This window comes from Erwinia sp. V90_4 (assembly GCF_029967685.1).
In the GTDB taxonomy this organism is placed as follows: Bacteria; Pseudomonadota; Gammaproteobacteria; order Enterobacterales; family Enterobacteriaceae; genus Erwinia; species Erwinia aphidicola.
Window position 1 is genome coordinate 1 of sequence record NZ_JASCAQ010000033.1, and the last position, 57,671, is coordinate 57,671.

Genomic DNA, 57,671 nt, shown 5'->3' on the forward strand with positions numbered 1-57,671 from the left:
ACTGCCAGGCATCAAATAAAGCAATAACCCCGACCGAAAGGCCGGGGTTTTTTGCGTTTACAGGGTTGTTAAGCACGCCAGATCCCAAAGGCCAATCGTTGATCGACACGTGCTGCCTACTTACTGCGTAAGATCTTCACTAATCCATACATAATGATGAGATAACCCAGGCTCTGAGTGGGCTCTTCAGCAGTATTTTTCAATGCTTCGCTATAATGAATATTCGCAATTCCCTTCCAGACATAGCGGTTGCCAAACAGTCTGGACCACACCAGCACTAAAATAAGACCACAAATCAAGTAGTTATAATCGCCGAATCGGTGCAGCTCGACAAGATTTCTCAAAGCCTTCCTGATGCCTTGCTGAGCCGCCTGCCACAGATAACTCACTGATATTGCGATAGCCAGCCACGACCAGTGAAGCGCTCCGTTAAATAAATCGCGAATATTTTCCCGGTTCTCACGGATAAACATCGCAGCAAAAAGCCCTATAATCAGTAAGATCCCCCCGGACAGGTCTCTGTTATTATCTTTGATTTTATACAGCAGGATTATATTAATAATCAGAAAGACAGAGTGCGAGATGGCGGTTATTGGATGCTTATTAACCTCATTTTTAAAAATATAATTATCAGCCATTACAATCAGATATGGCACGCACATCATCATCGCCAGCGCGAGGTACTCCTTTATTTTTTGCATATCCGTGAACACATTATCTGTTTAGAAATATGCAATCTAACAAAGCCAGGCAGCTCCCGACTTCCCTATTGTAGCTATTATTGACGCACACTGCGGGAACAACACTTTTAGTCCCCAAAGCCAGGCGTGATGAAACATTTTCAACTATTCGATGAATACTCGACATTCGCGGCAGAGCGCGTTATCTTTGGCTGTCTGGATGTCTAAACGTATAAACGTATGTAGTGAGGAAGCAGGTTATGCCGATCAGGGTACCCGATGAATTACCAGCCGTGAATTTTCTGCGCAACGAGAACGTCTTTGTCATGACGTCCACGCGTGCCAGCACGCAGATGATCCGCCCGCTAAAAGTGCTGGTACTGAATCTGATGCCGAAGAAGATCGAAACCGAGAACCAGTTTCTGCGCCTGCTCTCCAACTCTCCCCTGCAAATTGATGTGCAGCTGCTGCGCATCGACAGCCGGGAATCACGTAATACCCCTTCGGAGCATCTGAACAATTTCTACTGTAATTTCGAAGATATTCAGCATGATAACTACGATGGATTGATCGTCACCGGCGCGCCGCTGGGACTGGTCGACTTTAATGATGTGGCTTACTGGCCCCAGATCCAGCAGGTGCTGCACTGGGCGAAAGAACACGTCACTTCCACACTGTTCGTCTGTTGGGCGGTACAGGCGGCGTTAAACATTCTGTATGGCATCCCCAAGCAGACGCGGGAAAATAAGCTTTCAGGTGTGTTTGAGCATCAGATCCTGCATCCGCATGCGCTGCTCACGCGGGGCTTTGACGATACCTTCCTTGCGCCGCACTCACGCTATGCTGATTTCCCGGTGCAGCTACTGCGAGACTACACCGATCTGGAGATCTTCGCGGAATCGGAGCAGACCGGAGCCTATCTGTTTGCCAGCAAGGATAAGCGCCTGGCATTTGTCACCGGCCACCCCGAGTACGATGCCCTGACGCTTTCCGGCGAATACCATCGCGACTACGACGCTGGCCTGCAGCCGGAAGTGCCATTCAACTACTTCCCCGATGACAATCCTGAGCTACCGCCGCGTGCCAGCTGGCGTAGCCATGGCAACCTGCTGTTCTCCAACTGGCTCAACTACTACGTTTACCAGATTACGCCATTCGACCTGCGCCATATGAACCCGACGCTCGAATAGTCGCGCTGAACGTAGAAAGCAAAGGGTGGATCCTCGATCCACCCTTTGGCATTTCTACAGCTCTAAGCTCCTCCCCATCAAGCTTAATCCTGTCACCCGATCTTCCTCACATTACCGATGAAAACACCTTCCTGTTATTGTGATCTTTAATCTCTCTTTAAATCATCATGTTGAGATGAATTTTTAATTAAAATGGAAATAGTTTTTGATTTTAAATTTTAACTGATTATATTTTGATCCTGTAGCTTAAAGATTGTTCAGCGGCAGCACGCCGGATCTCTCAGCCGCCCACCGGTCGATGACAGGAGAAAAAGATGACACAGCAGGTAATCAGCAGCGAACTGACCTTTCAGCGCACGTTTGGTCAGGCAGAACAACAGATCCTTACCGATTCCGCCGTCGATTTTCTGGCTGAACTGGTGGCACGCTTTACGCCGCGACGTAATGCACTACTGGCCGATCGCCAACGGGTGCAGCGTAAAATCGATGGCGGAGTACTGCCGGGTTTTATTTCGGAAACGAATTCCATTAAAGATAAAGAGTGGAAGATCCGCGGTATCCCAGCCGATTTACAGAACCGCCGGGTAGAGATCACCGGCCCGGTTGAACGCAAGATGGTGATCAATGCGCTCAACGCCAACGTGAATGTCTTTATGGCGGATTTTGAGGATTCGCTGGCGCCCAGCTGGGAGAAGGTGATTGCCGGACAGATCAATCTACGCGATGCGGTAAACGGCACTATCAGCTACCGCAATGAAGCCGGGAAGATCTACCAGCTGAAGCCCGATCCCGCGGTATTGATCTGCCGCGTGCGCGGGCTGCACCTGCCGGAAAAACACGTTACCTGGCGTGATGAGGCGATCCCGGGCAGCCTGTTTGATTTCGCGCTCTACTTCTTTCACAACGTCGACACGCTGCTGGCAAAGGGCAGTGGCCCCTATTTCTACCTGCCAAAAACCCAGTCTTACCAGGAAGCGGCCTGGTGGAGTGACGTATTCAGCTACGCCGAAGATCGTTTCGATCTGCCACGCGGTACCATCAAAGCCACGCTGCTTATTGAAACGCTGCCGGCGGTATTCCAGATGGACGAGATCCTCTATCACCTGCGCGATCACATCGTCGGGCTAAACTGCGGCCGCTGGGATTACATCTTCAGCTACATCAAAACGCTGAAGAACTACCCGGATCGCGTCCTGCCGGATCGCCAGTCGCTCACGATGGATCAGGGGTTTCTCGATGCTTACTCACGGCTGTTGATCAAAACCTGCCACCGGCGCGGCGCGTTTGCGATGGGTGGCATGGCGGCCTTTATCCCCAGCAAAGATGCCGAACGCAATCAGTGGGTGCTGGATAAAGTGCAGGCTGATAAGCAGCGTGAAGCCACCAATGGGCATGACGGCACCTGGATTGCACATCCAGGCCTGGCCGACGCCGTGATGGAGATTTTCAATCAGGCACTGGGCGACCGCCCAAACCAGCTACAGGTAATGCGCGTGCAGGATGCCCCGGTTACCGCTGAGCAGCTGCTGGCCCCCTGCGACGGAGCGCGCACCGCGGCGGGCATGCGCGCCAATATTCGCGTGGCGGTGCAGTACATCGAAGCCTGGATTAGCGGTAACGGCTGCGTGCCAATTTACGGTCTGATGGAGGATGCTGCCACCGCTGAGATCTCGCGTACCTCTATCTGGCAGTGGATCCACCATCGCAAAACCCTGCAAAGCGGAGAAGAGGTGACCGAAGCGCTGTTCCGCCAGATGCTGACTGAAGAGATGCAGGTTATTCGCCAGGAGCTGGGCGACACGCGCTATGACAACGGGCGCTTCAATGAAGCCGCCGCGCTGATGGAGCGCATTACTACCGAACCCGAACTGGTGGAGTTTCTGACTCTGCCCGGCTACCGCTTACTCCCCTGAACCCTGACAAGGAGCACCACAATGACTTCTCGTATCCAACAGATTCAGCAGATAGAACAAACCTGGCGTGAAGCTCGCTGGGACGGCATTACCCGCCCCTACAGCGCGGCGGAAGTGGTTAAGCTGCGCGGCTCGGTCAACCCGGTCTGTACCCTGGCCGAAAACGGTGCGCACCGGCTCTGGAAACTGCTTAACGGCGGAGCGAAGAAAGGTTATGTCAACAGCCTGGGCGCCCTGACCGGTGGGCAGGCGCTGCAGCAGGCGAAAGCGGGGATTGAGGCTATTTACTTATCCGGCTGGCAGGTCGCGGCCGATGCTAATCTCGCAGCCAGCATGTACCCGGACCAGTCGCTGTACCCGGCCAACTCGGTGCCGTCGGTGGTGGAACGGATCAACAACACGTTCCAGCGAGCCGATCAGATCCAGTGGTCGAGCGAGATTGAGCCGGGCGACCCGCGCCATGTTGACTACTTCCTGCCGATTGTCGCTGATGCCGAAGCCGGATTTGGCGGCGTGCTGAATGCATTTGAACTGATGAAGTCGATGATCCAGGCTGGAGCCGCCGGCGTACATTTTGAGGATCAGCTGGCCTCGGTGAAGAAGTGCGGACATATGGGTGGCAAAGTGCTGGTGCCAACCCAGGAAGCGATTCAGAAACTGGTGGCGGCGCGGCTGGCGGCGGATGTGATGGGTGTGCCAACGGTGCTGATTGCGCGTACCGATGCCGACGCAGCGGACCTGATCACCTCCGACTGCGACGAATATGACCGCGAATTTATCAGCGGTGAGCGCACCCCGGAGGGCTTTTTCCGCACCCATGCCGGAGTCGAACAGGCGATCAGCCGCGGGCTGGCTTACGCACCTTACGCCGACGTGATCTGGTGTGAAACCTCGAAGCCGGACCTGGAGCAGGCGCGCCGTTTCGCCGACGCGATAAACGCCCGCTTCCCCGGCAAGCTGCTGGCATACAACTGTTCACCGTCATTTAACTGGAAAAAGAATCTCGACGACGACACCATCGCCCGCTTCCAGCAGGCACTGTCTGAAATGGGCTACAAATATCAGTTCATCACCCTGGCAGGGATCCACAGCATGTGGTTCAACATGTTCGACCTCGCGCAGGCGTATGCGCAGGGGGAGGGGATGCGCCACTACGTAGAGAAAGTGCAGCAGCCGGAGTTTGCCGCCATCAAGCAGGGTTACACCTTCTCTTCGCATCAGCAGGAGGTCGGCACCGGCTACTTTGACCATGTCACCACCATTATTCAGGGTGGGGTGTCATCCGTCACGGCATTGACCGGTTCGACGGAAGAAGATCAGTTTTAACCACAACGCTTCAGGTTTCTCAACAGGGACGGGCATGCCCGTCCCTTCCTGAATCCAGCGCCGGAGGCACACCATGGCCACACTCGAAACCCTGATTGCCCGCACTATCCTGCAGGGATTTGACGCGCAGTATGGTCGCTTTCTTGAGATTACCGCCGGGGCGCAGCAGCGCTTTGAACAGGCCGACTGGCTGGCGGTGCAGCAGGCGATGAAAGCGCGTATTCACCTCTACGACCATCACGTCGGCCTGGTGGTAGAACAGCTGCGCTGCATCACCGCCTCACAGGCCGACGACCGCGATTTTCTCCAGCGGGTGAAAGCGATCTACACCGATCTGCTGCCGGACTATCCGCGTTTTGAGATTGCCGAAAGCTTTTTTAACTCCGTCTACTGTCGGCTGTTCAGCCACCAGGCATTGACGCCGGAGCGGCTGTTTATCTTCAGCTCGCAGCCCGAACGGCGCTTTCGTACCATTCCGCGGCCGCTGGCCAGGGAGTTCAGCGCGACGGCCGGCTGGCCGCCGCTGCTGAGCCGTCTGCTGCACGACCTGCCGCTGCGCCTGCCCTGGCAGGATCTGGCCCGTGATATCGGCTTTATCACGGCGCATCTGCACGAACAGTTCAGTACGGAGGCGCTACAGCAGGCAACGCTACAGGTGGCTAACGAACTGTTTTATCGTAACAAAGCGGCCTGGCTGGTGGCTAAACTGCGCACCCCTTGCGGCATCTGCGCCTTTCTGCTGCCAATCCACCGCAGCGATGAGGGCGAGCTGTTTATCGATACCTGCCTGACCAGCAACCGTGAGGCGAGTATCGTGTTTGGCTTCGCCCGCTCCTATTTTATGGTTTATGCCCCACTGCCGGCGGCGCTGGTCGAATGGCTGCGCGAGATCCTACCCGGCAAAACCACCGCCGAGCTGTATATGGCGATTGGCTGCCAGAAGCATGGCAAGACTGAGAGCTATCGCGAATACCTCAGCTATATGACGCACACCCGCGAACAGTTTGTTATCGCGCCCGGCGTACCGGGCCTGGTGATGCTGGTATTTACCCTGCCGGGCTTCGATCGGGTATTTAAGGTGATCAAAGACCGCTTTGCGCCGCAGAAAGAGGTCACGCCGGAGCGGGTGCGCGCGTGCTACCAGCTGGTCAAGGAGCATGACCGCGTGGGCAGAATGGCCGACACCCAGGAGTTTGAAAACTTCGCGATCGAGCAGCAGCGACTTAGCCCACAGCTGCTGGCACTGCTGCAGCGCGAGGTGCCGGAGAAACTCCACTATCAGGGCGAGCAGCTGGTCATCAGCCATCTGTACATGGAGCGCCGCATGACGCCGCTCAATATGTGGCTGGAGCAGGCTAATCCGCAGCAGCGGCGCGAGGCAATCGAGGAGTACGGCAACGCGGTAAAGCAGCTGGCGGCGGCCAACATCTTCCCCGGCGATATGCTGTATAAAAATTTCGGCATCACCCGCCACGGGCGCGTGGTGTTCTATGACTACGATGAAATCAGCTACATGACCGAAGTGAATTTTCGCGACATCCCGCCGCCGCGCTACCCGGAGGATGAGCTGAGCCACGAGCCGTGGTACAGCGTGTCGCCGGAGGATGTGTTCCCGGAGGAGTTTCGTCACTATCTGTGTGCCGACCCGGCAATCGCCAGGCTGTTCGATGAGATGCACAGTGAACTGTTTCGCGCCGGGTACTGGCGCGAGCTGCAGCAGCGCATCCGCAATGGCCATATCGAAGATGTGTTTGCTTATCGTCGGCGTCAGCGCTTTTGCCAGCGCTATACCCTTCATACCCTTTAATGCCGCTCCCATTATTTTGGCTATAAATGAGGTTAGCGCCCACCGCCATATTCGCGGGTGATCTCTTTGGCGGCTTTAATCGCCAGCGCACCCAGCTCGGTCACGCGGTCATCGGTAATACGCGAGATTGGGCCGGAGATGGAGATTGCCGCAAACGGTTCGTGGTGCTCATCATAAATGCAGGCGGCCACGCAGCGCAGCCCCAGCGCATGTTCCTCATCGTCGAACGAATAGCCGGTTTTGCGCACCAGCGCGAGATTATCCTTCAGGCTCTGCGGCGACATCAGGGTTTTCGGCGTGTAATAGTGCAGCCCCTTGCGATGCAGCAGTTCCGTTACCTGCTTGTCGTTCAGATTGGCCAGAAACGCTTTACCGGCGCCGGAGGCGTGCATCGGCAGCTTGCCGCCAATCGGTGCCGACATACGCATCAGCTGGGTACACTGCACCTGGTCGATAATCACCGCCTGATGATCGCTGAGGTCCAGTACCGCCAGATTCACCGTCTCTCCCGACTCTTCCATCAGCGAACGCAACATCGGATGCACCAGCGCCAGCAGGTTGCGGCTCTGCAGGAAGCTGCTGCCGACCACAAACGCGTGCGCGCCAATGGTCCATAGCCCTAAGTCGCCCACCTGACGCACAAATCCCTGCTGCTGCATGGTCGTCAACAGACGATGGGTGGTGGAGTTGGGTAAGCCGGCCTGCTGCGCCAGTTCGGTCAGCGCCACGCTGCCGTGCGATTCGGCAATGAATTCCAGCAGCTTAAGGCCGCGGGTTAATGACTGGACCTGCCCGGCAGGTGCAGCGGGAGCAGCGGCGGCAGCGCGGGGTTTCTTTCCGCGTTTTGCCGCGACGGGGGTGGCCATACCTGACTCCTTAGTTGTTATGGTTATGGAAATCATTTTCGTTGCATACCCGTCATACTTCCAGCTTTTTCTGGCTTTATTAGTGGCTGAAGAACTCTCATATCGCATAACTTTTACCCGCGCAAAAGTTGTGCCAGTATGGCGTGTTGGCGTTGGTGCCTGCGAGTGAAGTGGAAGGGGAAGTGCTGTGAGTAACCGGATTGAAGCGCTGCATCAGCAGCTGAAAAAACGCATTATGCTGCTTGATGGCGGTATGGGCACCATGATCCAGAGCTACAGGCTGGAAGAAGAAGATTATCGCGGTGCGCGTTTCGCCGACTGGCCGAGCGATCTCAAGGGCAACAACGACCTGCTGGTGCTCACCCAACCGGATATAATTAGCGAAATTCACAACGGCTATCTGGCTGCAGGCGCGGATATCCTCGAAACCAACACGTTCAACTCCACCACCATCGCGATGGCCGACTACCATATGGAGTCGCTGTCAGCAGAAATTAACTACGCCGCCGCAAAGCTGGCGCGCGCCTGCGCCGATGAATGGAGTGCTAAAACGCCGGATCGCCCGCGCTATGTTGCAGGTGTGTTAGGGCCTACTAACCGTACCTGCTCCATTTCTCCTGATGTTAACGACCCAGCCTTTCGAAACGTCACCTTTAATCAGCTGGTGGAAGCCTACCGTGAATCGACGCGTGCGCTGGTGGAAGGCGGTTGCGATATCATCATGATCGAAACGGTGTTCGATACCCTGAACGCCAAAGCGGCGATCTTCGCCGTCAAAGAGGAGTTCGAAGCCCTCGGCATCGAGCTGCCGCTGATGATCTCCGGCACCATCACCGATGCCTCCGGCCGTACGCTCTCCGGCCAGACTACCGAAGCCTTCTATCACTCGCTGCGCCACGCCGAGCCGCTCTCGTTTGGCCTTAACTGTGCGCTTGGCCCGGATGAACTGCGCCAGTATGTGGCCGAGCTGTCGCGCATCGCCGAAAGCTATGTTACTGCTCATCCGAATGCCGGGCTGCCGAACGCCTTTGGCGAGTACGATCTTGATGCTGACATTATGGCCGAACAGATTGGTGAATGGGCGCGCTCCGGCTTCCTCAATATCGTCGGCGGCTGCTGCGGCACCACCCCGCAGCACATTGCGGCGATGGCGCAAGCTATCGACGGCGTCGCCCCGCGCCAGCTGCCGCAATTGCCAGTCGCCTGCCGCCTCTCCGGGCTGGAGCCGCTGACCATCAGCGCGGAAAGCCTGTTTGTGAACGTCGGCGAGCGTACCAACGTCACCGGTTCGGCGAAGTTTAAGCGCCTGATCAAAGAAGAAAAGTATAACGAAGCGCTGGAAGTCGCGCTGCAGCAGGTGCAGAGCGGTGCGCAGATCATCGATATCAATATGGATGAAGGGATGCTCGACGCCGAAGCGGCGATGGTGCGTTTCCTTAACCTGATCGCCGGCGAGCCGGATATCGCCCGCGTGCCAATCATGATCGACTCCTCCAAGTGGGAGGTGATCGAAAAAGGCCTGCAGTGCATTCAGGGCAAAGGGATTGTGAACTCCATCTCGATGAAAGAGGGGGTCGATCAGTTCCTGCGACATGCCCGCCTGGTGCGGCGCTACGGCGCGGCGATGGTGGTGATGGCCTTCGATGAAGTGGGCCAGGCAGACACCCGCGCGCGTAAAATCGAGATCTGCCGCCGCGCTTATCAGCTGCTGACTGAAGACGTGGGCTTCCCGCCGGAAGATATCATCTTTGACCCAAATATCTTCGCCGTTGCCACCGGGATCGAAGAACATAACAACTACGCGATGGACTTTATCGGCGCCTGTGAAGATATCAAGCGCGAACTGCCGCATGCGATGATCTCTGGTGGCGTCTCCAACGTGTCGTTCTCCTTCCGCGGGAACGACCCGGTGCGCGAGGCGATCCACGCGGTGTTCCTCTATCACGCCATCCGCAACGGCATGGATATGGGCATCGTCAACGCCGGGCAGCTGGCAATCTATGACGATTTGCCAGGCGATCTGCGTGAAGCGGTGGAGGACGTTATTCAGAACCGCCGCGACGACGGCACCGAGCGCCTGCTCGACCTCGCCGAGAAATATCGCCGCAGCAAAGCGGAAGATGACAGCACTAAACCCCAGGCGGAATGGCGCAGCTGGGAAGTGGCGAAGCGCCTCGAATATTCGCTGGTGAAAGGCATTACCGAATTTATTGAGGAAGATACTGAAGCCGCACGTCAGCTGGCCGCTCGCCCGATTGAGGTGATTGAAGGGCCGCTGATGTCCGGCATGAATGTGGTCGGCGACCTGTTCGGCGAGGGCAAAATGTTCCTGCCGCAGGTGGTGAAATCTGCCCGCGTAATGAAGCAGGCGGTGGCTTACCTTGAACCCTATATCGAAGCCAGCAAAGAGAAGGGCAGCACCAATGGCAAAATCGTGCTGGCAACGGTGAAGGGCGACGTACACGACATCGGCAAGAATATCGTCGGCGTGGTGTTGCAGTGTAATAACTACGAAATAATCGATCTTGGCGTGATGGTGCCGAGCGACAAAATTCTGAAAACGGCCCGCGAACACAACGCCGATATTATCGGGCTGTCCGGGCTGATCACCCCGTCGCTGGATGAGATGGTCAACGTGGCAAAAGAGATGGAACGCCAGGGCTTTACCCTGCCGCTGTTGATTGGCGGCGCGACCACCTCAAAAGCGCACACGGCGGTGAAAATCGAGCAGAACTACAGCGGGCCAACGGTCTACGTGCAGAATGCTTCGCGCACCGTGGGCGTGGTGTCGGCGCTGCTGTCGGCGACGCAGCGCGAAGACTTTGTGGCCCGCACGCGCAAAGAGTATGACACGGTGCGTATTCAGCATGCGCGTAAGAAGCCGCGCACGCCGCCGGTGACGTTGCAGGCTGCACGCGACAATGATTTTACCTTCGACTGGCAAAGTTATACACCCCCGCCAGCACACAGGCTGGGTGTAAGCGAAGTAAGCGCTAACATCGAAGTGCTGCGCAACTACATCGACTGGACGCCATTCTTTATGACCTGGTCTCTGGCGGGAAAATATCCGCGCATTCTGGAAGATGAGGTGGTCGGCGAAGAGGCAAAACGCCTGTTCGCCGATGCCAATGCGATGCTCGACCAGCTCAGTCGCGATGGCGCGCTCAATCCGCGCGGCGTAGTGGGGATTTTCCCGGCTAACCGCGTGGGTGACGACATTGAAATCTACACTGATGAATCGCGCTCGCATATTTTGCAAGTGAGTCATCACTTACGCCAACAGACAGAAAAAACGGGCTTTGCTAACTACTGTCTCGCTGATTTCGTCGCACCAAAGTCCAGCGGTAAGGCCGACTACCTCGGCGCCTTTGCCGTGACCGGCGGGCTGGAAGAGGATGCACTGGCTGAAGCCTGGGATGCTAAGCATGACGACTACAATAAGATCATGGTGAAGGCGCTGGCAGACCGCCTGGCGGAAGGCTTTGCCGAATACCTGCATGAGCGGGTGCGTAAGGTCATCTGGGGCTTTGCCGCCACTGAAAACCTCAGCAACGAAGAGCTGATCCGCGAAAACTATCAGGGCATCCGTCCGGCACCGGGCTACCCCGCCTGCCCGGAGCACACCGAGAAAGCCACCATCTGGCAGCTGCTCGACGTGGAAACTCACACCGGCATGCAGCTCACCGAGTCATTCGCCATGTGGCCAGGTGCGGCGGTCTCCGGCTGGATTTTCAGCCACCCGGACAGTAAATATTTCGCCGTTGCCCAGCTGCAGCGTGACCAGATTGAAGACTACGCCAAACGCAAAGGCATGCCGGTCAGCGAAGTTGAACGCTGGCTGGCCCCGAACCTGGGATATGACGCGGATTGATCCCTCACGGGGGTGTACGCCCCCGCTCCGCGATCTCTGCGATCTCAGGACGCTGAAGCTTTCGTACGTAATCTGGCGCGGAAAATGCCACTGTATGAGGACCAACTGATGACTATTGCTGAGCAGCTTGAACAGAAAGGCCTTGAGCAGGGTCTTAAAAAAGGTCTTGAGACCGGACGGCAGGAAGGAAAGCGTGAGGTCGCGCGTAATCTGATCCTGAAAGGCATGGAGATGCAATTAGTCAAAGAGCTGACCGGCCTCTCTGACCACGACCTGGCTCAAATCAGTCACTAAACCGCCTTCACTGATGAACCGTCATTCACGCCGCTGACGGTTCATCGCGCTTTATCGATGATTGGCCAGGACGTTATCCCACCTCGTTTACTGCCTGCTTCACCTCTACCGCAATATACAGCGCGTCATAACGCCAGTACTCGCAGTCGCAGTCGATAATCCGGTCGTGCTGGTCGCGGTTAACGCGGGTGATAAACAGTGCCGGACTGCCGGCGGCGACTTTCAGCGCCGGGGCGGCGAAGGCTGGCAGCGGGGCGGGCAGCATGGTGAAGCCGACACGGCCATAGCTGATGCCATACTCCTCCTGATACAGCTGGGTCAGCGAACGCGTCAGGTCAAAGCTCAGCAGCTGAGGAAAATAGCGCGGGTTGAGATAGTGTTCGACATACAGCACCGCCCGGCCATCAATGCGCCGCAGGCGACGAATGCGCACCACCTCTTCCCCCTCCTGCATCTCCAAACGCGTGGCTATCGTCGCGCTGACCGCCACACTTTGCGCATCCAGCACCTGGGTGGCAGCGACGCGCCCCTGGCGTTCGGCCATCGCGTGAAAGTGGCTGCGCAGCAGCGGGTCGTAGGCGAGGCGTGGCGGAGCGATAAACCAGCCGCGCCGCAGTTCGCGATAAATCATTCCCTCGGCTTCCAACTGCCCCAGCGCCTCACGCAGCGTGATGCGCGTGGTGGCGAACTGCTCGCTCAGCACGCGTTCGGCAGGCAGACGCCGACTGGCGGCATAATCCCCCTGACGGATCCTCGCCGCCAGTGTCCTGCTGATTACATCCACCGTTAATGATTTGGTCATCGTTAAGCCTCAATTTGGTGCGAAACTGCACAATAATCGCACCACCGGGGGCGCAAGCCTACGGACACAGCCTGGCAGGAGAGGGTGGACTAGTCCACAGCCCACGGGCGCTGTCATAAAACATTCATCCCACCAGGCTAGATTGGCTCGCATCTTGCTGGACTAGTCCAGAAGGCCACCCCCATTATTCGGAGCATCAACCATGAAATCTTTGTTCGCATCCGTATTAGCCAGTGCCATCGTCCTGTCATTACCGGCCAGCAGCTGGGCTGCCGATACCGCCGCGCTGGAAAAAGCCGCGCAGGCGGAAGGCCAGGTTAACAGCGTTGGCATGCCTGACAGCTGGGCTAACTGGAAAGGCACCTGGGAAGATATCAGCAGCAAATATGGTATCAAGCACAGTGATACGGATATGTCCTCCGCTCAGGAGATTGCCAAGTTCGCCGCGGAGAAAAATAACGCGAGTGCGGATATCGGCGATGTCGGTGCGGCTTTCGGGCCGGTTGCCGTGCAGAAAGGGGTGACGCAACCCTACAAACCCACCACCTGGGATCAGATCCCGGACTGGGCGAAAGACAAAGATGGCCACTGGGCGCTGGCCTATACCGGCACCATCGCCTTTATCATCAATAAAGACCAGGTCAAAGATATCCCCCACAGCTGGGCCGACCTGAAGAAAGGCAAATATGTGGTGACCATCGGCGACGTCGGCATTGCGGCACAGGCGGCCAACGGCGTGCTGGCTGCCAGCTACGCGATGGGCGGCAACGAGAAGAACCTGAAACCCGCGCTGGATTTCTTTAGCGAGCTGGCAAAAGAGGGGCGGCTTGGCGTAACCGATCCGGTGATTGCCAACATCGAGAAGGGGGAGATTCAGGTCGCCGTGGTGTGGGACTTCAACGGTCTGAACTACCGCGACCAGATTGACCCGAAACGCTTTGAAGTGGTGATCCCGTCCGATGGCTCTATCACCTCCGGCTACACCACCATCATCAACAAATATGCCAAACACCCGAACGCCGCCAAACTGGCGCGTGAATATATCTTCTCCGACGCCGGGCAGATTAACCTCGCACGCGGCTATGCCCGCCCAATTCGCGCAGAACACCTGAAACTGCCAGCGGACGTGCAGGCCAAAATGCTGCCGGATGCGGAATACAAAAATGCGCATCCTATCGCCGATACCGCCGCGTGGGATAAAGCGGCAAAACAGCTGCCGCGACTGTGGCAGGAAAGCGTCATCATCAACATGAAGCAATAAGGCAACGCGATGAAAACCATTCTGGTGGTGCTGGACGGCCTGAATTTTCAGGTGGCGCAACACGCGATGGGCTATTTGCAGGCGGAGTGCGCTCAGGGCCACGGGCAGCGCTACCGGATGATCTGCGAGCTGCCTTCGCTCTCGCGCCCGCTGTATGAGTGCATCCTCACCGGCATCACGCCGGTGAACAGCGGCATTATTCACAACGGCGTCAGCCGCCTCAGCAACCAGCGCAGCGTGTTTCACTATGCGCGGGCGGCGGGGCTGACCACGGCTGCAGCGGCCTATCACTGGGTCAGCGAGCTGTATAACCGCACGCCGTTTTCTGCGGCGCGCGACCGTCACACTGAAGCGCCCGAGCTGCCGATCCAGTTCGGGCACTTCTACTCTGATGATGGCTATCCGGACTCGCATCTGTTTGAAGATGCCGAGAGCCTGCGGCTGCGCTATCAGCCGGACTTTTTGCTGATCCACCCGATGAATATCGACGATGCCGGGCACCAGCACGGCTTCTCCTCTGCGCAATACCGCAACCGGGCGCGCATGGCCGACGGCTATCTGTCGCACTGGATGCCGGCCTGGCTGCAGCAGGGTTATCAGGTGATTGTCACCGCCGATCACGGTATGAACGACGATCGCAGCCATGGCGGAATATTGCCGGAAGAGACTCACGTCCCGCTGTTTGTCTTCGGCAGCGCTTTTTCGATGAATGCGGACGCCGTGCCGCAGCAAACCGAACTGTGCGGCACAATCTGCCAGATCCTCGGCGTTGAGCACGATAAACCCTACTGCGCCGCCCTGCTGGAACCCACGCTATGAGAGGGAAATGGCTCGCGCTGCTGTGCCTGCTGCCGTTTGCGCTGTTCTTTATCGCCTTTCAAATTGCGCCGCTGGTGTGGATCGCCATCAACAGCTTCTACAGCGATATCAACGAGGCCTGGGGATGGGCCAACTACAGCGATATCCTCACCTCGCCGTTTTACCAGCAGGCGATCCGTTTCTCGCTCAATATCTCGTTCTGGTCGAGCGTGTACGGCCTGGCTATCGCGCTGTTCGGCGGCTACTCGCTGCACCAGCTCGGCGGCGGCAGGCTGCACCGTTTTCTGATGTCATTTACCAATATGACCAGCAACTTTGCCGGCGTGCCGCTGGCGTTTGCCTTCGTGATCCTGCTGGGGCTAAACGGCTGCCTGACGCTGCTGATGGGTAAATACGACATCATGCAGGGCTTCAAGCTCTACTCCAGCGACGGGCTGATTGTGGTGTATACCTGGTTCCAGATCCCGCTTGGCATTCTGCTGCTTTACCCGGCGTTCGACAGCCTGAAGAGGGACTGGCAGGAGTCGGCGGCGCTGCTCGGCGCCAGCCGCGCGCGCTACTGGTGGCATATCGGCCTGCCGATCCTGATGCCCGCGCTGATCGGCACCTTTGTCATTCTGCTGGCCAACGCGCTGGGCGCTTACGCCACGATCTACGCGTTGACCACCGGCAACTTTAACGTCATTCCGGTGCGGATAGCCGCGCTGGTTTCCGGCGACATTTCGCTCGACCCCAACCTCGGCAGCGCGCTGGCGATGCTGCTGGTGGTGCTGATGTCGCTGATCACCGTGATCCACCAGTGGCTGGTGCGTAAGAGCTACCAGCACGTCCGGCAGGGGAGCTGACTATGTCGCGCAGTGAATACCTATATCATCGGGTGGTCGTCTGGCTGGTATTTGCCATTCTGGCCCTGCCGCTGCTGGCGACGTTGCTGTATGCGCTGGCAACCCGCTGGGGCGCAACCATTGTGCCTGATGGCTTTACCTTAAAGTGGCTGATCCAGCTGTGGAGCGACCCGCGCTTTCTGACGGCGCTCTGGCATTCGCTACTGATCTGCTTCGGCTCGCTGCTGCTCTCGCTGCTGCTGGTGCTGCCGACGATGTTTGTGATTGCTTACTACTTTCCAAAACTCGATGCGGTGATGAACATCCTGATCCTGCTGCCGTTCGCCATTCCACCGGTGGTCTCTTCGGTCGGGCTGCTGCAGCTCTACTCCGCGCCGCCGCTGATGCTAACCGGTACGCCGTGGATCCTGCTGGGATGCTACTTCACCATCGCGCTGCCGTTTATCTACCGCGCCATCGCCAACAATATGCAGGCGATCAACCTGCGCGAGCTGATCGACGCCGCACATCTGCTGGGTGCCAGCACCTGGCAGGCGGCGCTGCTGGTGGTACTGCCGAATCTGCGCAAAGGCGCGACCATCGCGGTGCTGCTCTCCTTCTCCTTCCTGATCGGCGAGTTTGTCTTCGCTAATCTGCTGGTCGGCACCCGGTTTGAAACCTTGCAGGTGTATCTCTACAACGTGCGCAACAGCAGCGGCCACTTCAGCAGCGCGCTAGTGATCTCCTACTTCTTTGTTGTCCTGCTGGTGACCTGGCTGGCGAATACCCTGAACCGTGAAAGAGGCTGAGCATGACGTATCTGAGCGTTACCCAACTGAATAAAAGCTACGGTCCAACCCCCATCTTTCAGGATATTGAGTTCAGCGCCAGCGAGGGGGAGTTCGTCACGCTGCTCGGCCCAAGCGGCTGCGGCAAATCGACGCTGCTGCGCTGCCTGGCGGGGCTGACTTCGGTCGACAGCGGGCAGATTATCCTGCAGGGGCAGGACATTGTGCCGCTGGCACCGCAGCAGCGCACCCTTGGCATGGTGTTTCAGAGCTACGCGCTGTTTCCGAATATGACGGTGGAGCGCAACGTGGCGTTTGGCCTGAAAATGCAGAAGCTGGACGGGGCGGAGATCCAGCGGCGGGTGGCGGAGGTGCTTGAGCTGGTGGAGCTTAATGACTACGCAAAACGCTACCCGCATCAGCTCTCCGGCGGCCAGTGTCAGCGCGTGGCGCTGGCGCGATCGCTGGTGACGCGCCCGCGCCTGCTGCTGCTGGATGAGCCGCTGTCGGCACTGGACGCGCGTATCCGCCGCCATCTGCGCGATCAGATCCGCCGTATCCAGAAAGAGCTGAATCTCACCACGCTGTTTGTCACTCACGATCAGGAAGAGGCGCTGACGCTGTCAGACCGCATCGTGCTGATGAACAAAGGCAAAATCGTACAGAACGGCAGCGCCGAGTCACTGTATACCCAGCCGGTGAATCTGTTTGCCGCCGGGTTTATCGGTAACTACAACCTGCTGACGCCGGAACAGGCAACGCGCCTGACCGGGCTTGGCTTCAACAGCCAGGTGGCGATCCGCCCTGAGTCGCTGCTGTTCTGCGCGCAGCAAGAGGGGATCCCAGCGGAAATCCTCAGCCACAGCCTGCTGGGCAACGTTATCCGCTACCGGGTGAAAGCGCGCGATGTTGAGCTGATGGTCGATGTGCTTAACCATTCGCCAGACGATCTGCGTCCTGCGGGCCATTCCATCGGGCTGCTGATCAACAAACAGACGCTGTGCGAGGTGGCGTAACCCGCCCTTTTATCGCGGGGCTACTTATAACTCACGGTGAAACTGGCTTTGGCATTCGCGCTGCCGGGCTGCGGTTTGGCGCTGGTTTTGATATAGCGCGCGTTGAAGTTGAGCGTCATATCCCCCTTTTCCACCGCTCCGACCAGCGTTGCCGTACCGAGCGGAAAGGGCGTGACGCCATCTTCTTTCAGTAACTGAATGCCGATGCCGCTGGCTTTGGAACTTTTATCCAGGCCCAGCACGCCATTGCTGGCGTCAGCATTGGTTGACCCCCCGATGCCGTCGAACAGGACCTTAGCGATGTTATCACTGGCGGGCCCGGTGCTGCAGTTGGTCAGCGGGATGCTGAATGGCTGTGCCGGACCGGTGGGATTAAGGTTGATGATGGAAGCTTCATCCATCACGACCTGAGTGGTGGCGCCCTTATTCGGAATGGCGCAGTTTTCGACAAAAACGCTTAACTTGAAATCAGAGGTCTGGAAAACTTCTCCCCCTGCGCTCAGTGAAGTAGTGCCTGTGACGACGTGGGTTCCGGGGGAAATATCACCCGTTTTTATTAATGTCACTCCCAATGCTAATCCTGCTGTAAAACCAGAGGCCGTAGTCATTGGAAGAGTCATGGGGAAGTATTGACCTTTAGACATACCACCTGTTTTATATCTTGTTATCATTCCAATGCCTGCGATATTGGTGGGATAGACTTTTCCGGCGGCGTTGGGAAATGCAGGGGGATTCAGTCCACTCACCGGGGCTGCGGCAGAGGTATATTTTGCGGTTATTGTTGCAGATTTTCCGCACACCAGACCCTCATAGTCCTTGAATTTCTCGGGTGACAGCAGCTGGGTTTCATCGAGAACCTCACTGCCGACAGCCGCTGAACGTGGGATTGTGCGGGTTCCCCATGTCCGTTCAGCGGTAACCTTACCTGCGGTGTAATCATAATTTCCTGAAGAATCTTTTTTATAAAAATAGCATTTGTCAGCCGGTAGCGAGCCAGCAAAGCCCGGTGCACTGACGGATAACAGTACGCCCGCCGCGATCAAGCCATAACATTTCATCCGATAGCTCATATTTTCCCTTAGTGACGACAAATCGCCGTGGTGATAATCAGTCCATCTTCCTGCGGCAGGCCATTGGCCTTGACCTCGGCGCGGCACTGCTGGTCGGATTGCGCGCCCCAGCTGACGTCTACCGACATCTGCTTAGCTTCCTGCTGCAGATTGATCAGCGCCTGGCCAGCCTGGCCTACCAGCGTCAGCTCCCTGCCTGAGGTATCTTTCACCGCGGCGCCAAACGGTACGAAGCTGCCATCAGGACGGGTAAGCTGCAGCAGCAGGCGCTGGTTTTTGCTGGCGCGGTAGTGGACTTCAACCACCGCACCCTGGCGGGGGTAGACCTGCTGTACGCTGCCATCAATATCCACACTGTTATCCACATTGCGCGTATCCAACAGGATGCGGTTAGCGCGGTAAGGGCGCAGATAGGGCACCAGTGCATAGCCCCGGCTGTTAGTCACCGAGGTGGGGGAGTTCTGGAGCGAGACGTCCGGCGTGCGATCCACATTGACCAGGCCCACGGTATCTCCTAAACGCTGGCTCAGCTCAATACCACCCGCGTGCGCCAGCAGTGAGCCGGAGATCGCGGCATTGGCGCTGCGGTAATCCTCACCGGCCGTGACCCCGCCGTTAAGCTGCGCCCACGGGGTCAGATAGCCAGCCGACACCGCGTAGTCGCTGCTGGCGTTGCCCCGCGACTGATTACGCAGGTTAACGTTGTAGTTAAACTGGTTCTTCTCGCCTGCGGTGCCGCTGAGGCCCAGGTTCTTACTGTAGCTGTGGCTGGCATCGCGGCTGAGGGTGGCGCTGAACGACGCCCGACCAAGCGGAATCGACACCATCATCGAAACCTGCGTCTCCCGATCTTTGCTGTAGCCACCGTTCTGCGTGGTGCGGCTGGCATAAATCCCGAGGTTTATCCAGTCGATCATCGTGTTAAAGCCGAGCTGAAGCTCGCGGGTTTTACGCGGCGTGTGCCACCAGGTCTGCTGGCTGCCCGTCAGGTAAACCGAGCTGGAGTCGCCAATATTCTGCGTCAGGGTGGCTTCAATCCGGTTGCGCCGGCTTTCCGGCGTGTAGTGATACTGATGGATAAAGCTGCGCTCACTGACCGCTTCGGAAAACGTGCGATAGCCTTCGGTGGAGTAGCGGTAGCCGGCAAAGCGCAGGTCGGTCCCGTTATCAAAGGCTTTACCGTAGCGCAGGCTGTAGCTCTGCCCGGATTGCTGGCGCTCACGATAACGGGTTTGTGACTGCGACATATCCAGCGCCAGCGCACCCAGGCTGCCGAGGCTTTTGCCTATGCCCAGCACGCCGGTCTGATACATATTGCTGACGATCAGCCCGCTTGACAGCGTCAGGTCATACGGCAGCCCCAGCGCGCCGGACGCCTGCAGGAAACGCGGTTTCACCGTGTAGGATGCGTTCGACGCCCGGTATTCACCGGCGGCAATATTGTAGCGCCAGGTACCAAGGCGCAGCAGGTTGCCCAGCGTGGCATAGGGCTGGGTAAAGCGGCGCTGGGTGCCATCCGCTTCGGTGATGACTACTTCCAGATCGCCGTTACCGGAAGCCGTGTTCAGATCGCGAATCTCAAACGGGCCAGGTGCAACCCAGGTGGTGTACAGCGCGTAGCCGTGCTGGAAAATCTCAACTTTGGCCTGCGTATTCGCCATGCCGCGAATTACCGGGGAGTAACCCTGTAAGGAATCTGGCAGCATCTGCACCACCGATCCAGCCTGAATGCCGCGGAACGGGACGCTGTCCAGCACATCGCCCCCGGTAAACAGTTCACCCGCCTGCACGTTACCCAGCGTTCCCGGCAGATCCCGCTCGACATAGGTGTTATAGGTCTGCCAGCTGTCCCCTTTTCGCCAGGATGCCGACGAGCGCAGCCGGAAGCCCAGCAGATTGATGCCGCCTTCAAGATATATATTTGAGGTGGTGGTGCTGCGGCTGTGGCGAACGCTGCGCGCGCCGGAAGCATTATAATTAAGGATCAGCGCGGGAATGCCCGCATCCCACTTTTTCGGGTCGATATACCCCTGCGCCGTCTGGTCCAGATTTTCCTGCGGGATCATGATGTGCAGCGTCAGTTTTTTACTGTTGAAAGCGACGCTGGCGTGTTCAATAGTGCGGCTGACGTTGATGCACGATGCACCGTCTGCTGACGCTAACGCGCTCTCCCTGACGCCGGCTTCACGCAGCAGGCTGACGGGAACGCACGGCACCAGCGCATCCCCAACCAGCTTAAATTCCAGCGACTGCTGGCCATAGCCCTGCTTGTTAATCACCAGGGAAACCGGGTAGTTGCCCGGCGGCAGGCTTTTTTGATTTAAGACAGTGTTAATATCCAGACCTGAAGCTGGCAGGCTCATAAAATCCTGATCAAAGCTGTCGTCGTCGGCCGCGCAGCCTGCCTTCGTGGCGAGGCAGATCGCAAGCGCCATGACAGAGTATCGAAAAACTGGCGACATCATTGTCTCTATTCTTCCGTTTTGTTAGTGCAGTAAAATATCCGGCTGCTGCTTAATACCACCGTAGTCGTTAATGGTGGTAAAACTGACCTTACCCTGCTGACGTATATCGTGGCCCGGCAGGAGGTAATCCTGATGGCTGAACGGGGCCAGCATCTCCGCATCGTTAACTGTTGATGTCCGTCCACCGTGAACAAAGTTTATGGTCGAAAATGAAATGTGCCACGGCGTGTTATTGGTGGCTCGCAGCCAGGACTTACCGTCGCGATCCACGCGCTGCCAGCCAATCTGGCTGATGGCCCCTTCCGCTGTACCGGGCAGTCCCGTCGGGCGGTAGAACAGCTTGATGCGCGTGCGCACGGCGATGGTAAGCTTGTTCTCTGAGCGATTTTTATTCAGGGCCGGGATCTCCTGCGCATTAAAATAAAACACGGATTCCCGGTCGACGGGTAAAGAAGAGGCCGACAGCGCGATAATTTTAACTATCTGGTCTTCGCCAGGACCAACGCGCGTCAGCGCTGGAGTCGCAATAAACGGAACCTGTTCATCACTGCGATCGCTGGCACCGTTAACCCAGACCTGTACGGCATAATTATCTTTAGTAATATTGCTCAGCGTCGCGCTGGCGCTTTTATCTTTCGCATTATAGATAATGCGGGTTTTATTGATCATTACCGCTGCCGTGGCTGGTAATGCGAAAATGGCTAACAGCATCAGGGCAAAAATGCTGTGAATAAATTTATTTTTCGTCAACATCCATTATTCCGTGGGTTATTTATAGCAATGTATTAGGAATAAGCGAAGAGCTACGGGCAGGTGAAAATGCCCGAATAATAATTATTCAGGCATAGTTTTATCATGGGTTATTTGTAGTTGATAACGAAACCTGCTTTCGCGCCAGCATCACCGGCAGTTGCCTGGCCCAGGGCAATATAGTCAGCTGTAAAGCTAATGGGCTTTGTTAAATCGTAGGCGGTGGCTGTATCCGTACCAACTGTCACCACGTTATTGTTCTGGTCGAGAATACGGATAGCCACGTTTTGTGCGCCGCCCGCTTTCACCGCCAGATACTGCTGTTTGTCGCCAGCGGTACCGCTCATCGGAACAAAACGCACGGTACCGGTTTTACCGGTCAGGTCGCAGTTGCCACCCGTTTCTGCAGAATCCTGAATCTGCAGAGTGAACGTTGCCCCGCCTGCGGTTTTATTCATTGCGCTCAGGCTGTTGGCCTGCACTTCACCCATATCAATAGTTGCATTGGAATTACCATCGCTCACGCCAACCGAACAGGTGCTGTCGTTAATTTTTCCGGTAAATTCAATCGTGCCGTCTATGGCCATTGCCTGCAGGGAAAACAGGCCCGCAGAAGCCACCAATAATGAAGCTAGAGTTAATTTCATGGTAATCCTTACCTTTGCTGATTGATCGTATGACAAATTCTATTTAACACCCTGAAGTTGTTTAGGGTGATTTTCGTCATGAATTCTACGTTCTTTTTAAAAAAATGAAATAAGGACATGATGCGAGGGGTGAGAGTTTGTGGATATAATCCCATAAAATGAATTTAAATATCGCGATGCTTTTTTTATGGAATTTTTTTATCGCAAAATTAACGTTTAAACTAAAGTTCGATATTTTTATCTAAATAATTATTTTTTTAAGGTTAGCTGTGCTGGTATGGGAGGGTTGCACACATTTTTCTTCCTGAATAAAATTATCTCTATGATTTAAAATAGGATTACACTTAGTTCACTACCTACGGCCACCTTACGCTGTTGACTCTAAGGGGAGTGTACTTTGTGTTAACCTTGTTAAATCTTCTGTCTGCCGTGGCGCTGCTGGTGTGGGGAACCCATATTGTCCGCACCGGCATTATGCGCGTTTACGGTGCCGATCTGCGCCGGGTTCTGAGCCGCAGCGTGGCGAAAAAACCGATGGCGTTCCTTGCCGGAATTGGCGTCACCGCGCTGGTACAGAGCAGTAATGCCACCACCATGCTGGTTACGTCGTTTGTCGCGCAGGAGCTGGTCGGGCTAACGCCTGCGCTGGTGATTATCCTGGGTGCGGATGTGGGTACGGCGCTGATGGCGCGTATTCTGACCTTTGATCTCTCCTGGCTGTCGCCGCTGTTTATCTTCTTTGGCGTGGTGTTTTTCCTCGGGCGCAAGCAGACCCGCGCCGGTCAGCTGGGGCGAGCCAGCATCGGGCTGGGGCTGATCCTGCTGGCGCTCCAGCTGATTGTTGCCGCCGCCACGCCGATCACCCAGGCGGCTGGCGTGAAGGTGCTGTTTTCCTCACTGACCGGCGACGTGATGCTCGACTCGCTGATCGGCGCGCTGTTCGCCATTATCAGCTACTCCAGTCTGGCCGCGGTGCTGCTGACCGCGACGCTGACCGCCACCGGGGTGATCTCCTTTAAGGTGGCGCTGTGCCTGGTCATCGGGGCGAACCTCGGCAGCGGCCTGCTGGCGATGCTGAATAACAGTGCGTCGAACGCCGCCGGAAAGCGCGTGGCGCTGGGCAGCCTGCTGTTTAAATTTATCGGCTCGCTGCTGGTGCTGCCGTTTATCGATCCGCTGGCGGCGCTGCTGGAAAAGCTGCCGGTCAACGACGAAGAGCTTGTTATCTTCTTCCACGTTTTTTACAACCTGATCCGCTGCGTCATTATGGTGCCGTTTGCCGAACCGATGGCCGGGCTGTGCAAGCGGCTGATTGGGGACGATACCGAAACCGACCTGCGCCTGAAGCCGCGCCATCTTGATCCCGGCTCGCTCGATACCCCGGCGCTGGCGCTGGCGAATGCCGCGCGTGAAACCCTGCGCATGGGCGATGTGCTGGAGCAGATGCTCACCACCTTCAGCAAGGTGGTACATGGCGAACTGCGTGAGGATCGCGAAATCCGTAAGCTGGATGACGATGTTGACGTGCTGTACACCGCCATCAAGCTCTACCTGGCGCAGATGCCGAAGGAAGATCTCCCGGAAGAGGATTCACGGCGCTGGGCGGAAACGATTGAGATGGCGCTGAACCTGGAAATGGCGGGCGATATTCTGGAGCGCATGAGCGGTGACGTGGCTGATAAATCGCTGGCAGCGCGCCGGGCGTTTTCGCAGGAGGGCATGAAAGAGCTGGATGCGCAGCTGGAGCTGTTAACTAACAATTTGCGCCTCAGCCTGTCGGTGTTTTTATCGCGTGATATCACCAGTGCCAGGCGCCTGCGCCGCTCGAAGCACCGTTTCCGCATCACCAACCGCCGCTATTCGCACTCGCATGTCGATCGCCTGCATCAGCATAACGTTCAGAGTATCGAAACCAGCTCGCTGCACCTCGGCCTGCTGGGCGACATGAAGCGCCTGAACTCACTGTTCTGCGCGGTGGCCTACAGCGTGCTGGAACAGCCGGATGATGATAAAGATGAGGATTGAGTGAGGTTGACCGCAACGGGTCGGGCATGCCCGACCCCTACGTCATTTTGCCGGTGTTGGTACGGGTCGGGCATGCCCGATCCCTGCGTCATTTTGCCGGTGTTGGTAGGGGTCAGGCATGCCTGACCCGCAGTCATAGCCGCAGCCACACCGGTGCAGGCAGGTTACTTTTTCTTAATCGGCTTACCGGACCAGTAACCGGCCAGCAGCGAACCGGACAGGTTGTGCCACACCGAGAACAGCGCACCCGGCAGGGCGGCGAGCGGGGAGAAGTACAGCTTGCCGAGCGTTGCCGCCAGGCCGGAGTTCTGCATCCCCACTTCCAGCGCCAGCGTGCGGCAGGTAGATTCGTCGAAGCCAAACAGCTTGCCGCCCCAGTAACCGCCCAGCAGTCCAATCGCGTTATGCAGCATCACCGCGACAATCACCATCAGGCCAACGGAACCGATAAAGCCCTGGCTGCCTGCCACCACCGCGCTGATGATCAGCAAAATACACACCATCGAAAATGCCGGCAGATACGGCTCGACGCGCTTTACCACGCCGTTCAGGGTGTGATGGATAATCAAGCCAAGGCCGATCGGCACCACCACAATTTTCACAATGCTCAGCAGCATGCCGACGACATCGACCTGAATATGGGTATCAACGTACAGCTTGGTCAGCAGCGGGGTGGCAAATACGCCAACCAGCGCGGAGACGGAAGAGATGGTCACTGACAGCGCGACATCACCCTTAGCCAGATAGATCATCACGTTCGATGCGGTGCCGCTGGCGACGCTGCCGACCAGAATCATGCCGGCGGAGAGGTCCGGCGGCATATTGAACAGCTTAGCCAGGCCCCACGCGGCCAGCGGCATCACCAGATAATGCAGAAATGTCCCGGCAATCACCGGCGCCGGACGGGTCAGCACGCGCTTAAAGTCATCGATGTTCAGCGTCACGCCCATGCCGAACATAATCAGCATCAGCAGGTAGGTGACGTATGGGCCAATCCCGGTAAAGGTGGTGGGGGTGTAATATGCGGCGACAGAGAGCAGGACTGCCCAGAGGGGAAACAGTCGGGTAATGGTGGCGAGCATAGCCGGAAATCCTTATTAGAGTTTTTGAATAAGCGTGAATATTTGCCATAGCACAGGACAACGAAGGCAGGATCATAGCATTAAAAACGGGGTGAAAAGGCAGCGAGATCGGGCGAAAATAAAGCAGAAAACCCCACCGGAGTGGGGTTCAGGCAGCACAGCGTTCTTAGGCTTTCGCTTGCAGTAAAAAACGATAGATCAGGCCACCAAGGATCGCGCCAACAATCGGCATCACCCAGAACAGCCACAGCTGGTCGATGGCCCAGCTTCCCTGGAATAGCGCCACGGCGGTGCTGCGCGCCGGATTGACCGAGGTATTGGTAACCGGGATGCTGATCAGATGGATTAGGGTTAACGCCAGACCAATGGCTAGCGGGGCAAAACCGGCAGGCGCGCGTTTATCGGTCGCACCGTGAATAACAATCAGGAACACGGCGGTAAGGACCACTTCGATTAACGCACAGGCCAGTAGCGAATAGTTGCCCGGCGAGTGCGCCCCGTAACCGTTAGAAGCAAAGCCGCCGCCCATTACGTCAAAGCCTGCCTTGCCGCTGGCAATGGCATACAGCACCGCACCTGCCGCCAGCCCGCCGACCAGTTGGGCAATGATATAGGGCAGCAGCAGTCGTGCTTCAAAGCGGCCACCCACCCACAGCCCGATGGAGACCGCCGGATTAAAGTGCCCGCCGGAGATATGCCCGACGGCATACGCCATGGTCAGCACCGTCAGGCCAAACGCTATCGCCACCCCGACAAAACCAATCCCCAGTTCGGGAAAGGCAGCCGCCAGCACCGCACTACCACAACCGCCAAACACCAGTACAAACGTCCCGAAAAATTCTGCCATAAATTTCTGCATCACAACCCTCACAATATGATTAGTTTAAATGCGGGATTATTCACAACTGCAACAGTATATTCGTCGATCAATTGCATTTTAGACGAGGAAATGAACAAATTGAGTGGCTTCAGGGGGCGGGTTATCAAGATATTTTAATCACCTAACTCAAACTGGACCGATTAATGATGCTTAAGGAGATCCGCGTCTAAGGCCTGTCTGATGCGGGCAAAAAAAAACCGGGCCAGGCCCGGTTTGAGTGTTACTCGAATAAATTTCGGTGCAGCGTCTGAACCACCTTCTCGGCATCGTTACCCGGTACCAGGAAGCAGAGGTTATAGCTGCTGGCGCCATAGCAGATCATGCGCAGATTGAACGGGTCGAGCACGCCAAACACCTCTTTACCCACGCCACACGCCTGCGACAGCTTGTTGCCGATAATCGCGATCAGCGCCAGGTTCTCTTCAACCTCAACGCGGCAAAGTGAGGAAAGCTCGGTGAGCAGCGCCTGTGAAAGCAGGCTGTCGCCGGTAGAGGTCGAGCCGGTGGTGTCCAGCGTCAGCGCCACGCTCACTTCGGAGGTGGTGATCAGGTCGACAGAAATCTGATGGCGCGCCAGGATGCTGAACAGTTCAGCCAGGAAGCCGTGCGTGTGCAGCATGCTCAGGCTGTGCAGCGTCAGCAGTGTCTGCTTGCGGCGCAGAGCCAGCGCGCGGAACAGCGGCGGGTTCTCGGTTTTGTTGCAGACGATAGTGCCGCCCGCAGCCGGGTCCTTACTGGAGCCGACAAACACCGGAATATCACGGCGTACCGCAGGCAGCAGAGTCGCCGGGTGCAGCACTTTGGCACCGAAGGTCGCCATTTCGGCGGCTTCTTCGAAGGTAATCACATCAATGCGCTTCGCCGCCGGCACCACGCGGGGATCGGTGGTGTAGATACCCGGCACATCGGTCCAGATATCAATGCGCGCAGCATTCAGCGCTTCGCCCAACAGCGCAGCGGTATAATCGCTGCCGCCGCGGCCCAACGTGGTGGTGCGGCCCTTCGCTTCGCTGCCAATAAAGCCCTGAGTCACAATCAGCGCTTCCGCAATGCGCGGCTGCAGCTGCACGCTAGCCAGCTCGGCGAGCGTCGCCACCTCCGGCGCGGCGCGACCAAAGTGGTCGTCGGTGCGCATCACTTTGCGCACGTCGAACCACTCTGCGGCAGCTTCGCGCTGGCGCAGGATCTCAACAAACAGCAGGGTGGACATCAGCTCACCGTGGCTGACCAGTTCGTCGGTCAGTGCGGTGGAATTGGCCAGTGCCGCCGCTTCGGACAGCATGGTGATGTTATCCAGCATGCGGTCGATTTCTTCGCGGATCACCGCTGGCTGGTTAAGCGAATCGATAATGGCGTACTGAATGCGGCGGATCTCATCCAGCAGGTAAGCGCGCTGCTCCTGCGGCTGGCCTTCAGCCAGAGAGACCAACAGATTAGTGACACCCGCAGACGCGGAAAGGACCACCAGACGAACGTCGGGGTTAGACAGCACGACATCGGCGCTGCGGTTCATAGCGTGGAAGTCGGCTACGCTGGTGCCGCCAAATTTCGCTACGATCAGGTTTTGAGACATTACGATGACTACCTTCGTGTCAGGATTTATTCCATCAGCTTGGCACAAGGGAAGGGCAGATGAGGGGAAGCCGAAGCATAAAGCGACGATTTACCCAGAAGCGCCCCACCTCGCCGCCCGACTACCGGACGTTGCTGGTGACAACCCAGAGGATTCAGCCCCTGTGGTCGATACGCCCCACTCCGCGTGGTTGGTACCTCGGCGTCGCTTCCCCCTGATGTGTCTTCACCGGATACGGCTCCTCCAACACACTACCTGGGCGACGCGCCTCTTCTGGCTTACGCACGTGGTGCATAAGTTGCGGACTAGAAATATCGGGTTATGCCTCCCCTGTCAACGCTTGTCGGCTGAGGATTATTCATTTTTGTTATGACCGCGCTGGTATCACTCGTGCTTATCACTTTTGTCAGCTAAATCACCGTTTAGACCATAAGCGTCAATTCTTATAAGCACGCCCCAGGCTATAATTTTTTTCCTTAACAGGGTATGAATAGTCATACTGAAACCCCTGGTGGGCACGATCCTCACCCGCCGAGTGCAAAATCGCGATGGGATGATTGCTGATACCTGTTGCAGGAAAAGGAAAGAGCCTGCTCCTTAACGGGTAACATGTCGTCCGATCTGAATGACGGTTCTTAAATAAAAAGAGTGTGTTGCTATGAAAAATATCAATCCGACACAAACCGCTGCCTGGCAGGCACTGCAGCAGCATTTTGAACAGATGAAAGATGTGCAGATTGCCGACCTGTTCGCGCAAGATGCCGACCGGTTTGCTAAATTCTCCGCCACTTTTGACGACCAGATGCTGGTGGATTTTTCCAAAAACCGCATCACCCAGGAAACCCTCGACAAGCTGCAAGCGCTGGCGAAAGAGACCGACCTGCAGGGCGCGATCAAGTCGATGTTCTCCGGCGAGAAGATCAACCGCACTGAAGATCGTGCAGTGCTGCACGTGGCGCTGCGCAACCGCAGCAACACCCCGATCATGGTTGATGGCAAAGATGTGATGCCGGAAGTCAACGCGGTGCTGGAAAAGATGAAAGGCTTCTCCGAGCGCATTATCAGCGGCGACTGGAAAGGCTACACCGGCAAAGCCATCACTGACGTGGTGAACATTGGTATCGGCGGCTCCGACCTCGGTCCGTTTATGGTCACCGAAGCACTGCGTCCATATAAGAACCACCTGAATATGCACTTCGTTTCCAACGTCGACGGCACCCATATTGCCGAAACGCTGAAAACGCTGAACCCGGAAACCACGCTGTTCCTCGTGGCCTCGAAAACCTTCACCACTCAGGAGACCATGACCAACGCCCACAGCGCGCGTGACTGGTTCCTGACCTCCGGTGAACAGGAAGACGTGGCGAAGCACTTTGCCGCGCTGTCGACCAACGCTAAGGCGGTCAGCGAGTTCGGGATTGATACTGACAACATGTTCGAGTTCTGGGACTGGGTCGGCGGCCGCTACTCACTGTGGTCGGCGATTGGCCTGTCGATCATCCTGTCTATCGGTTTCAGCAACTTTGAGAAGCTGCTGAGCGGCGCGCACGCGATGGACCGCCACTTTGCCGACACGCCGGAAGAGAAAAACCTGCCGGTGCTGCTGGCGCTGATCGGCATCTGGTACAACAACTTCTTTGGTGCTGAAACCGAAGCGATCCTGCCGTACGACCAGTATATGCACCGCTTTGCCGCCTATTTCCAGCAGGGCAACATGGAGTCCAACGGCAAGTACGTTGACCGTAACGGCACGCCGGTAACTTACGAAACGGGTCCGATTATCTGGGGCGAGCCGGGCACTAACGGCCAGCATGCGTTCTACCAGCTGATCCACCAGGGCACTAAGCTTATCCCTTGCGACTTTATTGCTCCGGCGAACACCCACAACAAGCTGGGCGATCATCACAGCAAGCTGCTGTCGAACTTCTTTGCCCAGACCGAAGCGCTGGCGTTTGGTAAAGCGCGTGACGTGGTAGAGAAAGAGTTTGCCGATGCCGGAAAAGATGCGCAGTCCGTCGAGCACGTGGTGCCGTTCAAAGTGTTTGAAGGTAACCGCCCGACCAACTCCATCCTGCTGCGTGATATCACGCCGTTCAGCCTCGGCGCGCTGATTGCGCTATATGAGCATAAGATCTTCACTCAGGGCGCAATTCTCAACATCTTTACCTTCGATCAGTGGGGCGTTGAGCTGGGCAAACAGCTGGCTAACCGCATCCTGCCGGAACTCTCCGGCGCGGATAACGTCACCAGCCACGACAGCTCTACCAATGGCCTGATTAACCGCTATAAGTCCTGGCGTTAATTCTCCCTCGAAGGGGCGAGGTGTGCCTCGCCCTGGGTCAGGCGTGCCTGAACCCTACAAATCCGCATACCCGTGAACCGTAGGGGTCGACCATTTTTTCCGGTCGACCCGTTCCGATGGCCTGCACCGGCCATAATGAAGACCATTTTTTCGGTCGACCCGTTCCGATGGCCTGCACAATATTGCCGAACCCCCATTTACTGGGGGTTTTTTATTTTATGGTATTTGCTGGTACTGGTTGACAGCCGGGCAGCCCCCTGTCAGCGATAATCCCACCGTCATCTCGCCGTAAAACCCCCCCAAAGATGAGTAAAGTTTGCGTTTTTGAGATGGGCATATTCCTAAAATTGCGCAAAATCGCCCGATTTTGCGGCAGAAAATTCTGAATCTGGCCGCTGTTTACAGGGGCTAAACTCGGTCATTCTCTGTGATTATCTTCATGTTTTTAAATGGATTATTACAAAGATAATGCCATTTGCTACCGTCATGTCATTAATATTTCATCTGGCTGGGATTTTTAGCCTGTGGCGCCAGATTTAAATTAAATATTGGTATTAATCTCCGTTTAAGGCACTTATGTAGATAAATATCTGCCTTAACCGCAACTTTCCCGCCATTTACCAGTGTTTTACACCATCTCTTTCCGCGCCGGATGGCCCGCTGCTTTCTGATAATTTATTCCTCATACTGGTGTCGCCAGGTGCCATCCAGGCCCTGGTATCCATTCATTTAATGAAGGGAAAGTGTGATGAAAAAAGTCTTATGGGCTACTGCAGCCATAGTGTACTTAGCGAGTGCTTCGGGCGCGTTTGCCGCAGAAGCAGCTGGCGCATCAGCGACAGAGACCGGTGCAGCTGCCGGTGCTGAAGCCGGTGCGATGTCGGCCGGTGTAACCACTGCCGTTGGTATTGGTGCTGCTGGCGCTCTGGCCGGTATTGCGCTGGCCGCGAGCAGCGGTGGTAATGGTTCCAATACCGGAACCACGACCACCACGACCACAAGCACCACCCGCTAAGTACAAAAAATTAATCATAACCACACGCTTGTGTGGTTATTTTCAGCCTTGTTCTACTTTGCTCAGGGACACACACAGGTGCGAAACCTTCCACTGCTGATCCTCTGCCTGCTGCTTCAGGCCTGTACTCAAACGCAAAAAGGATTGGGTGAAACCGTCAAGCTGGCATTTCTCGGCGCTGACGACATCCAGATGACTAACCAACAAATCGATAGTTTGCCCTACGCCAGCATGTATTTGCGCGTCAATGACGGCCAGCAAATCTTCGTGGTGCTCGGCTTCAACGAGAACGGCCAGCAGAAGTGGATCACCCGCGATCGGGCGATGCTGGTGACCCAGCATGGTCGTCTGGTGAAAACGCTGGGCATGGCCGATAACCTCAATGACGTCAGTAATCTGGCTAACGACCCGCTGCGTGATGCGCTGCATCTTAGCGATGGGGCCAGCTGGGCACGGGCGATGAGCTGGACGGAAAACGGCCAGCCGCGCGCCGGCAGCGCGACATCCCGCTTTACCCGCCTGAAGGATGAGGTGCTGCAGCTGGCCGGTGAGCCGGTGGCGTGCCGCGTGTGGCAGGAAGAGGTCAGCGCCGACGACGGCCACGCCTGGCGCAATACGTTCTGGATTGATACCACCAGCGGGCAGGTCCGTCAGGCCCGGCAGATGCTGGGTGCGGACACTATCCCGGTTGAATTCACTATCCTGAAGCCTGCGAAATCATGAAAAAAACCCTAACAACTCTTCTCGCAGGGATAGTGGCATCGCTGTCGCTGCAGGCTGTGGCGGATAGCCAGGTCACGGTATTTTATCCCGGGCAAACGGTACCGGTGGCGATCGTCCACGCCGAAAATCTCGCTCAACTGGTCACCAGCCCGGTACTCCAGCAGAAAACCTGGTGGCCCGGCACGGTGATAAGCGAAAAGCTGGCTACGGCGGTGGCAGTACAGCAGCAGCAGTTGCTGATGGCGCGCCTGCAGGCGTGGCGCGACGAATTGAACAGTGACGGTGACGGCGAACAGGCGGCCATCGTGGACAACGTGCGTCAGCAGATCGCGGCGCTAAAAGTGACAGGACGGCAGAGAGTCAATCTCGACCCGGACTGGGTGCGCTTACGGCCAGAGGCTAACCGCACGCTGCAGGGCGAGTACAGCGTTTATACCCTGGAAAAACCCTCCTCGGTGACGCTGGCCGGAGTGGTGGAGAAGGCGGGCAATACGCCGTGGGCGGCCGGGCGATCCGTGGTGGATTACCTCGATGCTCATCCACGCATGAGCGGCGGCGAGCGCAACACCGCGCAGGTGATCTCCCCGGCGGGTGACGTGAGCGAGGTGCCCGTGGCTTACTGGAATCGACGTCACTACGAGCCGCAGCCGGGTAGCATCATCTTTGTTGGCTTCTCCTCCTGGACGCTGCCGAGCGCCTATGCCGATCTCAACCAGCAGATCGTTTCTGTTTTGACGCACCGGATCCCTGACTGATGAAAAAACGTTATCTTCTCAGCCTGCTGTCATTTTCCGTCGCCTGTGCCTGCCAGGCGCAGGCGGCCACCTGGCCCGACCCGATCGGCCCCTCCCAGTCCGACTTCGGCGGCGTGGGCCTGATGCAGGTGCCGACCGCGCGTATGGCAAAAGAGGGCGAGTTCAGCCTTAACTATCGCTACAACGACCAGTACCATTTCTACTCCTCCTCGGTGCAGCTGTTCCCGTGGCTGGAAGCCACCATCCGCTACACCGACGTAAAAACCCGCGAGTACAGCGCGGTGTCGAGCTTCTCGGGGGATCAGACCTATAAAGATAAAGCGTTCGACCTCAAGCTGCGGCTGTGGGAAGAGGGCTTCTGGCTGCCGGAAGTCTCGGTGGGCTCGCGCGATCTCGGCGGTACCGGGCTGTTCGACAGTGAATACCTGGTGGCGACCAAAGCCTGGGGACCGTTTGATTTCACCCTTGGCCTCGGCTGGGGCTACATCGGTAACAGCGGCACCATCAAGAACCCGTTCTGCTCCGCCAGTGAAAAATACTGCTACCGCACTGAAGGCAACGGCACCGCCGGTTCGGTCAGCGGCAGCGATATGTTCAAAGGCCCGACGGCGCTGTTTGGCGGCATCGAATACCAGACCCCGTGGCAGCCGCTGCGCCTGAAAATGGAGTACGAAGGCAACGACTACCAGGATGATTTTGCCGGTCGTCTGGAGCAGAAGAGCAAGTTCAACGTCGGGGCAATTTACCGCCTCACCGACTGGGCAGACGTCAACGTCAGCTATGAGCGTGGCAACACCTTTATGGCGGGCTTTACCCTGCGCACCAACTTCAACGACCTGCATCAAAACCAGCGCGACACGCCGAAGCCGGAGTACAATCCGCAGCCGCAGGATCGCTTCCTCGACCCGACGGTGACCGCCAGCCAGCTGACCGACCTGAAGTACAATGCCGGGCTTAACGCGCCGAATATTCAGGTGGATGGCAGCACCATGACCGTCACCGGCGAACAGTATAAATATCGCGATACCCAGCGCGGCGTCGATCGCGCCAACGTGATCCTCGCCAATCATCTGCCGTCAGGTATTGAGACGCTGCGCGTCACCCAGACGCGCAGCAACATGCCGCAGGTTACTACCGAAACCAACGTCGGCAGCCTGCAACGCCAGCTGGCAGGCTATCCGCTCGGGCGTGAAGAGACGCTACAGCAGCAGCGGGTAAATCCGGTCAGGCTGGGCCATACCGAGCAGGGCTTCCGCATTGACGGCGACCGTCTCAACTACAGCCTGTCGCCGGTGCTTAACCAGTCGGTAGGCGGCCCGGAAAGTTTTTATCTGTACCAGGTGGGGGTGATGGCCAATGCCAGCTTCTGGCTGACCGACCACCTGCTGCTGGACGGCAGCCTGTTCGGCAACCTGACCAACAACTACGACAAGTTTAACTACAACGGCGCCCCGTCCGACTCCTCGCTGCCGCGCGTGCGTACCCACATTCGCGACTACGTGGAAAACAACGTCTATGTGAATAACCTGCAGGCCAACTACATGCGCGAGCTGGGCAACGGTTTCTACGGTCAGCTGTACGGCGGCTATCTGGAGACCATGTACGGCGGCGTGGGTGGGGAAGTGCTGTATCGTCCGCTGGATGCCAGCTGGGCGGTGGGCGTCGATGCCAATTACGTCAAGCAGCGTGACTGGGACAATATGATGCAGTTCACCGACTATACGGCGAAGGTGGGCAACATTACCGGTTACTGGCAGCCGTGGTTTATGCGCAACGTGCTGGTGAAAGCCAGCGTCGGGCAGTACCTGGCGGAAGATAAAGGCGTGACGGTCGACGTGTCGAAGCGCTTCGACAGCGGCATTATCGTTGGCGCTTACGCTACCAAAACCAACGTCTCGGCGGAGGAGTACGGCGAGGGTGACTTCACCAAAGGCTTCTATATTTCGGTGCCGATGGATGTGTTCAGCGTGTCGCCAACCCGTGGCCGTGCGCAGGTTAACTGGACGCCGCTGACGCGCGATGGCGGTCAGATGCTGGGCCGTAAGTACCAGCTGTACGATATGACCACCGACCGCGACGCCAACTACCGTTAACCACCCGCTTGATGTCGGGGGCGACCTTCTCTTCTGGTCGCCCCGGTTTGACGGGCTGACCGAAAAGGAGGGTCAGCCCCTACGTGTCACATCCTGTAAAATGCCTTTGCCCAATCGAAATGTTGTGATCTGCGTCACGCTCAAGCATATTGTATCCGTCGGCATTCCCGACGGATAACAATGACTTTGAGGCACCCGAGATGACTTCCCAAGACCGTAACACGCCCGCCACCCGGCTGGCCTTTGCCCTGCAAATGGTATTAAACACCGGCCTGATCGTGCTGGCCTGTATCCTGATCATCTTCCTCGGCAAAGAGACCATCCACCTCGGCAATGTGCTGCTCAACACCGGCGAGCAGACCTCGTCGTATCTGCTGATTGAAGGCATCGTTATCTACTTCCTTTACTTCGAGTTTATCGCCCTGATCATTAAATACTTCCAGTCGGGCTACCACTTCCCGCTGCGCTACTTTGTTTATATCGGCATCACCGCGATTATCCGCCTGATTATCGTCGACCATAAAAACCCGTTCGACACCCTGGCCTATTCCATAGCCATCCTGATCTTAGTGGTCACGCTGTGGCTGGCGAACAGCAACCGGCTGAAGCGCGAATAAAAAAACAGGCGATCCGAAGATCGCCTGAAGACACAGGGTAACGCTAAGCACTCTCGCAGTGGCAACAACAAAATCGAATTAACCCTTTACGCCGCCCGCCGTCAGGCCATTGACCAGCCAGCGCTGGGCGACAATAAACACCAGCGTAATCGGCAGCGCCGACAGCACCGCCGCCGCGGCAAAATCGCCCCACAGATAGTTCTGCGGATTCAGATACTGCTGCATGCCGACCGCCAGCGTGTAGCTGTTAACATCGCGCAGCAGCAGCGAGGCGACCGGCACTTCGGTAACGGCAGCAATAAACGACAGAATAAACACCACCGCCAGAATCGGCACCGACAGCGGCAGCAGGATCAGACGGAACGCCTGCCACGGCGTGGCACCGTCCAGCGCCGCTGCTTCTTCCAGCGAGCCATCGATCGTTTCGAAATAGCCCTTAATCGTCCAGACATGCAGCGCGATACCGCCCAGATAGGCGAAGATCAGCCCGGCATGGGTATTCAGCCCGATAAATGGCAGATACTGGCCAAGGCGGTCAAACAGCGCATACAGCGCCACCAGCGACAGCACCGCCGGGAACATCTGGAAAATCAGCATCCCCTTCAGCAGGCTGGCTTTGCCGCGAAAGCGCATGCGGGCAAAGGCATAAGCGCAGGTGGTGGAGAGGGCGACGATGCCGACGGCGGTGATCGCCGCGACCTTCACCGAATTCCACAGCCACAGCAGCACCGGGAACGGCGGCGGCGTCACGCTGCCGTTCTCATGCGTCACCGCAAAGCCGAGCGCCAGCTTCCAGTGATCCCAGGAAATATGCTCCGGCAGCAGCGAGCCAATCGCATAGTTGCCGGGGCGCAGCGAAATGGCGATCACCATCAGCAGCGGATACATAATCACCGCGACAAACGCCAGCAGCAGCAGGTGGGTCAGCAGCAGCCGCAGCTTTTGCGATTTAGGTTGCACGACAGCCATATCTACCTCACTCGATTTTCATACGCGTGGCTTTCAGGTTCAGCACCGCCAGCCCGCCAACTAACAGGAAGATCAGCGTGGCAATCGCCGCCGCCAGGCCAAAGTCCTGCCCGCCGCCGCCCTCAAAGGCGATGCGCCAGGTGTAGCTCACCAGCAGGTCGGTATAGCCCGCCGGAGTGGTGGTGCCAAGCCGGTCCGGGCCGCCGTTGGTCAGCAGCTGGATCAGCACAAAGTTATTAAAGTTAAAGGCGAAGCTGGCAATCATCAGCGGCGTCAGCGGCTTGAGCAGCAGCGGTAGCGTGATGCGGAAGAAGTTCTGCCCTGGCGTGGCGCCGTCGAGCGCTGAGGCCTCATAGAGATCGTCCGGGATCGCCTTCAGCAGCCCCATGCACAGAATCATCATGTACGGATAGCCAAGCCAGGTATTGACGATCACCAGCATGCCGCGCGCCAGCGTCGGGTCGCTAAACCAGGCCGGTTTTATCCCCAGCAGGCTTTGCAGCATGATATTGATCTCGCCGAAGCTCTGGTTGAACAACCCTTTGAAGATCAGAATCGAGATAAACGCCGGGACCGCATACGGCAGGATCAGCAGCAGGCGATAGGTGGCGCGGCCGCGCAGTGCTTCCCACTGCATCAGGCAGGCCAGCACCATGCCCACGGCGGTGGTCAGCAGAACCGTCAGCAGTGAGAACACCACGGTCCAGACGAAGATCGCCAGGAACGGTTTCTGAATGCCATCGTCGGTCATCACCCGCAGGAAGTTTTTCCAGCCGATCGGCACGGTATAGCCCGGGCTGAGACGCTCGCCGCTCCACTGCTGCGCGGCGTCTTTTGCCTGATAAAACCCGCTGGCGTCGTTCGGCCAGTAAACCGTGCCGTTCTGCTGATTGGTCAGCTCACCCGCGCTGCCCAGCTTGTAGAGCGGCTGGCTGGCGGAAAACTGGCGCAGTGAACTCATGCGCAGGCGGCTGCCGTCCGGCAGCGTGGCGCTGATGCGCGCCAGTGCCTGGCGGTTCTGCGTCACCACGCGCAGCATGGCTCGCTCGCCCGGAGGGTTGCTGCTCTGCGCTTGCAGCGTCAGAGACAGGTCTTTCTGCTCATCGAACGAGAACGGCGCAGAGAGGAAACGCTGCTGATTGTCGTCGCTGAGCTGTAAAATCCACTGATTGCCCGCCGGCCACAGGCTGAAGCTGTAGTGCTCCCCGGCCTGGTACTGACGGTCCAGCAGCACCGTCTGCGCCCGTTCAAAGGTCAGCTGGTTGGTGCTGCTGTAGTTGGTAAAGGCAATGGCAATGGTGGCCGCCAGCGGGAACAGGACGAACAGCGCCATGCCCGCCAGCCCCGGATACACATAGCGCCAGGCGCTGGCGCGGCGCTGGGCGAAAATCACCAGCCCGGTGCTGAGCACAATCAGCGTCAGGGCGGCAAACAGCGTTTCGCCCTGCGCATACATCAGCACCACCAGATAACCGGTGAAAATGGCAAACAGGCTGATAACAAGCCACTTCAGGGCGTTCTGTCCGGCTGGCTTCACCATACGAGATTCCTTATCCGGTGGGTTATTTGGTGATGCGCGTCTGCGCGTCTTTCAGCGCGGCATCCACCGTCTGACGGCCATTAATCGCATTCAGCACCGCCGTGCGCTCGGCATACCAGAAGGCGCTCATCTGCGGCACGTTCGGCATGATTTCACCCTTCTGCGAGTTGGCCATGGTGGCGGCGATTTTCGGATCCTGCGCCAGCTTTTCCTGCATCGACTTCAGCGCCACGGCACCCAGCGGCTTATCGGCGTTAACTTTCGCCAGCCCGTCATCGGTCAGCAGATAGTTTTCGATAAACTCTTTCGCCAGCTCTTTGTTCGGACTGGCGGCGTTGATGCCCGCGCTCAGCACGCCAACAAACGGTTTCGACGGCTGGCCTTTAAAGGTCGGCAGCAGGGTAACGCCGTAGTTGATTTTGGCGCTGTCGATATTGCCCCACGCCCACGGGCCGTTGATGGTCATCGCCGTTTCGCCCTTGTTAAAGGCGGCTTCGGCAATGGCAAAGTCGGTATCGGCATTCAGGTGTTTGTTTTTAATCAGATCGACGAGGAACTGTAAGCCCTCCTGCGAGCCTTTGTTCGCCACGCCAACATCCTTCAGGTCATAGCTGCCGTCAGGTTTTTTCTTGAAGGCGTAGCCACCGTCAGCGGCGGTGAGTGGCCAGGTGAAATAGGGTTCCTGCAGGTTAAACATGATGGCGCTTTTGCCTTTGGCGCGCAGCTGCTTGTCGAGCGCCGGGATCGCTTCCCAACTTTTTGGCGGCTCGGGCAGCAGGTCTTTGTTGTAGATCAGCGACAGCGCTTCGGCAGCAATCGGGTAGCCAATCAGCTTACCGTTAAAACGTACCGCGTCCCAGGTGAAGGGGTAGAGCTTGTCCTGGAAGGCTTTATCCGGCGACACCTCCGCCAGCAGGCCGGACTGCGCGTAGCCGCCAAAGCGGTCATGCGCCCAGAAGATAATGTCCGGGCCGTCCCCGGTGGCCGCCACCTGCGGATACTTCTCTTCCAGCTTGTCCGGGTGCTCTACCGAGACCTTAATGCCGGTATCCTGCTCAAACTTCTTCCCGACTTCCGCCAGACCGTTGTAGCCCTTGTCGCCGTTGATCCAGATAACCAGTTTGCCCTCTTCAATCTTTGCCAGCGCCGTCGCCGGGAGCAGCGCGCAGGTCAGGCTGCACAGCAGCAGGGTTTTCGTACTTAATCTGAACTTCGCCATATTTCGTTCCTCTAAGTGTGAGAAGCCGGGATGTGCCCGCAGTCTGCGGTTAATGCACGCAACTGGCTTCCTCCCTGCGTCTACTCCCCCCAATTACGTTATGTGATCGCGCTTACATAAGCGTGAAATCTGCGTGTGCGCGCACAAAAAACACCCCCTGATTTTGCCCGTGACGTCACGAATTTCCGCCGCCGCCCCGGCTTGCCCTCATGCTGCCCGTTTCCTCATCCTCCTTTCTCCTCCCCCATAAAAAAGCGCCCGGTGGAGGAGTTGCCGCGCCGCCGCCTGCCGCACACTCCGGCCATCGAACAGCGTGGAAGGGAGAGGCAGATGGCCAGCGTGGTGCTGAATAATGTCACCAAAGCATGGGGTGACGTGGTGGTATCAGATGCGATTGACCTGACGATTGCCGAAGGGGAATTCGTGGTGTTTGTCGGTCCTTCGGGCTGCGGCAAGTCAACGCTGCTGCGGATGATTGCCGGGCTGGAGGAGATCACCTCCGGCGAGCTGCTGATTGGCGAGCGCCGCATGAATGAAGTGCCGCCCGCCGGGCGCGGCGTCGGCATGGTGTTCCAGTCATACGCGCTCTATCCCCATCTGACCGTGGCGGAAAACATGTCCTTCGGCCTGAAGCTGGCCGGGGTGCCGAAAGCGCAAATCCAGCAGCGGGTGAACCAGGTCGCCGAAGTGCTACAGCTGGCGCACCTGCTGGAACGCCAGCCGAAAGCGCTCTCCGGCGGCCAGCGTCAGCGCGTGGCAATCGGCCGCACGCTGGTGGCAGAGCCGCAGGTATTCCTGCTGGATGAACCCTTGTCAAACCTCGATGCCGCGCTGCGCGTGCAGATGCGCATTGAGATCTCCCGCCTGCATAAGCGCTTACAGCGCACCATGATTTACGTCACTCACGACCAGGTAGAAGCGATGACGCTGGCCGACAAAATCGTGGTGCTGGAGGGCGGTCGCATTGCCCAGATCGGTAAACCGCTCGAGCTGTACCACTATCCCGCCAACCGCTTCGTTGCCGGGTTTATCGGCTCGCCGAAGATGAACTTCCTGCCGGTCAAAGTGACCGCCACCGCCATTGATCAGGTGCAGGTTGAGCTGCCGAATCGCCAACAGATCTGGCTACCCGTCTCCAGTGACGGCGTGCAGCCCGGCAGCAATATGTCGCTTGGCATTCGCCCCGAGCACCTGCTGCCGAGCGAGGTCGCCGACGTCACGCTCGCCGGTGTGGTGCAGGTGGTCGAACAGCTCGGCCACGAAACCCAGATCCATATCCAGATCCCCGCGCTGCGTCAGAACCTGGTTTACCGCCAGAACGACGTGGTGCTGGTAGAAGAAGGTGCCCATTACGCCATCGGCCTGCCGCCCCAGCGTTGCCATCTGTTTCGCGAAGATGGTCGTGCCTGTCGCCGGCTGCATCAGGAACCGGGTGTTGAAGCACTCCAGCAAAAGCAGTGATAACAGGAGTCAAACAGAATGATTAAGCTGAAATATCCTCTGGCAGTGGCCATTGCGATGGCCATCTCCGGCCAGGCAGCGGCGGTAGATTTTAAAGGCTATGCGCGTTCAGGCATCGGCTGGACCGGCAGCGGCGGCGAGCAGCAGTGCTTCCAGGCGACCGGGGCCAACAGCAAATACCGTCTGGGTAACGAATGTGAAACCTACGCCGAATTAAAACTCGGGCAGGAGCTGTGGAAAGAGGGCGATAAGAGCTTCTACTTCGACACCAACCTGGCCTATGCCGTGTCTCAGCGTTCAGATTTCGAAAGCGTCGATCCCGGCTTTCGTGAAGTGAACGTGCAGGGTAAAAACCTGATCGAGTGGCTGCCAGGTTCTACCCTGTGGGCGGGTAAACGCTTCTATCAGCGTCATGACGTCCATATGATCGACTTCTACTACTGGGACATCTCCGGGCCGGGTGCCGGTCTGGAAAACGTCGATCTCGGCTTCGGTAAACTGTCGATGGCAGTGACACGTAACGGCGAAGCAGGCGGCTCTTACGGCTTTATCGATAACCAGCAGAACCAGGTGCCGACCATTAACGACACCTTCGACGTGCGGCTTGCCGAGCTGAATACTAACCCGGGCGGCGTGCTGGAGTTCGGCGTCGACTACGGTCGTGCTAACGTGCAGGACGGCTACTCGCTGGCCGACGGCGCCACCAAAGATGGCTGGATGCTGACCGCAGAACATACCCAGACTATCTACAACGGCTACAACAAGTTTGTCGTGCAGTACGCGACCGATGCGCTGACCTCCCAGCGTAACGGCCGTACCGAAGGTTCCAGCATTGATAACAACGGCAAAATGATGCGCTTAATCGACCATGGCGCGCTCGACTTCAATGACAAATGGGGCCTGATGTACGTGGCGATGTTCCAGGATGTGGACCGCGACAACCAGAACGGCACCACCTGGTACACCGCCGGCGTGCGCCCGATGTACAAATGGACGCCAATCATGAGCACCCTGCTGGAGCTCGGCTATGACAACGTCAAGTCGCAGGAAACCGGCGATCGCAACAGCCAGTATAAAGTGACCCTTGCCCAGCAGTGGCAGGCCGGTGACAGCATCTGGTCGCGCCCGGCAATCCGCCTGTTCGCTACCTACGCCAAGTGGGATGAGAAGTGGGGCTACGCCACGGCGGACGATACCGGCTTCACCTCCGGCACCGCCTACAACGATACCAGCGCCAAAACCTTCAGCCGCGGAAACGATGACGAAGTCACCTTCGGCGTGCAGATGGAAGCCTGGTGGTAACCCCTGCCTGACCGCATGTTTTACCCCGATGTTGCATTGCCTGGCGGCATCGGGGTTGTCCGTTTGAGGAACCTAAAATGAAAAAAAATCTGCTGTCTCTCTGCCTGATCGCCGCGCTTGGCCTCGGTGCAGCCCCGCTGTCGCAGGCGGAAACCTTCACTTCTCCGACTAACGTGGCGGTGGCACCGAGCATCCCGGCGGACGCGCTTCAGCGCCTCTCCTGGCTGCCGATGACGCCGCCTGTCTCGAACGATATCCAGCTGAACGCCTCGTCGCAGTCGCTCAACCAGGGCGAAATCACCGGCCCGGTTGCCGCCGTGACGCTGCCCGCCGATCGCGGCTCGCTGGAGATTACCCTCACCAGCGTGGTGAAAGACAAGCGCGTATACGTGCCGAACGTGCTGGTGCTGGATGAGCAGAAACGCCCGGCGGCCTTCTATCCCGGTAGCTACTTCCCGTATGAAAAACCCGGCGTGGTGTCGATGGACAGGCTGGAGGGAACGCTGAAGCTCACCCCGGCGCTGGGCCAGAAGCAGATCTATCTGCTGATCTACACCACCCGTCAGGATCTGACCACCACCACCCAGCTGAAAAATCCAGCAAAAGCCTACGCGGAAGGGGTGGGTAATGCGGTGCCGTCAATCCCCGATCCGGTGGCGACTCACGTCAGCGATGGCCTGATCAAGCTAAAGGTTAAGGCGGAGCAGGGTAGCGGCAACATTATGATAGGCCAGGTGTTTAACCAGCCTGAACCGCAGCCGGTGGTGGTTGGCGGCAGCGCACCCGCCAGCGCTCCGGCTCCGGCGGCGTCAGCGCCTGCAGCCAAAGGCGAACCGATGCTCAGCGATACCGAAAGCTACTTCAACCAGGGCATCCGCCAGGCGGCGAAAGCGGGCGATATCGACAAAGCCCTGCGCCTGATGAATGAAGCTGAGCGTTTAGGCTCCACCTCAGCGCGCAAAACCTTTATCAGCAGTGTGAAAGGCAAGGGCTAAGCTCTGCCCCGCCATGGGCTGCAAGCCCATGGCGGGGGACGGCGTGAAACCCCGCACTGCTGTTGTGGCGGGATGACTGGTGCGCTGCGTTATCGGGCGCACTTTTTTTCACGCTTTTTCCTGACAAAATTCCTCACTTTTACCGCGCTTTAATAGGTTTGCCCCCGGGGTGTGCGATACACTCAGGCATCAAAAGTTTTACGGAGAAGTGTTATGGCTGATAACGCGCTGTCGCTGTTGCGCGCGATCAACTGGCTACCGAACTCATCACCCCTGCTAACCGCCCCCCTGCTCGACTGGCTGATGGAAGTTGATTCCATGACCCGCCGCTTTGAGCGTCACTGCCAGTGCGTGACGGTTAACCTGCTGCGTGAAGGGTTTGTTGGCGCTGAGGAAGCGGGAGAGGATGCGGCGCTGCTGCCGGATGAGTCTCAATACTGGCTGCGGGAAATCGAGCTGTGTGGCGATGGCGTGCCGTGGCTGGTGGCGCGCACCCTGGTGCCGGAATCGACCCTCAACGGCCCGGAGCAAAAGCTCCAGCAGCTCGGCACTGTCCCGCTCGGGCGCTATCTGTTTGCCACCTCGACCCTGACGCGCGATTTTATTGACGTTGGCCACAGTGCTGGACTGTGGGGGCGGCGCTCGCGCCTGCGCCTGGCGGGCAAACCGCTGCTGTTAACCGAACTGTTTTTACCGCCTTCACCGCTCTACGCCAGCCTGGAGGCCAAGTAGCATGGAGAGAACGTTGCCAATGAGTAAGCTGTCGGCATATAGCCGCCTGATGCGCATCGATAAACCGATTGGCTCGCTGCTGCTGCTGTGGCCAACGCTGTGGGCGCTGTGGCTGTCCGGCATGCAGATGCCGCCACTCAATGTGCTGCTGGTGTTCGTGCTGGGCGTATTCTTTATGCGCGCCGCGGGCTGCGTGGTGAATGACTTTGCCGACCGTAAAATTGACGGCCACGTTAAGCGCACGCGCGGGCGCCCGCTGCCGAGCGGCGCGGTCAGCAGTAAAGAGGCCAAAGTGCTGTTTGCCGTGCTGGTGCTCATCTCCTTTGCGCTGGTGCTGACCATGAACCGCCTGACTATCTGGCTGTCATTTGGTGGCCTGGCGCTGGCGTGGATGTACCCGTTTATGAAGCGCCATACCCATCTGCCGCAGGTGGTGCTCGGTGCGGCGTTTGGCTGGTCGATCCCGATGGGCTGGGCGGCAGTGAGCGGCAGCGTGCCGCTGAACTGCTGGCTGCTGTTCCTCGCCAATATCTGCTGGACCGTGGCCTACGACACGCAGTATGCGATGGTCGACCGCGATGACGACCTGAAGATCGGCGTGAAATCGACGGCAATCCTGTTTGGGCGCTTCGACAATTTGATTAACGGCGTGCTGCAGCTGGCGGCGCTGGGCCTGTTGGCGCTGGTTGGCATGCGTAGCGGGCTGGGCAGTGCCTTCTACTGGTCGATGCTGGTGGCGGCGGGGTTGTTTGTTTATCAACAGAAGCTGACCGCCAATCGCCAGCGCGAGCTGTGCTTCAAGGCGTTTCTCAATAATAACTGGGTAGGCTTCACGCTGTTCGTCGGCGTGGTGCTGGGCATCTGGCAGTAGCGGGTCGGGCATGCCCGACCCCTACAGAAAACCGGTAGCGCACCCGCAGGGCATGAGCATGCCCGACCCCTGCAGATAACCGGGAGCGCATCCGCAGGGCCTAGGCATGCCGTCCCCCTACGCATAAGCGGTAACGCATCCGTAGGGGACGGGCATGCCCGTCCCGCAGGCACCAAGTTTCCAACGCATTAAAAAAGGGTCGACCGCAAAAAAGGTCGACCCTTACATGAATTGGGTGCCGTGAGTTGTAGGGGCCGATCTATTGTTTCGATCGGCCCGTAGATCCTGTCCTCAGTCGGGCGCGACCGCGCTCTCAATCGTCATCCGGACTTCCTGAGTGATCAGCTCGGCCAGCAGCTGATAAACCTGCTGCGTGCGCTCGACCTGGGCGTCGCCAGAATCACTGATATAGCCCTCATCACGCAGCGTCAGCACCAGTGAAGTAAACACCGCTTTATCAAAGAACTCCGGCGCGTTAATCCCGTGCAGCACCGACAGGCGCTGGGCCATGGTGCGGCTCTCTTTCTCCAGCGTACCGCGATTGATTGCCGGGTTAGCGCTGAGGATAGAGAAGGTAATCGCGTAACGCTGCAGGGTTTCACGGACGCCAGCCGCCAGCAGCTGCAGCGTGCGGAAACGACCCGGGCTCAGGCGCAGCGTGCTTTCATCGGCATTCAGCAGCCCCTGGCGCGCCATCTCCGCGATCAGCGCATCCAGCACCGCAGGCAGTTCTGCAATATCCCAGCGCAGGAACAGCTCGGCCTTCAGCATCGGATAAACCACGCTCACCTGGCGCAGCAGCCCGGCGCGGTCGATCTCGCGGTGCTGCATCAGAATCGCAGCAATCAGCGACGGCAGGACCAGCATGTGATGAATGTTGTTGCGGTAATAGGTCATCAGCACCGCCTGCTCGCGCGGCAGAATGACAATCTCACCGATGCTGTCCTGCTCCAGCTCGAACTTATTCATGCTCAGCGCATGTTCCAGCAGCGCTTCCGGCGTCATATCCGGCACGGTGGAGTCCGGCGAATAGGGCACGTTGCGCAGCAGTTGGGTATAGCAGTCGAGCTGTTCAGTCAGCTGTTCACGCGTCATCGAACGCTGGCGCGAGGCCAGCAGCGCGGTGACGCACAGGTTCATGGCATTAGCGGCACCGGCGTTGTTGATGCGCACCATCACTTTCTGAGCGATATCGTTGACGGCCGGGGTCAGCCACGCCGGGCGCTGGGCTTCAATAGGGTCGATCGCGTCACGCCACTCCGGCACCTGCTGGTTAAGGTAGGAGACCAGCGGCAGCGGCTCACCGAAGTTGACGTAGCCCTGACCGAGGTTGCGCAGCTTACGCAGCCCGCGCACCATCGACATAAAGCCCTCTTTCTCTTTCGTCGCCCCGCGCAGCTCTTTGGCGTAAGTACCCACTTCCATCACGTGCTCGTAACCGATGTAGATGGGCACCAGGGTAATTGGGCGATTACCGCCGCGCAGCATCGCCTGAATGGTCATCGACAGCGTGCCGGTTTTCGGGTCGAGCAGGCGACCGGTACGTGAACGGCCCCCCTCAACGAAATACTCCACCGAATAGCCGCGGGTAAACAGCTCGCCGAGATATTCGCGGAACACCGTGGAGTAGAGCTTGTTACCCTTGAAGGTGCGGCGAATAAAGAACGCACCCAGGCGGCGGAAGATCGGACCGGCTGGCCAGAAGTTCAGGTTGATACCGGCAGCGATATGCGGCGGCACCAGACCCTGGTGATACAGTACGTAAGAGAGCAGCAGGTAGTCCATATGGCTGCGATGGCAGGGGACGTAAACAATTTCATGCCCGTCCTGCGCCAGCTGGCGCACGCGCTCGCCGCCATTAACGTTGATGCCCTGATACAGCTTGCTCCAGGTCCAGCCCATAATGCGGTCGGTGAGGCGAATCGCCTCGTAGGAGAAGTCGGCAGCGATCTCTTCCATCAGCTCAACGGCGTTCTGCTGGGCTTTCTCATGGGAAATTTTCTTACTGCGCGCTTCATCCTCCACCGCCTTGGCGATAGCTTTCGACTGCAGCAGCTTATTGAACAGGTCCTGACGCACCGGCAGGCGTGGCCCGACGGCAGCCAGACGCTGGCGGGCAAAGTGCATCCGCGCCACGCGGGCCAGCTTCTGGGCAATAATCTTGTCGGTGCCGTGCTCGGTGGCCATATGGCGTAAAGAGACCATCGGCGAGAAGCGCACAAAGCTGTCGCGGCCCAGCCACAGCACCGCAAAGAATTTCTGAATGCCGTTCAGCATCCGCAGATGCGGCTGTGCATCGCCCTGAACCTCGCGGCCCGGCGAGCGCCCGAACATCACCGATACCGGCACCATCTGCACATCCAGTTCCGGATGGCTGCGGTGCAGGTCGAGATATTCATGGAACAGCTTGACTGACTCAAGGTTCGGCACGAAATAGGGGAATACGCGTGGGCCATCATGGATAAACACATGACGTGGCAAAACGGCCCCGTCTATCTCCAGCGGTTCCAGCGGATCGGGGAGATCCTGCTTGCGGCACTGCTCTCGCAGTGCAAGGAGATCGGCCTTTGAATCATAAGGCAGTACATACATAATAGGGCGCGACGTATCCAGCCCGAGCTCGGCAACCGGCTCAGCGGGGATCGCCTTGCTTTTTACCAGGAATTTAACTGGTAGATTCAATAAGTTATAATATAAATTACGCCAACCTGACATAGACAACATGAAGCCTCTTGTTAGCAAAGCGCCGCAAGCATACCAGAAAGCGCCAACAGATTCTGTGGTGTTGCAAAATGTGCGCCACCCAGACATTGACGTTCAACATCGTAAAGGGTTCCCTGATTATGGCAAATAACGTCACCGGATTGACTCGGATTATAAAAGCTGCGGGCTATTCCTGGAAAGGTTTACGCGCGGCATGGCAGCATGAAGCGGCATTTCGTCAGGAGGCTATCGCCGCGATTGTTGCCATTGTTGTTGCTCTGTGGCTCGACGTGGACGCCATCACTCGTGTCCTGCTGGTCGGCTCCGTGGTGCTGGTGATTATCGTTGAGGTGCTCAATAGCGCCGTTGAAGCGGTCGTCGACCGCATCGGCAGTGAAATTCACCCGCTGGCAGGCCGGGCGAAAGACATGGGTTCGGCAGCCGTATTGCTGACGATTTTGCTGGCTGTTTTTGTCTGGATCATGCTGTTAGTGCCGCATTTGCGATGAGTTTTCCAAAATTTGCAACAAACTGAATTTTGACCAACTTTAGGTTTTCATCGCGCAAATACCTGTATATACTCACAGTCGACTGTATAAACAACCAGGGGGCGGGATGAAAGCACTAACGGCAAGGCAGCAGCAGGTTTACGACCTGATTCGCGACCACATTAACCAGACCGGCATGCCGCCGACACGGGCAGAGATTGCTACGCAGCTCGGTTTCCGTTCCCCGAATGCCGCTGAAGAACACCTCAAAGCGTTGGCGCGTAAAGGCGTGATTGAGATTGTTTCAGGCGCTTCACGCGGTATCCGCCTGATGATGGAAGAAGAAGACGGTCTTCCGCTGATTGGTCGCGTCGCCGCAGGTGAACCACTGCTGGCTGAGCAACATATCGAAGGCCACTACAAAGTGGACCCTGACCTGTTTAAACCGGGCGCCGATTTCCTGCTGCGCGTCAGCGGAATGTCGATGAGAGATATCGGCATTATGGATGGTGACCTGCTGGCGGTACATAAAACTGAAGACGTGCGTAACGGCCAGGTGGTGGTTGCCCGTATCGATGATGAAGTGACCGTGAAGCGCCTGAAGCGCCAGGGTAACACCGTGCATCTGCTGCCGGAAAACCCGGAATTCCAGCCTATCGTGGTTGACCTGCGTAACCAGACGCTGACCATCGAAGGTCTGGCCGTCGGCGTGATCCGCAACGGCAACTGGCTGTAGCAGTTACTCCCTCTAAGCGGGTCGGTCATGACCGACCCCGACTAAATCCAGATACCGACCCCTGTGAAATCCTGGTAACGCACCATGCGACTCCTCACTACAGCTGATAAACACCTCTGGCGGCTGGCGCTGCCGATGATCCTCTCCAATATCACCGTGCCGCTGCTAGGCCTGGTGGATACCGCCGTGATTGGCCATCTCGATAGCCCGGTTTACCTGGGCGGCGTTGCGGTCGGTACTACCGTTACCAGCTTCCTGTTTATGCTGCTGCTGTTCCTGCGTATGAGCACCACCGGGCTGACCGCGCAGGCATTTGGCGCGCAGGACAAACCTGCGCTGGCGCGCGCGCTAATGCAGCCGCTGCTGCTGGCACTGCTCGCCGGGCTGCTGTTCATCATCCTGAAAACGCCGCTCACTCAGCTGGCGCTCAGTCTGACCGGCGGCAGCGAGGCGGTGCTGCACCAGGCGGCGCTGTTTATGCAGATCCGCTGGCTCAGCGCCCCGGCAACGCTGGCTAACCTGGTGCTGCTCGGCTGGCTGCTGGGCGTGCAGTATGCGCGTGCGCCGGTGATCCTGCTGGTGGTCGGTAACCTGGTGAATATTCTGCTCGACCTGTGGTTCGTTATCGGCCTGGGGTGGGGCGTGCAGGGCGCGGCGGCGGCCACCGCTATTGCGGAGTACGTCAGCTTTATTGTCGGGCTGCTGCTGGTGTGGCGGGTGATGGTACTGCGCGGCCTGTCGCTGCGCCTGCTGCTTAATGCCTGGCGCGGAAACCTGGGGCGCCTGCTGCGACTTAATCGCGACATCATGCTGCGCTCGCTGCTGCTGCAAATCTGCTTCGCCTCGCTGACCCTCTTCGGGGCGCGGCTCGGCAGCGATGTGGTGGCGGTCAATGCAGTGCTGCTGATGTTCCTGACTTTTACCGCCTATGCCCTCGACGGCTTTGCCTATGCGGTGGAAGCCTGCTCCGGCGAAGCCTACGGCGCCAGCAACAGCCAGCGCCTGCTCAGCGTCTGGCACGCTGCCTGCCGCCAGTCGGTGGTGGTAGCCATCGCCTTCTCGTTACTCTATGCGCTGTGTGGCGAGCAGATAGTCGCGTTGCTGACCTCGCTACAGCCGCTGCAGCAGCTGGCCGATCGCTATCTTTGGTGGCAGGTTGTGATGCCGCTGGCGGGAGTGGGATGCTATCTGCTGGACGGGATGTTTATTGGCGCCACGCGCGCCAGCGAGATGCGCAACGGCATGGCGATAGCCGCGGTCGGTTTTGCCTTAACCCTGTGCAGCGTTCCCTGGTTGGGTAATCATGGGCTGTGGCTGGCAATGACCGTGTTCCTGCTGCTGCGCGGCCTGACGCTGTGGATTATCTGGCGCAGGCACTGGCGCAACGGCACCTGGTTTGCTCACTGAAACATTTGTTTACCTCTTCCGCCGCTGCGCTACCTCTATGATGTATTAGGGTTTTTCTCTGCTTTTCGGCTTTTTTATCAGGGGTTGTCGCAACGAGAACCCATTTCTCTACTACAATTATCTCTACGTTAAGCACTTGACCAGATATTTGACTGGTATCTAAGTGGAATTCTTAACCATAAAAGCTGTTTTAACCCAAGGTAGAGGAAACACATCATGAATAAAGACGAAGCCGGCGGTAACTGGAAACAGTTTAAAGGTAAAGTGAAAGAGCAATGGGGCAAGCTGACGGATGACGACCTGACCGTGGTTGAAGGTAAACGCGATCAGTTGGTCGGCAAAATCCAGGAGCGCTACGGCTATCAGAAAGATCAGGCCGAAAAAGAGCTTAAAGACTGGGAAACCCGTAACGATCATCGCTGGTAAGCGACGAACGACAGTAAGTATTAGCTCCTACCCAGGCACATGGAATGTGCCATCCCCCAATAATTCCCGCAAAAAATTTATCAACGCCCGCGCTTTTTGCTCTGCACGCTGTGATCGTGCTGGCACGCATCCTGATGGGTGCAGGCTTCAATCTCACCACACTCCTGACAAAATCCGTGCGCTTCAATCACACTATGCCCAAGGGTAAAACCTGACTTCAGGGCCAAAGATTTCAAGATATCTTCCACGCCATCCGCATGCTGCTCGCTTACTGAACCGCAGCGATCGCAAATCAACATCGCTGAGGTGTGCGAAGGCTCTTCAAAATGGTGGCAGACCACGTAGCTATTGGTTGACTCGACGCGGTGGATAAAACCCTGCTCCAGCAGGAAGTCCAGCGCCCGATAAATGGTCGGGGGTTTTGCCTGGGGTTCAGAGACGCGCAGCAGGTCCAGCAGGTCATAGGCGCTGATAGCCCCATTCTGTTCGCTCATCAGGCGCAGCACTTCAAGGCGCTGTGGCGTCAGACGCACGCTACGCTGCTGGCAAATCACTTCAGCCTGCGTCAGGATTTTTTCTGCACTGGTAATATTCATGGATCCCCCTCAGGCAAGATAGGATGTTATTTTATCACGTCTGCCACAAAACGCCGAGTTTGCCATTTTAACCTGCCGACCCTGTATAAATGACTGGTATTGCCGATAAGCTAAGCTGATAAAGAACCTTTAATCAGTGGCGGCTTAACGATCAGGTCCAGATTTTTTTTGATTAACACAACTAATCTGATTTGCAGCGCTTAGCGTTTATGTCTACCTTTTTTATAGGGCCGGATGCGTTTTTACCGCGAAGTCACAGTGTAAAAATGCTCAACTGTTAGCGTGTTAACAGATTAATAAAATGGCAATGACCTGAAAAGCCCACTCATTTTCTCTCAATTCACAGCAATGAAATGCTGCCTGTATGTTCATCATTCAGGTATGACGGTTGTGCGCGCGTTTTCGCATTCGCTTTTACATTTTCTATGGTGGATTCTGGGTAAATGGCTAATACATTCAAAAAGTTGATCGGGGTTTCCCGGCCTGTGGTGTTACCCGCTTTGTTTCTGGCGCCTTTCAGCGTGATGGCCGCCGGCAACTATTTCGACGCCCGCAACGATGCGATGGGCGGCACCGGCGTGGCCTCTTCAACCTACGGATCTGCGGTGCTGGCTAACCCAGCCCTGATGACCAAAGCGCAGCCGGAGGATAATGTCAGTATCATCCTGCCTGCGGCCGGTGCGCAGATCAGTGACAACGATAAGCTGATCGACAAAGTTGACGATCTGACCAACTCCGTCGACGGTTATCGTGACCTGCTGAATAACTTCGTCTTCCCCACCGATATTCCGCGTATCCAGGCCGCGGCGGGCGATTTAGCTAACCGGCTGGAGGATATTCGCGGTGAGAAAGCCTGGGGGCAGGCCGGTGCGGCATTTGCCGTGACGGTGCCGAATGATGTGCTGACCTATGCCCTGGTGACCAAAGCCTACGGAACAGCCTCAGTCAGTAGTGAAATCAGCCAGAGCGATATCGACAACCTGAACGCGGTCGCCGGGGGAGGCTTGCCATCATCGCTGGATCTCACTTCCGTCGGGCTGGGCCGTGGGGCCATCGTCTATGATTTCGGCGTGGCAATGGCGCATGAATTTGATATCGGTGGCCACCCGGTGTCGTTTGGCGTGACGCCGAAACTGCAGAAAACCACGCTGTATAACTACAGCGCCTCGGTGTACACCTACGACAAGTCAGACTTTACCGACGGTCGTTACAAGAACAACAATACCGGCTTTAACGTTGACGCCGGTGTCGCCACCGATCTCGGTGACAACTGGACGTTCGGCCTGAGCGGGCAGAACCTGATTTCGCGTGATATCGACACCAAAGAAGTGAATGGTTACATCGATACCTACCAGATCCGCCCGCTGGTCACTTCCGGCGTGTCGTTCCACACCGAGCGTCTGACCACCGCGCTGGATGTTGACCTGACGCCAACCAAACGCTTTAAGTCAATGCAGGACAGCCAGTACGCCTCGGTCGGTGCAGAATATCGTCTGCTGAGCTGGCTGCAGCTGCGCGCCGGCTACCGCGCCGATATGAAATCGAACGATACCAACGTGTTCACCGGTGGTTTCGGTATTTCACCGTACAACAAGGTGCATCTGGATCTCGCCGGAATGGCGGGTAAGGACAACACCTGGGGCGCGGTGGCGCAGCTGAACTTCACCTTCTGACCCTCTGCGGGCGAGGCTTGCCTCGCCCCTGCGCGATCCCCGTTTTACGTAGCCAAAACAGTGCCCTGAACTGCACGGGTGATGTAAATATCGCCAGGCGTTGCACGTTCAGGAACACGCGGTATGCTGTTCCACATTAAGGAACACGGACGCCACAATGATTACAAGCTTCAAACACAAAGGATTGAAAAATTTTTTCATGAAAGCCGATCGTAGCGGGATTGAACAAAAATGGGTGTCCCACATCAAGACACGGCTTACCGTAATCGACGCGGCTGAAACCATCGATGCTATCAATCTCCCCGGGTATGACCTGCATCAGCTCAAGGTCGATCGTGCCGACATCGGGTCAATCAGTGTCTCCGGGAACTGGCGCATCACGTTCAGGTTTATCGACGGAGATGCAGAAATTCTCAATCTGGAGGATTATCACTAATGAGAATGGCAACCCCCGCCTATCCGGGCGAAATCATCGCAGAGATTTTGGAAGACAATAACGTTAGTCTTCGACAGTTTGCTAAAGCCATGGACATTGCGCCGTCTACAGCAAGCCGTTTGCTGGCAGGGCAAACTTCGGTAACGTCTGAAATGGCGCTGAAATTGGCGGCTGTGGTTGGTAGCACCCCGGAAACCTGGCTGAAGATTCAGACGAACTTCAGCCTGAATGAAGCCAGGAAAAAGACTGATACCAGCCATTTGCACAAGCTGGCATTTGCTTGAGCCGGATTTAGGCACAAAAAAAGGGTATCCTTTCGGCTACCCCTCTCTGTTACTGCATCTTTTGCCATTCGTCTTTAGCTTCCTTTCTTCGCTTATCAATAAACTCCGCCGGGTCCGAAACATCCACTGTGCGCGGTGATTTCTGATAGCTGCGATCCGGAAAGTCGCGAGGAGCAATTCGCCACCGCGCTGGGTTGATACCAGGGGACGACCGGAAAAAAAGGTCGTCCCCTACAGGATCACTCCCCGCCGAGCTATCATTGCGCACAATATCGTCACCCCTTCTGATACAGAGTTAGCGCTTTTCATGACCGAGAAATTACCTGCACACCGCTTTTCCATTGCCCCGATGCTCGATAGGACTTACTGCTAAATAAAATCAATTAGTTACAGGTTTGTGGTGTCCTATTGGTGTCCTCGCATTACAGCTTTATCTGTTCTTGCTAAGCTTTCCTACCAGTCTGCCGATAGGTTTATTAGGGATAAAATTTTTGTCCGCATTTATCCGCTGATAAGTTTGAAAGCAAATGTTAACATGTCTTAATCGATTACTTTTTGGTTGTCTCAATGCTTTCTTTAAACGAAGTAGCACAACTGACTTATACTACGTTCCAGTACTACATGGATCAGCGTGGGATTAGCCTTGCTGTAGGGCCGTTAACCGATGCAGATGCCAACCTGCTAAGTAGGGCTTACGGGGATTTGAATTGGGATTGGTACATCACTACAGTCAGCAATCGAGATGATTGTTTCGGCCTTAGCCTCAAGTTGATGACCTCTCGCGAGCACAAACTGATTGAGAGTTCTCCAGCTGGCGTGTCATTGTCTACTTACAGCATTAACACCAAGACTTTTGACATCCATGCTGTTGAAAGCTTCGTAAGGGACTCGGAAGATCACCCATTGCGCCGACGGATGGTTTTGTATACTCTATACGCCGCAGTGATTTTTATGAACCAGGCTGGTGGTGAAGTGATCCGTATCATTGAGCCAGTAGAGGATAAAATCGCTTATTACGAATCCTTTGGATTCGAGATGAGTGAAAGCTGTGCTTACGTTATGACATGCACCTTGGCGAAGTTACAGGAAACCTTGGCTCGCATGGCTGACTGAGAATCGTCTTGAAAACCTTCGTGATGCACTCCATATGTTATAGTGTATCTGTGAAATGTAGTTGTAGCCTGAAAAGAGCTTGGCAGCTACCGAGCGAATCTTCTGCCGTTACGATAGTAACGATAGGTGAAAACAGGCTATGGCACGTCTGATATGTATTAGACTTAGGGTGTGAACGTTAGCACGCATCGCTGTCGTACATTGAAGACGCTACCTCGTTTAATATCTGGAATATGAGATTCCATTGAGGTGTTCTATGAAAATGCATCAAGAGCGTATGTTTGATACGATCCAAACTTACAAAAAAGCTGGTGAGGCTCTGGATTTCCTTATGAAAATTGGTCCTGCACTAGACGAAAAGGCACAGGCTCCTAGCCAAGAAAAGCAGGGCCGTCGCCGTTGCCGTGAAGCCGCATAGATGTAAATCGTCTTCATGAACCAATAAAAACCTCGCTTCGGCGGGGTTTTTTGCTTTTAGGCATTACCACTTATGTTCTTTGCTCACAACTTAACTGCAGCCAAAAAAAAGGGCAGCCTTTCGGCTACCCTTGAGGTCATTGCATCTTTTGCAACTCGTCTTTTGCTTCCTTCCTTCGCTTATCAATAAACTCCGCCGGGTCCGAAACATCCACTGTGCGCGGTGATTTCTTATAGCTGCGATCCGGAAAGTCGCGAGGAGCAATTCGCCACCGCGCAGGGTTGATACCAGGGGACGACCGGAAAAAAAGGTCGTCCCCTACAGGATCACTCCCCACCGTGCTATCATTGCGCACAATATCGTCACCCCTTCTGATACAGAGTTAGCGCTTTTCATGACCGAGAAATTACCTGCACACCGCTTTTCCATTGCCCCGATGCTCGACTGGACCGATCGTCACTGCCGTTACTTCCATCGCCAGTTGACGCGGCAGACGCTGCTGTACACCGAAATGGTGACCACCGGCGCGATCATCCACGGTAAAGGCGACTATCTGGCATTCAGCCCGGAAGAGCAGCCGGTTGCACTGCAGCTGGGCGGCAGCGATCCCACTGCGCTGGCGCAGTGTGCCGTGCTGGCGGAACAGCGCGGCTACAATGAGGTGAACCTCAACGTGGGCTGCCCGTCAGACCGCGTGCAGAACGGCCGCTTTGGTGCCTGCCTGATGGGTGAAGCCCAGCTGGTGGCGGATGGCATTAAAGCGATGCGCGATAAGGTCTCGATTCCGGTCACGGTGAAAACCCGCATCGGCATTGATGACCAGGACAGCTATGAATTTCTCTGTGATTTTATCCGCACGGTGTCAGAGCAGGGCGGCTGCGACTCTTTTATCATCCATGCGCGTAAAGCCTGGCTTTCCGGCCTCAGCCCGAAAGAGAACCGTGAAATCCCACCGCTCGACTACCCGCGCGTTTATCAGCTGAAGCGCGATTTCCCGCACCTGACGCTGGCGATTAACGGCGGCGTGAAGACGCTGGAAGAAGCGCAAACTCACCTGCAGCATCTTGACGGCGTAATGATGGGGCGCGAAGCCTATCAGAACCCTGGCCTGCTGGCGCAGGTGGACCAGCAGATTTTCGGCAGCAGTCAGCCGGTGGTGGACCCGGTTGCCGTGGTGCGCTCAATGTACCCCTACATTGAACGTGAACTGGCGAACGGCACCTACCTCGGCCATGTTACCCGTCATATGTTGGGCCTGTTCCAGGGGATCCCGGGTGCGCGCCAGTGGCGGCGTTACCTCAGCGAAAACGCGCACAAAGCGGGCGCGGGCGTTGACGTGGTCGAGAAGGCGCTCTCGCTGGTTGCCGATAAGATCCCTGCCGCAGTTTAAGTTCGTCAAAACTTCACCAGATTGTGATGAATTTCATCAGGGGAAATCCTCCCCTGGTGAATATTTCTCATGAATATCAATCAGTTAACTTCTTCTCTATTCTGGCACGCTTCTTGTAATAGCTCTCCTGGAGTTCAATATCTGGAGCGAGTGATTATGTTAGAGATCCTGTTTGTCATCGGTTTTTTTCTGATGCTGCTGCTGACCGGTATTTCCCTGCTGGGGATTATCGCGGCGCTGCTGGTTGCCACCGTGGTGATGTTCGTGGGTGGGCTGTTTGCTATTGTTATTAAATTGTTGCCGTGGCTGGTGGTGGCGGTGGTTGCCGTGTGGCTGTATCGCGCGTTGCGCAAGCCGTCAGCGGATGATAAGCCCTGGCTATCTCGCTGATATCAATCAGGAGTCTGTCGCTTTCGTGAATGTAATGCGGGCTGGATCACATCATGACAAATTGCTTAGCTGAATATCGCAATTAAACATATTTTTTACTTATGAATTCTGTCAGGATGGTTTAACTGAATCATCACGTATTCATCGCCGCTGACCCTACACCAGCGCGAACTATAAAAAAGAAAGAAACAAAAAGGGGCTTCCGCAAGGGAGCCCCATTTTTTTGCCTGAATGATGCAGTGGGTCAGGCATGCCTGACCCTGGAACATCTAGGGAATCAACAAGCTCGACCCCTGGGTGCCGCGGCTCTCGAGCGTCTGATGCGCCTTTTGCGCATCCGCCAGCGCAAATTTCTGTGCCTGTGGCACATCTACCCTGATCGCGTTGCTGGCAATCAGCGAGAACAGCTCATTGCTGGCCTGCGTCAGCGCCTCACGCGTGGTGATATAGCCGTTGAGCGACGGGCGGGTAACGTACAGCGAGCCTTTCTGATTCAGGATCGCCAGATTCACCCCGGTGACCGGGCCGGAAGAGTTGCCAAAGCTAACCATCAGCCCACGGCGTTGCAGGCAGTCGAGCGAGGCTTCCCAGGTATCTTTCCCCACCGAGTCATACACCACGCGCAGCTTTTTACCGTGCGTCAGCTCGCTGACCCGCCCGGCAATATTCTCTTCGCGATAATTAATGGTGGCCCATGCCCCGGCATCTTTTGCCATCTGCGCCTTCTCCGCTGAGCCTACTGTACCAATCAAATGCGCACCCAGCGCTTTCGCCCACTGGCAGGCAATCAGCCCAACGCCCCCGGCCGCCGCGTGGAACAGGAATACCTCATCCGGCTGCACCACATAGGTCTGGCGCAGCAGGTAATGCACGGTCAGCCCTTTGAGGAAGGAGGCAGCAGCCTGCTCAAAGGAGATGGCATCCGGCAGCAGCGCCAGCTTATCTACCGGCACGTTATGCACTTCGCTGTAGGCACCGAGGGAGGATTGCGCGTACACCACGCGGTCACCCGGCTTCAGTTCGCTGACGCCGGGGCCAACACGCGTCACCACGCCTGCCGCTTCGGTG

General features: G+C 57.0%; 50 protein-coding genes and 1 riboswitch (1 of these 51 running past the window's edge). Of the genes, 34 read left to right on the top strand and 16 right to left on the bottom strand.

Features of this window, described 5'->3' with window-relative positions:
* Positions 1-116: 116 nt before the first annotated feature.
* Positions 117-701: a hypothetical protein gene (locus tag QLG07_RS02665; protein ID WP_282468412.1), complete on the bottom strand. Its 585-nt coding sequence runs from the start codon at positions 699-701 to the stop codon at positions 117-119.
* A 239-nt stretch (positions 702-940) separates the two neighbouring features.
* Here QLG07_RS02665 and metA point away from each other — a divergent pair, with 239 nt between their 5' ends.
* The 4 genes from metA to aceK all read left to right on the top strand — a co-directional run bounded on the left by metA (position 941) and on the right by aceK (position 6,916).
* Positions 941-1,870, top strand: a complete 930-nt coding sequence (gene metA, locus QLG07_RS02670; RefSeq protein ID WP_133622216.1) for a homoserine O-succinyltransferase — start codon at positions 941-943, stop codon at positions 1,868-1,870.
* A 314-nt stretch (positions 1,871-2,184) separates the two neighbouring features.
* Entirely contained in the window at positions 2,185-3,783 is a 1,599-nt protein-coding gene (gene aceB / locus QLG07_RS02675; RefSeq protein ID WP_282468413.1) for a malate synthase A, read from the top strand.
* Between the two features lie 21 nt (positions 3,784-3,804).
* On the top strand, positions 3,805-5,109 hold the full coding sequence (gene aceA, locus QLG07_RS02680; RefSeq protein ID WP_282468414.1) for an isocitrate lyase: 1,305 nt from the start codon (positions 3,805-3,807) through the stop codon (positions 5,107-5,109).
* Positions 5,110-5,182: 73 nt separating this feature from the next.
* Positions 5,183-6,916 carry a bifunctional isocitrate dehydrogenase kinase/phosphatase gene (gene aceK / locus QLG07_RS02685; RefSeq protein ID WP_282468415.1) on the top strand — a complete coding sequence of 578 codons (1,734 nt, stop codon included), beginning with the start codon at positions 5,183-5,185 and terminating at the stop codon, positions 6,914-6,916.
* Positions 6,917-6,948: 32 nt separating this feature from the next.
* Here the strand turns inward: aceK and iclR are convergent, their stop codons facing one another.
* The gene (iclR, locus tag QLG07_RS02690) at positions 6,949-7,782 is read right to left on the bottom strand and encodes a glyoxylate bypass operon transcriptional repressor IclR (RefSeq protein WP_230050830.1); all 834 of its coding nucleotides are present in this window, start codon (positions 7,780-7,782) and stop codon (positions 6,949-6,951) included.
* Between the two features lie 187 nt (positions 7,783-7,969).
* Between iclR and metH the strand changes: the two genes are divergently transcribed.
* Together metH and QLG07_RS02700 are read left to right on the top strand one after the other, a co-directional pair.
* Positions 7,970-11,653: a methionine synthase gene (metH, locus tag QLG07_RS02695; protein ID WP_282468416.1), complete on the top strand. Its 3,684-nt coding sequence runs from the start codon at positions 7,970-7,972 to the stop codon at positions 11,651-11,653.
* Between the two features lie 12 nt (positions 11,654-11,665).
* Positions 11,666-11,947: a hypothetical protein gene (locus QLG07_RS02700; protein ID WP_348994602.1), complete on the top strand. Its 282-nt coding sequence runs from the start codon at positions 11,666-11,668 to the stop codon at positions 11,945-11,947.
* A gap of 73 nt (positions 11,948-12,020) precedes the next feature.
* Here QLG07_RS02700 and QLG07_RS02705 read toward each other — a convergent pair whose 3' ends face one another.
* Positions 12,021-12,749: a UTRA domain-containing protein gene (locus QLG07_RS02705; protein WP_230050823.1), complete on the bottom strand. Its 729-nt coding sequence runs from the start codon at positions 12,747-12,749 to the stop codon at positions 12,021-12,023.
* 202 nt (positions 12,750-12,951) lie between these two features.
* Between QLG07_RS02705 and QLG07_RS02710 the strand changes: the two genes are divergently transcribed.
* From QLG07_RS02710 to QLG07_RS02730, 5 genes are read left to right on the top strand one after another with little or no spacing between them, the layout of a single operon-like run.
* Entirely contained in the window at positions 12,952-14,010 is a 1,059-nt protein-coding gene (locus QLG07_RS02710) for an ABC transporter substrate-binding protein (protein WP_048917601.1), read from the top strand.
* Between the two features lie 9 nt (positions 14,011-14,019).
* The gene (locus tag QLG07_RS02715) at positions 14,020-14,829 is read left to right on the top strand and encodes an alkaline phosphatase family protein (protein WP_048917600.1); all 810 of its coding nucleotides are present in this window, start codon (positions 14,020-14,022) and stop codon (positions 14,827-14,829) included.
* Positions 14,826-15,674 (top strand): ABC transporter permease subunit, encoded by an 849-nt coding sequence (locus QLG07_RS02720; protein WP_048917599.1) that lies wholly within the window; start codon positions 14,826-14,828, stop codon positions 15,672-15,674. Before QLG07_RS02715 ends, QLG07_RS02720 begins: the two co-directional genes overlap by 4 nt.
* Before the next feature lie 2 nt (positions 15,675-15,676).
* Entirely contained in the window at positions 15,677-16,462 is a 786-nt protein-coding gene (locus QLG07_RS02725) for an ABC transporter permease subunit (RefSeq protein ID WP_048917598.1), read from the top strand.
* Between the two features lie 2 nt (positions 16,463-16,464).
* A complete protein-coding gene (locus QLG07_RS02730; protein WP_282468418.1) occupies positions 16,465-17,457 on the top strand; it encodes an ABC transporter ATP-binding protein in 993 nt (330 codons plus the stop codon).
* Between the two features lie 20 nt (positions 17,458-17,477).
* On the opposite strand, the gene QLG07_RS02735 is transcribed toward QLG07_RS02730, so the two are convergent.
* From QLG07_RS02735 to QLG07_RS02750, 4 genes are all read right to left on the bottom strand, one after another.
* The gene (locus QLG07_RS02735; RefSeq protein ID WP_282468419.1) at positions 17,478-18,527 is read right to left on the bottom strand and encodes a fimbrial protein; all 1,050 of its coding nucleotides are present in this window, start codon (positions 18,525-18,527) and stop codon (positions 17,478-17,480) included.
* Between the two features lie 8 nt (positions 18,528-18,535).
* Positions 18,536-20,992, bottom strand: a complete 2,457-nt coding sequence (locus tag QLG07_RS02740) for a fimbria/pilus outer membrane usher protein (protein ID WP_348994603.1) — start codon at positions 20,990-20,992, stop codon at positions 18,536-18,538.
* Between the two features lie 21 nt (positions 20,993-21,013).
* Positions 21,014-21,745, bottom strand: coding sequence for a molecular chaperone (locus QLG07_RS02745; RefSeq protein WP_282468421.1), 732 nt, complete (start codon positions 21,743-21,745; stop codon positions 21,014-21,016).
* 107 nt (positions 21,746-21,852) lie between these two features.
* Positions 21,853-22,389, bottom strand: a complete 537-nt coding sequence (locus QLG07_RS02750; RefSeq protein ID WP_282468422.1) for a fimbrial protein — start codon at positions 22,387-22,389, stop codon at positions 21,853-21,855.
* Positions 22,390-22,788: 399 nt separating this feature from the next.
* Here QLG07_RS02750 and QLG07_RS02755 point away from each other — a divergent pair, with 399 nt between their 5' ends.
* Complete coding sequence (locus tag QLG07_RS02755) at positions 22,789-24,414, top strand: Na/Pi cotransporter family protein (RefSeq protein ID WP_282468423.1); 1,626 nt, start codon at positions 22,789-22,791, stop codon at positions 24,412-24,414.
* Between the two features lie 164 nt (positions 24,415-24,578).
* On the opposite strand, the gene panS is transcribed toward QLG07_RS02755, so the two are convergent.
* The 3 genes from panS to lysC form a co-directional block, all read right to left on the bottom strand.
* Entirely contained in the window at positions 24,579-25,496 is a 918-nt protein-coding gene (gene panS / locus QLG07_RS02760; protein WP_282468424.1) for a ketopantoate/pantoate/pantothenate transporter PanS, read from the bottom strand.
* Between the two features lie 166 nt (positions 25,497-25,662).
* Positions 25,663-26,358 (bottom strand): aquaporin Z, encoded by a 696-nt coding sequence (gene aqpZ, locus QLG07_RS02765; protein ID WP_282468425.1) that lies wholly within the window; start codon positions 26,356-26,358, stop codon positions 25,663-25,665.
* A gap of 238 nt (positions 26,359-26,596) precedes the next feature.
* A complete protein-coding gene (gene lysC / locus QLG07_RS02770) occupies positions 26,597-27,949 on the bottom strand; it encodes a lysine-sensitive aspartokinase 3 (RefSeq protein ID WP_048917594.1) in 1,353 nt (450 codons plus the stop codon).
* Between the two features lie 90 nt (positions 27,950-28,039).
* Positions 28,040-28,230, bottom strand: a riboswitch (Lysine riboswitch).
* 377 nt (positions 28,231-28,607) lie between these two features.
* Here lysC and pgi point away from each other — a divergent pair.
* The 6 genes from pgi (at position 28,608) to psiE (ending at position 35,454) form a co-directional block, all read left to right on the top strand.
* A complete protein-coding gene (pgi, locus tag QLG07_RS02775) occupies positions 28,608-30,251 on the top strand; it encodes a glucose-6-phosphate isomerase (RefSeq protein ID WP_048917593.1) in 1,644 nt (547 codons plus the stop codon).
* A gap of 748 nt (positions 30,252-30,999) precedes the next feature.
* Positions 31,000-31,266 carry an exopolysaccharide production protein YjbE gene (yjbE, locus tag QLG07_RS02780; protein ID WP_048917588.1) on the top strand — a complete coding sequence of 89 codons (267 nt, stop codon included), beginning with the start codon at positions 31,000-31,002 and terminating at the stop codon, positions 31,264-31,266.
* A gap of 78 nt (positions 31,267-31,344) precedes the next feature.
* Positions 31,345-31,989 carry a YjbF family lipoprotein gene (locus tag QLG07_RS02785; RefSeq protein ID WP_187498038.1) on the top strand — a complete coding sequence of 215 codons (645 nt, stop codon included), beginning with the start codon at positions 31,345-31,347 and terminating at the stop codon, positions 31,987-31,989.
* On the top strand, positions 31,986-32,744 hold the full coding sequence (locus QLG07_RS02790) for a capsule biosynthesis GfcC D2 domain-containing protein (protein ID WP_282468426.1): 759 nt from the start codon (positions 31,986-31,988) through the stop codon (positions 32,742-32,744). Before QLG07_RS02785 ends, QLG07_RS02790 begins: the two co-directional genes overlap by 4 nt.
* Positions 32,744-34,837, top strand: a complete 2,094-nt coding sequence (locus QLG07_RS02795; protein ID WP_048917585.1) for a YjbH domain-containing protein — start codon at positions 32,744-32,746, stop codon at positions 34,835-34,837. Before QLG07_RS02790 ends, QLG07_RS02795 begins: the two co-directional genes overlap by 1 nt.
* Before the next feature lie 200 nt (positions 34,838-35,037).
* A complete protein-coding gene (gene psiE / locus QLG07_RS02800; protein WP_048917584.1) occupies positions 35,038-35,454 on the top strand; it encodes a phosphate-starvation-inducible protein PsiE in 417 nt (138 codons plus the stop codon).
* Between the two features lie 78 nt (positions 35,455-35,532).
* Here the strand turns inward: psiE and malG are convergent, their stop codons facing one another.
* From malG to malE, 3 genes are read right to left on the bottom strand one after another with little or no spacing between them, the layout of a single operon-like run.
* A complete protein-coding gene (gene malG, locus QLG07_RS02805) occupies positions 35,533-36,423 on the bottom strand; it encodes a maltose ABC transporter permease MalG (RefSeq protein ID WP_048917583.1) in 891 nt (296 codons plus the stop codon).
* Between the two features lie 7 nt (positions 36,424-36,430).
* Entirely contained in the window at positions 36,431-37,963 is a 1,533-nt protein-coding gene (gene malF, locus QLG07_RS02810; RefSeq protein ID WP_282468427.1) for a maltose ABC transporter permease MalF, read from the bottom strand.
* A 22-nt stretch (positions 37,964-37,985) separates the two neighbouring features.
* The gene (gene malE / locus QLG07_RS02815; protein ID WP_048917581.1) at positions 37,986-39,182 is read right to left on the bottom strand and encodes a maltose/maltodextrin ABC transporter substrate-binding protein MalE; all 1,197 of its coding nucleotides are present in this window, start codon (positions 39,180-39,182) and stop codon (positions 37,986-37,988) included.
* Between the two features lie 330 nt (positions 39,183-39,512).
* Between malE and malK the strand changes: the two genes are divergently transcribed.
* The 5 genes from malK (at position 39,513) to ubiA (ending at position 44,543) form a co-directional block, all read left to right on the top strand.
* Positions 39,513-40,643, top strand: a complete 1,131-nt coding sequence (gene malK, locus QLG07_RS02820) for a maltose/maltodextrin ABC transporter ATP-binding protein MalK (protein WP_253539485.1) — start codon at positions 39,513-39,515, stop codon at positions 40,641-40,643.
* Between the two features lie 18 nt (positions 40,644-40,661).
* Entirely contained in the window at positions 40,662-41,945 is a 1,284-nt protein-coding gene (locus tag QLG07_RS02825) for a maltoporin (protein WP_048917579.1), read from the top strand.
* A 77-nt stretch (positions 41,946-42,022) separates the two neighbouring features.
* The gene (gene malM, locus QLG07_RS02830) at positions 42,023-42,940 is read left to right on the top strand and encodes a maltose operon protein MalM (RefSeq protein ID WP_099754521.1); all 918 of its coding nucleotides are present in this window, start codon (positions 42,023-42,025) and stop codon (positions 42,938-42,940) included.
* A 213-nt stretch (positions 42,941-43,153) separates the two neighbouring features.
* A complete protein-coding gene (ubiC, locus tag QLG07_RS02835) occupies positions 43,154-43,672 on the top strand; it encodes a chorismate lyase (RefSeq protein WP_282468428.1) in 519 nt (172 codons plus the stop codon).
* A gap of 1 nt (position 43,673) precedes the next feature.
* On the top strand, positions 43,674-44,543 hold the full coding sequence (gene ubiA / locus QLG07_RS02840) for a 4-hydroxybenzoate octaprenyltransferase (RefSeq protein ID WP_048917576.1): 870 nt from the start codon (positions 43,674-43,676) through the stop codon (positions 44,541-44,543).
* 291 nt (positions 44,544-44,834) lie between these two features.
* Here ubiA and plsB read toward each other — a convergent pair whose 3' ends face one another.
* Positions 44,835-47,258: a glycerol-3-phosphate 1-O-acyltransferase PlsB gene (gene plsB, locus QLG07_RS02845; RefSeq protein ID WP_048917575.1), complete on the bottom strand. Its 2,424-nt coding sequence runs from the start codon at positions 47,256-47,258 to the stop codon at positions 44,835-44,837.
* A gap of 128 nt (positions 47,259-47,386) precedes the next feature.
* Between plsB and QLG07_RS02850 the strand changes: the two genes are divergently transcribed.
* From QLG07_RS02850 to QLG07_RS02865, 4 genes are all read left to right on the top strand, one after another.
* Complete coding sequence (locus QLG07_RS02850; RefSeq protein WP_048917592.1) at positions 47,387-47,755, top strand: diacylglycerol kinase; 369 nt, start codon at positions 47,387-47,389, stop codon at positions 47,753-47,755.
* 106 nt (positions 47,756-47,861) lie between these two features.
* Positions 47,862-48,470, top strand: coding sequence for a transcriptional repressor LexA (gene lexA, locus QLG07_RS02855; protein WP_048917574.1), 609 nt, complete (start codon positions 47,862-47,864; stop codon positions 48,468-48,470).
* An 84-nt stretch (positions 48,471-48,554) separates the two neighbouring features.
* Positions 48,555-49,877, top strand: a complete 1,323-nt coding sequence (gene dinF / locus QLG07_RS02860; protein WP_282468429.1) for an MATE family efflux transporter DinF — start codon at positions 48,555-48,557, stop codon at positions 49,875-49,877.
* A 216-nt stretch (positions 49,878-50,093) separates the two neighbouring features.
* Positions 50,094-50,303 carry a CsbD family protein gene (locus QLG07_RS02865; protein WP_048917572.1) on the top strand — a complete coding sequence of 70 codons (210 nt, stop codon included), beginning with the start codon at positions 50,094-50,096 and terminating at the stop codon, positions 50,301-50,303.
* A gap of 80 nt (positions 50,304-50,383) precedes the next feature.
* On the opposite strand, the gene zur is transcribed toward QLG07_RS02865, so the two are convergent.
* Positions 50,384-50,899 (bottom strand): zinc uptake transcriptional repressor Zur, encoded by a 516-nt coding sequence (gene zur / locus QLG07_RS02870; RefSeq protein WP_048917571.1) that lies wholly within the window; start codon positions 50,897-50,899, stop codon positions 50,384-50,386.
* 443 nt (positions 50,900-51,342) lie between these two features.
* Here zur and QLG07_RS02875 point away from each other — a divergent pair, with 443 nt between their 5' ends.
* From QLG07_RS02875 to pspG, 7 genes are all read left to right on the top strand, one after another.
* Positions 51,343-52,572 (top strand): conjugal transfer protein TraF, encoded by a 1,230-nt coding sequence (locus QLG07_RS02875; RefSeq protein WP_282468430.1) that lies wholly within the window; start codon positions 51,343-51,345, stop codon positions 52,570-52,572.
* Between the two features lie 157 nt (positions 52,573-52,729).
* Positions 52,730-53,008: a type II toxin-antitoxin system RelE/ParE family toxin gene (locus tag QLG07_RS02880; RefSeq protein WP_282468431.1), complete on the top strand. Its 279-nt coding sequence runs from the start codon at positions 52,730-52,732 to the stop codon at positions 53,006-53,008.
* Entirely contained in the window at positions 53,008-53,292 is a 285-nt protein-coding gene (locus QLG07_RS02885) for a HigA family addiction module antitoxin (RefSeq protein ID WP_133622187.1), read from the top strand. Before QLG07_RS02880 ends, QLG07_RS02885 begins: the two co-directional genes overlap by 1 nt.
* 567 nt (positions 53,293-53,859) lie before the next feature.
* Positions 53,860-54,405: a hypothetical protein gene (locus QLG07_RS02890; protein WP_282468432.1), complete on the top strand. Its 546-nt coding sequence runs from the start codon at positions 53,860-53,862 to the stop codon at positions 54,403-54,405.
* A 256-nt stretch (positions 54,406-54,661) separates the two neighbouring features.
* On the top strand, positions 54,662-54,823 hold the full coding sequence (locus QLG07_RS02895; protein WP_282468433.1) for a hypothetical protein: 162 nt from the start codon (positions 54,662-54,664) through the stop codon (positions 54,821-54,823).
* Between the two features lie 394 nt (positions 54,824-55,217).
* Positions 55,218-56,213, top strand: coding sequence for a tRNA dihydrouridine(20/20a) synthase DusA (gene dusA, locus QLG07_RS02900; protein WP_282468434.1), 996 nt, complete (start codon positions 55,218-55,220; stop codon positions 56,211-56,213).
* Positions 56,214-56,369: 156 nt separating this feature from the next.
* The gene (gene pspG / locus QLG07_RS02905; protein WP_048917568.1) at positions 56,370-56,603 is read left to right on the top strand and encodes an envelope stress response protein PspG; all 234 of its coding nucleotides are present in this window, start codon (positions 56,370-56,372) and stop codon (positions 56,601-56,603) included.
* Between the two features lie 269 nt (positions 56,604-56,872).
* Here pspG and QLG07_RS02910 read toward each other — a convergent pair whose 3' ends face one another.
* Positions 56,873-57,671, bottom strand: the 3' portion of a protein-coding gene (locus QLG07_RS02910) for a quinone oxidoreductase (RefSeq protein WP_048917567.1). It continues 182 nt past the right edge of the window; the window shows 799 of its 981 coding nt (coding positions 183-981); its start codon lies off the right edge, out of view; the stop codon is at positions 56,873-56,875.

What these genes read in the sequence shown, in the direction of transcription:
- QLG07_RS02720 (WP_048917599.1), top strand. Translation starts at nt 14,826, where the DNA reads ATGAGAGGGAAATGGCTCGCGCTGCTGTGCCTGCTGCCGTTTGCGCTG.
- malK (WP_253539485.1), top strand. Translation starts at nt 39,513, where the DNA reads ATGGCCAGCGTGGTGCTGAATAATGTCACCAAAGCATGGGGTGACGTG.
- iclR (WP_230050830.1), bottom strand. Translation starts at nt 7,782, where the DNA reads ATGGCCACCCCCGTCGCGGCAAAACGCGGAAAGAAACCCCGCGCTGCC.
- ubiA (WP_048917576.1), top strand. Translation starts at nt 43,674, where the DNA reads ATGGAGAGAACGTTGCCAATGAGTAAGCTGTCGGCATATAGCCGCCTG.
- plsB (WP_048917575.1), bottom strand. Translation starts at nt 47,258, where the DNA reads ATGTCAGGTTGGCGTAATTTATATTATAACTTATTGAATCTACCAGTT.
- dinF (WP_282468429.1), top strand. Translation starts at nt 48,555, where the DNA reads ATGCGACTCCTCACTACAGCTGATAAACACCTCTGGCGGCTGGCGCTG.
- QLG07_RS02825 (WP_048917579.1), top strand. Translation starts at nt 40,662, where the DNA reads ATGATTAAGCTGAAATATCCTCTGGCAGTGGCCATTGCGATGGCCATC.
- pgi (WP_048917593.1), top strand. Translation starts at nt 28,608, where the DNA reads ATGAAAAATATCAATCCGACACAAACCGCTGCCTGGCAGGCACTGCAG.
- QLG07_RS02885 (WP_133622187.1), top strand. Translation starts at nt 53,008, where the DNA reads ATGAGAATGGCAACCCCCGCCTATCCGGGCGAAATCATCGCAGAGATT.
- malE (WP_048917581.1), bottom strand. Translation starts at nt 39,182, where the DNA reads ATGGCGAAGTTCAGATTAAGTACGAAAACCCTGCTGCTGTGCAGCCTG.
- yjbE (WP_048917588.1), top strand. Translation starts at nt 31,000, where the DNA reads ATGAAAAAAGTCTTATGGGCTACTGCAGCCATAGTGTACTTAGCGAGT.
- QLG07_RS02750 (WP_282468422.1), bottom strand. Translation starts at nt 22,389, where the DNA reads ATGAAATTAACTCTAGCTTCATTATTGGTGGCTTCTGCGGGCCTGTTT.
- ubiC (WP_282468428.1), top strand. Translation starts at nt 43,154, where the DNA reads ATGGCTGATAACGCGCTGTCGCTGTTGCGCGCGATCAACTGGCTACCG.
- QLG07_RS02880 (WP_282468431.1), top strand. Translation starts at nt 52,730, where the DNA reads ATGATTACAAGCTTCAAACACAAAGGATTGAAAAATTTTTTCATGAAA.
- QLG07_RS02705 (WP_230050823.1), bottom strand. Translation starts at nt 12,749, where the DNA reads ATGACCAAATCATTAACGGTGGATGTAATCAGCAGGACACTGGCGGCG.
- QLG07_RS02665 (WP_282468412.1), bottom strand. Translation starts at nt 701, where the DNA reads ATGCAAAAAATAAAGGAGTACCTCGCGCTGGCGATGATGATGTGCGTG.
- QLG07_RS02895 (WP_282468433.1), top strand. Translation starts at nt 54,662, where the DNA reads ATGAAAATGCATCAAGAGCGTATGTTTGATACGATCCAAACTTACAAA.
- QLG07_RS02715 (WP_048917600.1), top strand. Translation starts at nt 14,020, where the DNA reads ATGAAAACCATTCTGGTGGTGCTGGACGGCCTGAATTTTCAGGTGGCG.
- malF (WP_282468427.1), bottom strand. Translation starts at nt 37,963, where the DNA reads ATGGTGAAGCCAGCCGGACAGAACGCCCTGAAGTGGCTTGTTATCAGC.
- aceA (WP_282468414.1), top strand. Translation starts at nt 3,805, where the DNA reads ATGACTTCTCGTATCCAACAGATTCAGCAGATAGAACAAACCTGGCGT.
- lysC (WP_048917594.1), bottom strand. Translation starts at nt 27,949, where the DNA reads ATGTCTCAAAACCTGATCGTAGCGAAATTTGGCGGCACCAGCGTAGCC.
- psiE (WP_048917584.1), top strand. Translation starts at nt 35,038, where the DNA reads ATGACTTCCCAAGACCGTAACACGCCCGCCACCCGGCTGGCCTTTGCC.
- QLG07_RS02890 (WP_282468432.1), top strand. Translation starts at nt 53,860, where the DNA reads ATGCTTTCTTTAAACGAAGTAGCACAACTGACTTATACTACGTTCCAG.
- QLG07_RS02710 (WP_048917601.1), top strand. Translation starts at nt 12,952, where the DNA reads ATGAAATCTTTGTTCGCATCCGTATTAGCCAGTGCCATCGTCCTGTCA.
- QLG07_RS02740 (WP_348994603.1), bottom strand. Translation starts at nt 20,992, where the DNA reads ATGATGTCGCCAGTTTTTCGATACTCTGTCATGGCGCTTGCGATCTGC.
- aceK (WP_282468415.1), top strand. Translation starts at nt 5,183, where the DNA reads ATGGCCACACTCGAAACCCTGATTGCCCGCACTATCCTGCAGGGATTT.
- QLG07_RS02725 (WP_048917598.1), top strand. Translation starts at nt 15,677, where the DNA reads ATGTCGCGCAGTGAATACCTATATCATCGGGTGGTCGTCTGGCTGGTA.
- QLG07_RS02730 (WP_282468418.1), top strand. Translation starts at nt 16,465, where the DNA reads ATGACGTATCTGAGCGTTACCCAACTGAATAAAAGCTACGGTCCAACC.
- QLG07_RS02865 (WP_048917572.1), top strand. Translation starts at nt 50,094, where the DNA reads ATGAATAAAGACGAAGCCGGCGGTAACTGGAAACAGTTTAAAGGTAAA.
- panS (WP_282468424.1), bottom strand. Translation starts at nt 25,496, where the DNA reads ATGCTCGCCACCATTACCCGACTGTTTCCCCTCTGGGCAGTCCTGCTC.
- QLG07_RS02875 (WP_282468430.1), top strand. Translation starts at nt 51,343, where the DNA reads ATGGCTAATACATTCAAAAAGTTGATCGGGGTTTCCCGGCCTGTGGTG.
- malM (WP_099754521.1), top strand. Translation starts at nt 42,023, where the DNA reads ATGAAAAAAAATCTGCTGTCTCTCTGCCTGATCGCCGCGCTTGGCCTC.
- aceB (WP_282468413.1), top strand. Translation starts at nt 2,185, where the DNA reads ATGACACAGCAGGTAATCAGCAGCGAACTGACCTTTCAGCGCACGTTT.
- QLG07_RS02795 (WP_048917585.1), top strand. Translation starts at nt 32,744, where the DNA reads ATGAAAAAACGTTATCTTCTCAGCCTGCTGTCATTTTCCGTCGCCTGT.
- dusA (WP_282468434.1), top strand. Translation starts at nt 55,218, where the DNA reads ATGACCGAGAAATTACCTGCACACCGCTTTTCCATTGCCCCGATGCTC.
- metA (WP_133622216.1), top strand. Translation starts at nt 941, where the DNA reads ATGCCGATCAGGGTACCCGATGAATTACCAGCCGTGAATTTTCTGCGC.
- zur (WP_048917571.1), bottom strand. Translation starts at nt 50,899, where the DNA reads ATGAATATTACCAGTGCAGAAAAAATCCTGACGCAGGCTGAAGTGATT.
- malG (WP_048917583.1), bottom strand. Translation starts at nt 36,423, where the DNA reads ATGGCTGTCGTGCAACCTAAATCGCAAAAGCTGCGGCTGCTGCTGACC.
- QLG07_RS02745 (WP_282468421.1), bottom strand. Translation starts at nt 21,745, where the DNA reads ATGTTGACGAAAAATAAATTTATTCACAGCATTTTTGCCCTGATGCTG.
- QLG07_RS02850 (WP_048917592.1), top strand. Translation starts at nt 47,387, where the DNA reads ATGGCAAATAACGTCACCGGATTGACTCGGATTATAAAAGCTGCGGGC.
- QLG07_RS02735 (WP_282468419.1), bottom strand. Translation starts at nt 18,527, where the DNA reads ATGAGCTATCGGATGAAATGTTATGGCTTGATCGCGGCGGGCGTACTG.
- lexA (WP_048917574.1), top strand. Translation starts at nt 47,862, where the DNA reads ATGAAAGCACTAACGGCAAGGCAGCAGCAGGTTTACGACCTGATTCGC.
- pspG (WP_048917568.1), top strand. Translation starts at nt 56,370, where the DNA reads ATGTTAGAGATCCTGTTTGTCATCGGTTTTTTTCTGATGCTGCTGCTG.
- QLG07_RS02790 (WP_282468426.1), top strand. Translation starts at nt 31,986, where the DNA reads ATGAAAAAAACCCTAACAACTCTTCTCGCAGGGATAGTGGCATCGCTG.